This window comes from Agaribacterium haliotis (assembly GCF_002312815.1).
In the GTDB taxonomy this organism is placed as follows: Bacteria; Pseudomonadota; Gammaproteobacteria; order Pseudomonadales; family Cellvibrionaceae; genus Agaribacterium; species Agaribacterium haliotis.
The window spans coordinates 57,672-115,342 of record NZ_NKQJ01000011.1 but is presented as its reverse complement, the minus strand read 5'-3'; the positions used below and the strand labels follow the sequence as shown (position 1 = coordinate 115,342).

The following is a 57,671-nucleotide window of genomic DNA, read 5'->3' as shown; positions in this document are numbered from 1 at the left end:
GATGCTCGATAAAGCGTTCGGGGCTGATGCGCGTACTTGCCGGCCCGCTGTCACTGATGTGGTGATACTGCAGGATTACCAGCGCTTGAGCCTTTGCAGCCAAGCCTAAAAGCAGAGAAAAAATAAGTGCTGGCAAGCAATAAGCTAAGCCGTTGATAAAATCATTGAGTTTCATACATTCTCCATCTTTTGGCGCTAATCTAAGACGCAGGCCTTGTTTGACACACCAGTAAAACGGCACAAACTTAAACTTGCTTAATTTAAGCGCCCTAAATTTGTTCAAAAGTGCGTCAATGCCGTAATTTGCCTGCTAATACTGCTCATTATAAGAGCAGTGAGATTCCATAAAGCGGGCAATTCTGCTATGGTTGCGCCCCCTTCGAAGCTACCACGGAGTCGGGCACGGAGCCCCATTTCTTTAGTCTTGGTAGCAGCAACGCCGACGCCTTTCTAGGGTACTGAGCATCACGGGCGCGGCAAACAACACAGGACAGCACAGTTCTCGCTATGAAAGACAAGTCAGATATCGGCCTGATCGGCCTCGCCGTAATGGGCGAAAACCTCATCCTGAACATGGCCAGCAAAGGCTTCACCGTTACCGCTTTTAACCGTTCTACAGAGAAGGTTGAGAAGTTCATCAACGGTCGCGCCCAGGGCAAGAGCATCCGCGGTGCATACTCAGTAGAAGAGCTGGTTCAGTCTCTCGAGAAACCTCGCAAGATTATGATCATGGTTAAGGCCGGCGCTCCTGTCGACGCAACCATTGAAAGCCTGCTGCCTCACCTCGACGAAGGTGACATCATCATCGACGGCGGCAACACCCACTACCCTGACACCATCCGTCGCGAAGCTTACCTGCGCGAAAAAGGCATCCACTTTGTTGGTGCCGGTGTATCCGGTGGTGAAGAAGGCGCTCTGACCGGCCCAAGCATCATGCCTGGCGGTTCTACCGAAGCGTGGCAGTACGTTAAACCTATCTTCCAGGGCATTGCAGCCAAAGTTGAAGGCGACGAGCCTTGCTGTGACTACGTTGGTGAAAACGGCGCCGGTCATTTTGTGAAGATGGTTCACAACGGCATCGAATACGGCGACATGCAGCTGATCTGTGAAGCCTACCAGATCATGAAAGAAGTACTCGGCATGAACGCCGACGAAATCCACGAAGTATTTAAAGAGTGGAACACCACCGAGCTGGATTCTTACCTCGTTGAAATCAGCCGCGACATCATGGCGTATAAAGACGAAGACGGTGAGCCCCTGGTTGAGAAGATTCTCGATACTGCCGGCCAGAAAGGTACTGGCAAGTGGACGGGTGTTGTAGCCCTGGATCTGGGCATTCCTCTTACCCTGATCGCCGAGTCTGTATTTGCACGCTGTATTTCTGCACTGAAGGACGAGCGTGTTGAAGCGAGCAAAGTTATCTCCGGCCCTGAGAAGAGCTTCACTGGCGACAAGGCTGCCTTTATTGAAGATCTGCGTCAGGCGGTTCTGGCTTCCAAGATCGTATCTTACGCTCAGGGTTACACCTTGATGCGCGAAGCGGCCAAAGAGTTTAACTGGAACCTGAACTACGGCGGCATCGCTCTGATGTGGCGCGGTGGTTGTATCATCCGTTCAGCTTTCCTCGGCGACATCAAAAAAGCCTTCGACAAGAACCCAGGCCTGAACAACCTGCTGCTCGACGATTATTTCCGCGATACCGTTAGCAACGCTCAGCAAGGCTGGCGTAATGTTGCGGCGACTGCAATCGCCAATGGTGTGCCTGCTCCGTGTTTGACTGCAGCGCTGAACTACTTCGACGGCTACCGCACTGAGCGTCTGCCAGCTAACTTGCTGCAAGCCCAGCGCGACTACTTCGGTGCTCACACTTACGAGCGCACCGACAAACCACGCGGTGAGTTCTTCCACACCAACTGGACCGGCCGCGGTGGCGATACTGCTTCTACTACTTACGACGTTTAATTCGTAATTAGTTAGCACTTATAAAAAGCCCGCCCTCTGCAAAGAAGGCGGGCTTTTTTGTTTCTGTTAATCGTATTTTTACATGGTGCCAATCAGGCAAGGAAATAAGCCTCCCCAGACTCGCCGTAAACCCATCCATGGAGTGTGAACTCGAAGGCTTCCTGCCTTCGCCCCTTCGGGCGCGCAAGGCGGTTATAAACTTTCCAGAAGTTTAGTGACCGCCGCATCCGACTTTATGCTCCTGCAAAGTCTCATAAGCTACATCAATGTAGCGACCATGCGGCAGACGGTCTGGTGAGGCTTATTTCCTTACCTTGCCTGTAAATCTGCGAGCCCTCTAATAGGCCCACCTCAAGGTGAATAGCTGATCATGTACGCTTGGGTCAATACATCAGGCTTCAGTGATTTATTACTTTGAAGACTCAATCCTTTGAATCACTTTTGCGAAAAGTAGCCATCAAAAAATAACAACACTTCAAGGCTGGCACATTCTAGTGCTGTGAATTAGGAAATAACTTTTACAGACCGTCTGCCGCATGGTCGCTACATGGATGTAGCTTATTAGACTTTGCAGGAGCACAAAGTCGGATGCGGCGGCCGAGACTACATGGATGTATTCACGTCGTGTCTGGAAAAGTTATTTCCTGATTTGCAGCCCCTCGATTTTTGAACCCACAAACTCACTTAGTTCCTTAGCCAAGCTTTATCGTCGAGATAAAACAAAGCAAATATCTTTAGGGTTTGATGGGTCATAAACTGAAACTGCATTCAAAAAGCGTGGTCCAAATTATTACCAGGACCCAATAGGAGAATAGAGTTATGAGCACTATTAATATTGGTATCAACAGTGAAAAACGCATCGAAGTTGCCGACGAGTTGAAAAAACTGCTGGCAGACTCCTATACCCTGTACCTGCAAAGCCACAACTTCCACTGGAATGTCAGCGGCCCACGCTTTCGTGAGCTGCATTTAATGTTCGAAGAACATTACACCGAGCTTGCCACCGCCGTAGATGAAATTGCCGAGCGAATTCGCAGCCTGGGAGTAAAAGCACCTGGAACCTATAAACAATTTGCCGAGCTCAGTTCGATAGAAGAAGTCGAAGAGGTCCCAAGTGCAGAAACTATGGTACAAATACTCTGCGACAGCCACGAACGTGTAGTGCGCACCGCTCGCAACGCCCTGCATGTCGCCCAGGACGCCGACGATGAAAGCAGCGCGGCATTAATTGGTGACCGCATGCGTGTACACGAAAAAACAGCTTGGATGCTGCGCTCTAGCATTGCCTAACGCCGATACGAGCGCCGCAGTTAGTTTTTGCTTTTATGCCCAAGGCCCGGCAACAGGCTTTGGGCACTTGCATATATAACGGGGTATTTATGGATGAAAAACAGCGCATGCTCTGCGGGCAACTTTATCTGGCCAACGATGAACAACTGAGCGCTGAGCGGCTGAGGGCAAAAAAACTTTGCTGGCAATTCAACCGCAGCGAGCCGGGCTCTGATGAAGCTCAAGCAATACTCTCAAAGCTGCTTGAGCACAGCCCTAAGCCGCATATCGAAGCGCCTTTTTTCTGCGATTACGGTTACAACATCAAAACTGGCATTAACTTCTACGCCAATCACGGTTGCTGCATACTCGATTGCGCTGAAATATCTATTGGCGACGACGTATTGCTGGGGCCGGGCGTTGTTATTGCCAGCCCCAATCACCCACTCGATGAAAAACAGCGCCGCTTAGGTTACGAGCACGCCCAAAGCATCACGATAGAAAGTGGCGTATGGGTAGGCGCCCAGGCCTGTATATGCCCGGGTGTTCACATAGGCCGCGGTGCCGTTATTGCGGCAGGGGCCGTCGTCACTAAAAACATAAAAGCCCATACTTTAGTTGCAGGCTGCCCAGCCAAATTTATAAGAACCATTACTTAATTTTCGTCAAAATCCACAATAAGCTCATTGATGCCACAGCTGTCATAAACAATGTCGCTTAAAATCAGTACAATGTATACGCAGGCACTCGAACAACAGCGATGCAATTGTCGCTAATATGTGCACTGCAACTCTGTGCTGCAGAGTTTTTAAGAGTTATTTAGTTAAGAAAGATGTAAAACGGATGATGAGCGCTCAACAATCCCCGGCTGAGAGCAGTAATAACGCCCACCTATTTAATATACGCTCTGAAGCAAACATCATTGCTTATTTTGATCGAGGCACGGTCATGCGCGCAGTAGCCAGCTTGCTTAACATTGAGCAACAGCAGGCGCAAAGTTATCTGGATAAACGCCTCATTATTAAATCCAATGTCAACGCCAATACCGCACAACTATATAAAAACAAGCTCGAAGCTTGTGGCTTGCTGGTAAAAATAGAAAAACCGGTATTGAGCCTGGTAAAAAATAGCGCGCCCAAGGCCCAGGTAAACCATGAAGACGCGCTCAAGGCATTATTCAAGATAGACGGTAACTGCCGGCACTGTGGTCGCCTATTAAACAAGTTAGGCCAGTGCCGTCACTGCAACCAAAGCAAAATCAAAACCGGTGGCGAAATCGAGCTAGAAAGCAAAGTAAAACCGGCAACAAAAAAAACAAGCTCCGCGCCTAAAGCCAGGGCAGGCAAAGTACTGCCTGGCAACACACAAAACGCTCGCGCAAAGCTAAGTGCCAAAGAAATCAAACACAAACAGACCGGCCACTCGCGAGTAAGAAACCTTGCCCACGCGGCTTTGCTGCTCGGCATATTGTTCATCGGCGTCGGCTTGGGCCACATACTGACCAAAAACTGCAGTTACCAAGATGCCGAAATACGCTGTAAGCTGCAGCTCTAACTTCGGCCTACCATTTTGTAAGGGATACGCATGCAGCTTTTCTACAGTCAGACCTCGCCATTTGCCCGCAAAGTCACCATGTTCTTAAACTACACAGGGCTTGTTAACGACTGTGAGTTAGTACTGTGTAGCTTCAGCAGCGAAGAACTGCGCAAACACAACCCGCTCGGTAAAATTCCAGCGCTGCGCAACGGCGATTTAACTCTGTTTGACAGCGAGCTGATTCTCGAATACCTCGATGACCTGTGGACAGTTAACGGTAACTTGAGCCTGTTGCGGCGCGGCTCGCGCTTTTATTATGCCGAGCGCAAAGCGGCAATGACCGCCAATGGCATACTCGACGCGGCAGTTAGCTCTATGTTTGAAAAAAAGCGCGACACCCAGCCAAGCGACTACTGGCTAGAGCGCTGGCGCGAAGCGATTGAGCAGGGGCTAGACCAGTTGCAGCTCGAACACTGCGGCAGTGCAGAAAAACCCAGCATGAGCAGTTTTTGCTTAGCCTCAGCCCTCGGTTACCTCGATTTTCGCCACCCCGATTTAAACTGGCGCCAGTCGCGCCCAGAACTTGAACAGTGGTTTGAGGCCATTAGCGCAAGCTCATGGTTTATCGACACCGCCCCACCGGCCTCAGCCTAGGGCCTGTTAACACTAATTAAGCACAGCGATAAATCAAACAGCTGCCGGAGCTAAGCCGGCGGCTAACACAGCTACGGCCAAATGAGCAGGCCGATATTGGCTGCTGTGTCAGTACCGGCGAGGAAATAAAGCAAATAATAAGCAGCGGCTATACTGAGGAAGTTCCCAAGCAAGCTCTCTGGCAAGCCCATGCTTAAATCTTATAGGCTCCAACTACCTATAGTGAGTGCGCCGCAAATACCAACGGCGCCCGCGCAACAGCGACACGCTATCTGGCGCGCAAGATGACAACACAAGTAGCCTCAACACGAGCCCAGTCCATCCTGCGCACAGCCAACCGCCACTTTGCGCTGACGCTGATACTGGACCTTGCGATCGCAGGCCTGCTCTACAGTTTTATCTTAAGCCAAGCACAGCAGCGTCTTCAGCAAAAGGAGCAAGAGCTAAGCCTCAGCCTGAGCACCGACATCGAAGCGGCGCTTAAACTTCAGGGCATGCGAGTCGGTGTCATCGCAAGCTATTTTTCAAGCTCTGAATGGGTTAGCCATGAAGAGTTCGAACAGTTTGTCTCCTTGCTTTTTGACAAGAACGATCTCAATTGGCAACGGCTGACTTGGCTGATTCATGCACCGGCAATCAATGCAGAACAGGTTCAAAATAAACTGCGTCAGAACCGCGACAAAGTTTTTCGCGATCTAGAGATATTTGACTACGACCACCGAAGTCGTGAAGCAATCAAACTCGACCCGAGCCAGGGAAAAATAAACGTTATCGCCTACAGCTTGCCCACGAGTAACAAAGCATTTTTTTATGGCCGAAATATTGGTATCAAAAACCCCTTGCACAAGAATATACAGCGAGTACTTGACAAGCAGACCGCAATATCCAGCCCAATACTTTCGGCAAGCGATGACTTCAACCGGCCCCAGCTTCAATTTTTTGCCCCCATTTACCAAGCCGGCCAAATACAAAGCTCTAACTACGATGGTTTTATTTTTTCCAGTATTGCCATCGAGCATATATTTCAACAACAACTTGCCAATTACCCAGCGGATCGATTTTCATTTTGCCTAATCGATTTTGCCGGCAACCAGTACTGGTTTCCCGACAATCGCATTAACAACAACAGCTTGGATAAACAGGCAGCAAGCAGCGCCTACGACTTTGATCTCTATGGCCAGAACTGGCGCCTATACAGCTTTGACAATAAACCTGAATCAGCTTTCCAGGAACCGGCGCTACCGGTATTGGCCGTATTTATGTTTTTACTGCCTCTTTTTATTTCATGGCAGGTTAGAAATACCAAACTGCGAGAAAATCAGTTGCAAGTACTTGTTAAACAACAAACACTGAAACTCGAGCAGCAGAACCGAGAACTCGAACTTACCCTGCAACAAGCTCAGTCAGCTACAAAAATTAAATCTGAGTTTCTCGCCAATATGAGCCACGAAATACGCACGCCTATGAATGGTGTTATCGGTATGACCAGCTTGCTCAAACGCAGTGAGCTAAATCGCAAACAACAGGGTTTTGTTGAAAAAATATCCCTAAGTGCCAGCCATTTAATGGCCATCATCAATGACATCCTCGACTTTTCCAAACTCGAAGCCGGCAAAGTTGAACTTGAACACTGCGCCTTTTCTATTTACCAACTACTCAACCGCATTCACGCAAATGTACAAAGTAGTTGTGACAGCAAAGCCTTATACCTGCAACTAAAACCGCCAGAAAACCTAGTGCCCGATGTAAAGGGCGATTTTGTTCGCATCTGCCAGGTGGTACTGAATCTGTGCTCCAATGCCGTAAAGTTCACTAAGCACGGCGGTTTAGTAATCAGTATCGAACAAGACAACATCAAACAACACGATAACGGCAACACTTATTGCAGGCTGTCGGTGAAAATAAGTGATACCGGCATAGGCATTGCCGAAGAAAAGATTCCAGATTTATTTAATGAGTTTAGCCAAGTAGATAACTCAACTACACGCAAATACGGAGGCACAGGCCTGGGCCTGGCCATCAGCCGCAAACTCTGCCGAGCCATGCACGGCGATATCGCCGTACAGAGCAAACTCGGTCAAGGCAGCTGTTTTACCGCAAGTTTTGAAGTTGAGCTCGATACGCATATCGTTTACGACGACAACAACAGCTTGCAGCCCTTTGCTCAAAATAAAAAATTACTTGTTATCGACGACAACCAACAAGCCCGCGCACAACTTGCCGAACAACTTAAACACTGGGGCCTGGCTGTCACTCACTTCAGTGCAGAAGCCGTGCTCGCAGAACAGGGGCAAATCAAACTCAGCCAATATCACGCGCTTATTGCCAATGAACATCTCGGCCACGGGGGCCTGAAGCGCCTGATCTATCGCCTTGGTTTTGATGCCAGCCAAGCTCTGCTTGTCTATAGCAGAGATGCCGAGTCGGACTTTACAAGGCAAATGAAGGCTTACAAAAACATCCAGTTCTTACAGGTAGCAACAACCGCAGCCACCTTACATCACAGCTTAACAAAGCTATTTACTGAGCGCGCAACGGAAACATTGCCCGCCCAAACTGAAGTCGCTCAGCAGCGAGCACTGATCGTCGACGATAACAGCATCAATCAACAAACTCTGGCTTTTATGCTTGAGGATTTAGGTATTGAAAGTGATAGTGTTGATAACGGCGCCCTGGCGCTGGCCGCATTAAAACAGCAGGGGCGCTACGATCTAATTTTTATGGATTGCCAAATGCCAGTTATGGACGGCTACGAGACAAGCCGGCAAATCCGCAAAGGCCTGGCCGGCGCACACTGTCAAAATATTCCCATCATCGCCTGCACGGCTCACGCATTATCCGGGGACAAAGAACTCTGCGAGCAGGCGGGTATGGACCTCTACCTCAGTAAACCAGTTGAACTAAAGGAACTGCTTGAGCTGCTCAAGCAAGTTAATTCTTAACTGCAGCCCTAGTTTGGTTCAATATTTGCTGATAGCTATGCAAGCTCGGCGCGTTTTGGCTTAACGGAAAGAAAGTTCGCCAAGATGAGCACCAATAAAGAGCACAACCCTGTCAAACGGATGCGGTCTAAGGCCCCAAAATGATGCAAAGCCCGATCTCAGAACTGATAAAACAAGAGGGGCTACCCGACTCCTTTGCGCTTCAGGTAGACAAATTTTATCGCCCCTTAGCTTCGGCACTGGCCGAACACGCCAAAAGCGGCAATTATATACTCGGTGTGCAGGGCTCTCAGGGCTCCGGCAAAAGCACCCTGGCTCTTTTTCTAAAATTCCTGCTTGAACACGAGCACGGCCTGCGCTGCGCTGCGCTGTCTCTTGATGATGTCTACCTCAAAAAAGCTGAGCGCGAACAGCTCGCCCGGCAACTGCACCCGTTGTTTAAAACTCGAGGTGTACCGGGCACCCACGATGTTGAGCTCGCCTGTAACAGTCTCGACCAGCTAATAAACTTAAAAAGCGGGCAAACACTTGCACTGCCTCGCTTTGACAAAGCCAGCGACGATAGAAAAGCCGCCACCCAGTGGGACAGTGTCAGTGGCCCAATAGATATTGTCATTTTTGAAGGCTGGTGTGTTGGTGTCGAAGCCCAAACTGAACAACAACTGCAAACAGCACTCAACGAACTTGAAACACAGGAAGACACTGACGGCCGCTGGCGCCACGCGGTCAATCAGGCTCTGGCGGGCCCATATAAAAAGCTATTTAGCAAACTCGATAAACTAGTTGTATTGCAAGCGCCCTCATTTGAATGTGTCTATGAATGGCGCGCCCTGCAAGAAGAAAAGCTACGAAAAAAACTTTGTGACAGCGGCCAAAGTACCGAACAACTTTTAGACAAAAAAGCCCTGCGTCACTTTATTAACCACTACGAGCGCCTGACTCGTCATTGTCTTGTAAGCTTGCCGGGTAAAGCTGACTGGGTACTGCAACTCGACGCCAATCACCGCGTGCAAACGCTAAGCACAAATAACTATGAATAACAGCAACACCTTAATTGCCACAGATCTCGATGGCACTTTGCTAGATCACCATAGCTACAGCTGGCAAGCGGCCTTACCCAGCCTGAAACAAGCCAAGCAGCTCGGCATTGATGTTGTCATCAACACTAGTAAGACTTTTTCCGAAGTAATTGAGCTGCAACAAAGTCTACAACTCAACGCCCCATTTATTGTTGAAAACGGCTCTGCCGTGTTTATTCCTCAAACTGAACAAAACAATAAATTTGATAGTTTATTGCTCGGTGCCGAACGAAAACATATCGTCGAAAAACTTCAACAACTTAAAAAGCAACACGCATGGAAGTTTGAAGGCTACAGCGATTGGAGTATCGAGGACATCCAACAACATACCGGGCTCGACCTAAGCAGCGCCGAACGCTCAGCCAAACGCGACTACTCTGAACCACTACTGTGGTTAGACAGCGATAAAAACTTGGCCGAATTTAAGCTCGCCGTTGAAGATGCCGGCTTTCGTTTGCTAAAAGGTGGCCGCTTTTATCACGTGCTTGGCCAAAGTGACAAAGGCAAGGCTTTAGTCGAACTCAATAAACACTATTACAACAGCCAAATTTCACAACTAATCTGTCTCGGCGATAGTTTTAATGACCTGGATATGCTTCGGGTTGCCGATATCGCTGTACTTGTGCGCTCCCCGGCTCATAAATTCCCTGACTTTAAAACGGAAAAACAACTTATTCACACGGAAGCTGAAGGGCCGCAAGGCTGGCGCGAAGCAATAAATAAAATTTTAAACTGAGGATAAACCATGGGCGACTTTTATCAGAATGGCATTATTACAACACTGCATAATCTTAGCCAGCGGCCACTTGAAGACATGGAGGCTGAACTTAAACAGTTTTCCAAGTCGCGACCTATGGGGCTAATTTTGCCTTCTTTGTACAGTGAGCTTGAAGGTGATGCCTTGTTGAACATTGTGCAAGAACTAAGCAAGGTCGACTATCTAGAAGAAATCGTTATTGGCTTAGACAGAGCCTCTGAAGCTGAATACCGACATGCGCTCGAGTTTTTTAAGCCTCTTAATCAAAATTTTAAAGTTCTGTGGAACGACGGGCCGCGACTTCGCGAAATCGATGACACCTTGAAAAAAGAAGGCCTGTCGCCAATGGAGCCCGGTAAAGGGCGCAACGTCTGGTACTGCATGGGCTACACTCTCGCCTCGGGCAGAACGGAAAGCATCGCCTTACACGACTGCGACATCGTCACCTACGACAGATCGTTACTTGCGCGCTTACTCTACCCAGTAGCTAACCCCAATTTTAACTACGAGTTTTGCAAAGGTTATTACGCTCGAGTTGCCAACCAAAAAATTCACGGCCGCGTTAGCCGTTTGTTGGTGACACCACTGATCCGCGCATTAATGCGCACCATTGGCCACAGCCCCTACCTAGATTTTATCGACAGCTTCCGCTACCCGCTCGCCGGCGAGTTTAGTTTCCGCGCCGATGTCATGACAGATATACGCATTCCAAGTGACTGGGGGCTAGAAATAGGCGTGCTGTCTGAAATGAATCGCAACTATGCCAATAATCGTTTGTGTCAGGCTGATATTGCCGACGTTTACGATCACAAGCACCAGGAGCTCAGCGCCGACGATGCCGCCAAGGGCCTCAGCAAAATGAGCATCGATATTAGCAAGGCCCTGTTTAGAAAACTCGCAACTAACGGTGTTGTTTTTAACAGCGAAACTTTCCGCTCAATTAAAGCAACTTACTTTCGCATCGCCCTCGATTTTGTTGAAACCTATTACAACGATGCGCGCATGAATGGCTTGAACTTTGATATCCACAACGAGGAAAAGGCCGTCGAGCTTTTTGCCAGAAACATCCTGGAAGCAGGACAAAGCTTTTTGGACAACCCGATGGAAAAACCCTTTGTACCCAGCTGGAACCGCGTTAGCAGTGCCGTACCGGATGTACTGACCCGAATTTATCAGGCGGTAGATGCGGATATGAAGGAATTTTCATCCTAAACCAGGGCCGGTTGATAGCAATGAAACTCAATCAATAGGCCCGCCACCGGCGCCTATTGATTTACCCAATAAACTGCCAGATAGAATTAGCATGACAGTATCCCTGCAGAACGAACTAAAATTTATTGTCGAAAGCCACCTTAACTTTATTTATGAAGATAGGGACAACACGGCTTTAATGCGCGAACTTATCGATATTATGGGCCTGAGTGAAGATTGCCAAAAACCGGCATTCCACGAGAGCCACTGGGATGAAAAAGACTCGTATTTGATCACCTACGGTGACTCGATTAAAGAGCACGGTAAAAAACCTTTGCAGAGCTTGCTGGAATTTTATCGAGGTGAACTGTCGCCCTTTATTAAAGGTATACACATACTGCCTTTTTTCCCCTATAGCTCTGACGACGGTTTTTCCGTTATTGATTATGTGCAGGTCAACGATAGTTTAGGCGAATGGGAAGATATCGAAGCCATCGCCAAAGAGTGCACACTGATGGGCGACTTAGTTGTCAATCATTGTTCCAGCCGAAGCCGTTGGTTTGATAATTTTAAACAGCGTAAACACCCGGGTCTCGATTACTTTTTTGAAGCCGACCCCGAAGACGATTTAAGCATGGTGGTTCGTCCGAGAACATCACCACTGCTGCGAGAAGTTGAAACGCTGGACGGGAAAAAACATGTCTGGTGCACATTTAGTCACGACCAGGTAGATTTAAATTTCTCCAACCCAAAGGTCTTGGCAGAAATTACTCGCATTATTAAATTTTATCTCGACAAGGGTATTTTGACCTTCAGGCTCGATGCCGTGGCATTTGTTTGGAAAGAAGTTGGCAATAGCAGTATCAACCACCCCAAAACCCATGAAATCGTGCGCCTGCTCCGCAGTTTAATTGAGCACCACAGCCCCAACGCCATTATTATTACCGAAACAAATATTCCGAATCACGAAAACTTAAGCTATTTTGGCAACGCCAACGAAGCTCACGCAGTTTATAACTTCAGCCTACCGCCGCTGATATTACACGCGATGGTAACGGGCAATAGCCAGCACTTAAAATACTGGCAAATGAGCATGCCACCAGCCCAGCTAGGGACTTTTTATTTTAACTTCCTTTCATCTCACGATGGTATTGGTTTACGGCCAGCTGAAGGCTTGCTCAACGAGGAAGATATAGGCACCGTCGTCAATGCCATGCAACAGTTTGGTGCTCGTATTAACTGGCGCAGTGCCGCCAACGGAGTAAGTAAACCCTACGAAATTAATATCACCTACTTCGATGCAATGGCCGGCACCAGTAAAGGCCCCGATCAGTGGCAAGTGCAACGTTTTATCTGCGCTCACGCAATTATGATGAGCCTGGAGGGCGTACCTGCCATTTATATTCAGAGCTTAATCGGTGGGCAAAACTGGTACGAAGGCGTTGAGCTAAGCGGACAAAATCGCGCCATAAACCGCTACAAATGGGACAGGCAGTTGCTCGGTGAAAAACTTAACGATAACAACAGCCACCACAGTAAAGTCTTTAACCAAATGAAAACTTTGCTCGAGCTTCGCTCGCGACAGAGTGCCTTCCACCCGAATGCAACACAATTTACCCTGCACCTGGGTGATCAAGTATTTGGTTTTTGGCGGCAAAGTCTCAAGCGAGATCAAAGCATCTTTTGCATCCACAATATCAGCGATGAAAAAATCAGCATTCCGTTGTCGAGCATAAACCTAATCAGCCTCGACTCGTGGACGGATCTGGTTAGCGGCACACGATACGACGACCTACATCAAGACCTTGAACTGGCCCCCTACGCTTTTGTTTGGCTGAGTAATAAAGTGGCTTAAAACAGCAGAGCTGGTTGAACGGTGGTGCCGCAGTTATATTTAAAAACTGCCGCACCACATATCACCTAGTGAAAGCGAAACTGTTGATTATGCCCGTTGTAACAGGCCCAATGCACATAATCTGCGCCGTTTTTCGTTGATTTACCGGCAACATCTAAACACTTATTGGCCTTGCGGCTTCTCAATTCAAACCAGGCGTCGCCTTTATCGACAATTTTCCAATGTTGATTTTGGTTACTGCTATTGCAAGACCACTGCTGAACTTTTGCGCCGTTGGCACTGCTGCCTGCGCTTAAGTCCATACACAAATTACTCACCCGGCTTTTAATCGTGTAATAACCACCACCGACACTGGTGAATTTAAAGGCCTGGTTCACATTGTTTTGATTGCAGGCCCACTGATGGTAGGTTGAGCCGTTTGTTCTTGCGCCGTAGGCAACATCCATACATTTTGCACTGTGGCGCATTTTTAGGTTAGTCCAGTCATTCGGTGGCAGTGTTGTGCCGCCACTGGGGCCACCATCGCCGCTTGCAACAGGCTTATAAGTTCGCACCCAATCAACATACATGCGATTTTTACTATTGTCGGCCAGGTCCGCATCACTTGCGACATTGCCCGCCCTCGAGCGCCATTCGTGATCCTCCATGTCGAGAATCATAAACATGCTCTGATTCATGTTGTAACGGCTTTTGTCGAGATAAGTGCGAGTGTAGTCTTTATCAAACATCTCGGCTTGAGCCCATGAACCATCCGGTGTTTTTTTACCGTCGATATAAAATGTCACGTCACTTGGACTTTTCCAGTAAGCGCCAAAACGGTGGTAGCCATCGCGCCAATAACCATTGCTTTGGTTGTGTGTTTGATCGTTGTAATCACTTTTGATGCTGTTATCACTGTTGCGGAAAAATACGTGGAAGTTGGTCGACATATTTTTTGCAAACCAACTGTCTCTGGCTCCGCCATAGACTTCGAGTATATCTATCTCGCGCTGATCGTTGTCGCTTAACAGCCAAAAATTCGAGCTCAACTCTAAGTTGCTAACTTTAATGCGCGCCTCCATAAAAATGGGATACGTGACTTTTGTTTTTGAGGTAATTACACCTGTGCCAACCCTGTCACTACCGTGGCGACTTGCCCGCAGCACCAAGGCGCCACCGGCTACATTACTGTGGTCTTTTTTCCAATAGGTGAGCCCTGGGCCCGTCCAATTATTAAAATAGCCATCCTTCCATTTACTGTGGAACGTGGCGTTTTTTCCACTGTAGTTAAAATCATCACTGTACTGGGGCTGCAGTTGCCAACGTTTGCCGTCACCGGCGTAAGCTGGAATCGCTACATTGTCCCAGTCGTAGGCGTTGACTAAAGCCGTGGGGCTAAAAGACAAAACTGACAGTGCCGTCAGGCACGCGAGGGAGTGCTTGTTCATGAGCCTATCCTTAATTTGATTTTTATCTTTATTATTCCGCCAGCCGTAAACAGCAGTGGCGGCTCCGTATTTGCGATAACAGCTCAATATCGCCACAGCAATAATGCATGCATACAGAGTGCTCAGACTTTAATCAAAGTGAAAAAATAGGCAAGCATTTAATGCAACAAAACAAATATTTGATGTTTAAATCAAAGAAAAAACCGATAGATGGTCGTGCCAACGACCCAGAATGTAGGATATTGCGCCCGCTTTAGTTTGTGCGGGCGGCTTACAACAATTAAAAAGATGAGCCGCGCTGCTCTAGAAAACTCAGTTCATCCGGGCTCGATTCACGGCCAAGCACAGCGTTGCGGTGGGGGTAGCGGCCAAAACGGTCAATAATTTCTTTGTGGCGCAACTCAAACTCCAGGTTACTCTCCATGCCAACCTGAGAAAAAAGGTGCACGGCATCTTTGTGTACCTGCTGGCTTTCGCTGTGCATATACGGCATGTAAATAAACGCGCGCTTTGCTACATCAAGCTGCATATCCGCCCCGACGTGCACGGCTTCTTGAGCCAACACCAGGGCGAGGTTGTCGTAGGCAAACGCTTCGGCTTTACCGCGAAAAATATTGCGCGAAAACTGATCGAGCAAAATAATTTCCGCCAGTCGACCCTCTGCAGTTGCACGCCAGCCGCTTAGTTCACCGCGGGCAGCCTTTTTATGCAGCTCTCCAAAACTGATTTCTATATCTCTATCAAAACTTTCGTCAGTGGCGAACCAAAGCGACGGATCGCTATCTTCAAACCAAAATTTAATAATGTCCTGATACATAAGCCTTACTTTATTTTTATTCATAGTTAGACAAACCGCAGCAAATACAAAGCACTGCCATTTATCATCTGTTCAGAAGGGAAATAAAACCGACGGCTTGGAGCAACAGCTGAAGCGCAGCTACTTGTCCCCCATTCCCTGGAGCCGCAGTCAAAACTCAGGCGTAAAAAAAGGGGCCTAAGCCCCTCTTATGCTACAACGTTTATTTCGCCGCTGCATTCTTTGCGCGTTTGCGCTCATTTTCTAACAGTAGTTTTTTGCGCAGACGGATGGATTCTGGCGTCACTTCCACCAATTCGTCGTCTTCAATAAACTCAAGCGCCTGCTCAAGGGTATGGCGAACAGGTGGTGTCAGCGTTAACGCCTCATCGGTACCAGAAGCGCGAACATTGGTCAGCTGCTTGCCTTTAGTTGGGTTAACCACCAGATCATTGGCGCGGCTGTGCAGACCGACAATCTGGCCTTCATACACTTCAACAGCGTGACCAAGGAAAAGGCGGCCGCGATCCTGCAGCGTGTACAGGGCGTAAGACAGGGTTTTGCCTTTCACCATTGAAACCAATACACCGTTCTGGCGCTTAGCTACATCACCACCTTTAACCGGACCGTAGTGATCAAAGATAGAAGTCATAATGCCCGAGCCGGAAGTTAAGGTCAGGAACAGACCACGGAAACCAATCAGGCCGCGCGAAGGCACGATAAACTCGAGGCGCACACGACCTTTGCCGTCTGGCTCCATATTCTTAAGCTCACCTTTACGCAGGCCGATTTCTTCCATAATCGAGCCCTGGTGCTGGTCTTCAACGTCGATCACAACAGACTCAAATGGCTCTTGAATCTCGCCGTCGATTTCGCGCTGAACAACTTCCGGGCGGCTAACGCCCATTTCAAAACCTTCGCGACGCATGGTTTCGATCAGTACAGACAAGTGCAGTTCACCGCGGCCGCTGACAATAAATTTATCCGCCGTATCACCTTGCTCTACACGCAAAGCAACGTTGTGGATCAGCTCCTGATCAAGGCGCTCTTTAATATTGCGCGAGGTGACAAATTTACCTTCTTTACCAGCGAACGGAGAGTCGTTCACCATAAAGGTCATGCTTACGGTCGGCTCATCAACACTCAGCGCAGGCAAAGCTTCAATGTTTTCGGGATCACATAGGGTGTCAGAGATGCTGAGCTTGTCGATACCGTTGATACAAACGATGTCACCGGCGGTGGCCAGCTCGGTGTCGATACGCTCAAGGCCGAGATAACCTTTAACGTTTAAGACCTTACCTTTACGCTCGCTGCCATCTGCGCTCTTAACAACAACTTGCTGGTTTGGCTTGAGAGTACCGCGGGTGATGCGGCCAACACCGATAACACCAACGTAAGAGTCGTAATCGAGGGCACTTACCTGCATCTGGAACGGTGCTTCGGGGTCTACTTGTGGCGCTGGGCACTGGTCAACAATCATCTGGTACAGAGGCGTCATATCGTCAGCCATGGCTTCCGGATCATCGCCAGCGATGCCGTTTAAGGCTGAAGCGTAGATCACAGGGAAGTCGAGCTGCTCTTCGGTCGCACCGAGGCTGTCAAACAGATCAAACACCTGGTCCATCACCCAGTCAGGGCGCGCGCCGGGGCGGTCAATTTTGTTGATAACAACAATTGGCTTCAGACCTTGCTCAAACGCTTTGGAGGTTACAAAGCGGGTCTGGGGCATGGGGCCGTCTACCGCGTCTACGAGCAAACATACGGAATCGACCATCGACAATACACGCTCTACTTCACCGCCGAAGTCGGCGTGGCCCGGGGTGTCGACGATGTTGATGCGATAGTCGTTCCACTGGATCGCAGTATTCTTGGCGAGAATGGTAATGCCGCGCTCTTTTTCCTGATCGTTGCTGTCCATGATGCGCTCGGCGCCTTCATCTTTGCGATCGAGGGTACCGCTCTGGCTTAGGAGTTTGTCGACGAGGGTGGTTTTACCGTGGTCAACGTGGGCGATAATGGCAATATTGCGTAGATTTTCAATCACAGGATGGGCCTCAAGGTCCGGCAGATACGTCAAAGGGCGCGCATTATAGCCGAGCAGTGATTAAAAAGTACGCTTTTTTGAGAGTGTTCAATGAAAGTTATTAAACTTGTCGAGCACGTAGAAAAACTGGCGTGCCAACTGCGCGAAGACCGAGCGGCCCTAAGCCGTATCTGTCAGCATTCACTAGCGAATTTCAAAACCACCGGCGGGCTTTTCAAGCTCGTCGACATCGCGCGCCGACAGCTCATCGACCCGAGCGCTCTCTGGCCCTCTGCGCAGCCACGCCTCAAACGCTTCGAGCCGCGGCTCGGTGGCACTGGCCTCAACTTCGACATCGCCGGTACTGAGGTTGCGCACCCAGCCGCAGATACAGTATTCATTGGCCTTTTGTTGCGTGCTTGCGCGAAAAAATACACCCTGTACTTTCCCTTGAATCAAATAACGACGTGTTGGCATAGTGAGGTGCTCGCAGCTTTGGCTTTCAAGACAAAAGCCGACCGTGTGAATTTGTGGTAACAGACTTTAGTGTAGACAGGCCCTAACGCTTATGGACAGTTCAAACTACGGCAGTTATATGCTCGCCTGCCTCGCCATGGCCGCTCTGCTTTGGCTTTATATTCAGTACATGAAAAAACAGAGCAAAGCCAGAAAACACAAGCTCAAAAAGCTCCAGCAGCAACTAAAAAACAGGCAAAAACAACAGCGAGAATAAACAGACAAGGGCGTGCAGGAAAAGCAAAACTGCCCAAATGCTAATTTCAGTATAGAATCGAGCCCAACCCAAAGCGCTAAAGGTTGATGCATGCTGGAATTTCAACAACAAGATACAAGTGAAGCAAGGCTCTTTATTGAAGATACCGATGCCACCTTGCCCGAAACCCTCAACCCCAAAACGCGCTACGCCTTTTTCAGCACCATTGCGACGGGCGGTAAATCGCTAATTAAGAGCTGCAGGGATCTGCACCTGCGCCGAACCGTTTGCTACAAAACCCTGCGCCCCGAGCTCAAAGACAACCTTATTGAGAATAAACGCCTATTGCGCGAAGCTCGCATCAGCGCACTGCTGCAGCACCCGAACACGGTACCGACCTATGAGCTCGGCCGCGATGCGCGCGGCAATCTCTATTTCACGATGAAGCTTATCCACGGCTATACCCTGCGCGAAGTATTAAACTACCGCGAGCGCTACGACCTTAGCCAACTTATGGATGTCATCATGCAAGTCGCTCGCGCGCTAGCCTATGCGCACTCTCGCGGCGTTCTGCACCGAGATATCAAACCCGATAACATTTTGATAGGCCCCTACGGAGAGATTCTCTTGCTCGACTGGGGCCTGGCCAAGGTCTGGCACAAAGATGCCGCGCTCAGCGAAGATGAGCAAGCCATCGACGAAGCCGACGCCGAACAGGGCATGACCGGTCAGGGCAAACTGCAGGGCACAGTAATGTATATGTCTCCCGAGCAGATCGACCGCGACCCAGGCATCAGCTTTCAAAGTGATATCTACAGCCTCGGCGCCGTACTCTATGAAACTTTGACCGGAACCACCCCGTTTCAAGGTGAAATTGTGCAGACTCTACTGCAGCAAGTTCGCGACGAACTGCCGGCTGATCCGCGCACAGTGAGCAAGGCCCGCCTTCCCGACAACCTCGCCGAGCTGTGCATGCGCTGCCTGCAAAAAGACGCGCAAAACAGGCCCAGATCGGCCGATGAGCTGGTTCGCTCACTGCAAAGTGGCTGGTAATAACAAGCGCAAACTACGACATACATGGCTGATATAGACCTACAACAACTGCACAACTTAGAAAGCGACTCGCGCGCCGACGGCAAACACTGGCTCAGCGCCGGCCTGACTCATATCGGCCGGGTTCGCCCCGTCAATGAAGATGCATTTTTACAAGCCGACAGCTTGCGCCTTTGGGTTATTGCCGACGGTATGGGCGGCCACAGCCGCGGCGACTACGCCAGCAAAGCCGTTATCAAAACCTTTGAGCAGTTTTGCTGGCAGGACAGGCTCGCCGCGAGTGTTAAACAGCTCGAGCAACAACTTGCGGCCTGCAATGAACAGTGCCGCACCGCATTTCGCGGCAAACGCATAGGCAGCACCGTCGCTGCACTGTTTGTCTACGGTCACCACTGTTTTTTCCTGTGGGCAGGCGACAGTCGCATTTATCGCTTGAGGCAAGGTCAGCTGCAGCAGATGACAGAGGACCACAGCCTTGCCCAAGAAAAGTGCGCGCGCGGCGAATTGACGCCAGAACAGGCCGCAATTCACCCATCGGCGAATGTGCTGACACGCGCCGTCGGGGTGCACAGCACATTGCAGCTCGACCTGCGCCACGCAGCGTTTGAGCCCGGCGATCGCTATCTAATATGCAGCGACGGGCTCTACAATGGGGTATCCATTGCCGACATGCACACTCGCCTCGCACTGGGCAGTGTCGATGACGCCGCTGCCAGTTTATTAGACCGAGCACTCGACAACGGCGGCCGGGATAATATCAGCGTTATTGTGGTCGATACGGAGCAGGGTTAAGCCAGCCAACAAGCACACCAAAATGAAGCACAAAAACCCGATACGCACCAATATTGAGCACCACTTTCGCTTATTATTTCCTTGCTGCTCTGCAGACAGCGTCAGCAGCTTATATGTCGCTCGCCCGCAGAGCAGACTATGTGCGCCCTTTAAGGGCGCTGGCCAAAGTGTGAGCGCCACTTTAGAATAGTTGGAACAATAATTGCCATGAAGATCCCATTAACGACAAGGCACGACCTCGTCAATCAATAAAACCCATTGGAGTGAAACTCAAGATGAAATCTAAGTTGGAATACATCTGGCTTGACGGCTACCACCCAACTCAAAGCCTGCGCAGCAAAACTATGGTTCGTAACGACTTCGGCGGTACTCTCGAAGAGTGTCCTATGTGGTCTTTCGACGGCAGCTCTACCGAGCAAGCCGACGGCAGCGACTCTGACTGCCTGCTGAAGCCTGTTGCCATCATCCCTGATCCAGATCGCGCCAACGCTTACCTGGTAATGACCGAAGTACTGAACGCCGACGGTTCTGCTCACGCCTCTAACGGCCGTGCAACCATCGACGAGTCTGACGACGACGACGATTTCTGGTTCGGTTTTGAGCAAGAATACTTCCTGTGGGACACCACTACTAACCGTCCTCCCGGCTTCCCTGCTGGCGGTTTCCCTGACCCACAAGGTCCTTACTACTGTTCAGTAGGTGGCAAAAACGCTTTCGGTCGTGAAATCATCGAAGAGCACCTGGACCTGTGTCTGGAAGCTGGCCTGAACGTTGAAGGTATCAACGCTGAAGTTGCTGCCGGTCAGTGGGAATTCCAAATCTTCGCCAAAGGCGCCAAGCGCTCTGGTGACGAAATCTGGCTGGGCCGTTACCTGCTCGAGCGCACTGCAGAGAAATACGGTTACGCGATTGAGTGGCATCCTAAGCCTCTCGGCGACACTGACTGGAACGGTTCTGGTATGCACGCTAACTTCTCTAACGGCGCAATGCGTGACCTGGGCGACGAAGCTGTATTCACCAAGATCTGTGAAGAGTTCGGTAAAAACATCGAGCGTCACATCAGCGTTTACGGTGCAGACAACCACCAGCGTCTGACTGGTAAGCACGAAACTCAAGCCATCGACGAGTTCAGCTACGGTGTATCTGACCGCGGCGCATCTATCCGTATCCCTGTTGGCACTGTTGAAGATGGCTGGAAAGGCCGTCTGGAAGACCGTCGTCCTGCTTCTAACGCGGATCCCTACAAGGTTGCTGCTGCAATCGTTAAAACTACTAAAGAAGCTATGGCTAAATAAGCTAAGCGACTTAAGTTGTTTTATGAAAAGCCGGGCATTGCCCGGCTTTTTTATGAACTTAACAACAGAGCTAAGTGCACTTACAAATAACAATAAAAACTGCTGACATCGACAAATTTATGAAGCTCCGCCAGCTCTTTATCATTTTTCCCCTAACGCTCTTAACTCTTCCCGCAGCAGCCAGCCCGGCGTTTGATCGCTACTGGGTAGAAGCTGGGCTCTCCTACAACGGCGGTTCCGCCCACATTAAAATCGCTGACGGCACTCGAGGCTGGAGACTTGGATACAGCCATATTGAAGAACACACATGTTTTTTCTGCAACGAAACCTATATGGATAAAGTCACAGAAGAAATCCTGGATCCAAAGGTAGATATTATTAGCGTTAGCAGGCTGTGGAGCTATAGCAATCGCTGGATGAATACAGACGCCGGTATCGGCCTTGGCCTGATGCAAGGCGACTGGAGCCTTGACTGTCAAAAAACATCTAACGCAGATAGCGAGTTATTTGGCGATCACAGCAATTATTACTGCAATCATAACGAAGGCACGATGCTGGGCATTCCACTGAACGGCTCTATCAGTTTCGGAAAATACCTTGGTGCAGGAATAAACGCTGACTACTTCCTCGCCCAAGACGGCCAGTCGCGACTCTTAGTGACCTTTAGTCTAGCGCTGGGGAAATTTACCCGCTGATATCGCAGCGCGCTTACTGTGGCCACTCAATAAACTTATCGCCGCCTTTACGTATTGCCTGGCCTTTGGGCGCATCGCTTTTTTCAAGGTACTCAAGCTTGTCAATGTTGCCGTCACCGGCATCAACAAAACAGACAACGTAAACCTGGGCAACACGCCCGCCATCGGCGACAACATCGGCCTCAAGAAAAATCTTGTACAAAAAACTATTGTGATCGTAGCGCGAGCTGTGGCTGTCGACAAAATAGGTCTTTAAACGCCCGGAGAACTCATCTTCAACTGTTTGCTCACAGGCCATATTAGCGTCGGTAAAGGTAATATTTTTATGGCCGGTATCGCGCTCGGCGCCAAAATTTAATTTAAGCGCACCGGTAAATACCAGGGTCAATACGCTCGACGACACCATCAAAATAGCGGCGACAATAACAACGATGCTCTGCTGCTTGCGTGTTAAACCCATAGTTAATCCGTATTTTTTACTTATCGTGTTTATATACAGCAAGCTTCGCAAAACCCTGTTCTTGTAAATGAGCAGCGTGCAATTGGCTCATCACCCCCTTGTCACAGTAAAGCGCGTAAGCCTGGTTTTTATCGAGCTCGTGAATGCGGCTATTTAAACTGTAAAACGGCATTAGTTTTAGCTGTTTCACCGCCAGCGGTTTTTGCTCTACTTCATCGGGGTGGCGAATATCGAGCACAATATAGTCTTGCTCATCGCCCTCGCCGACCAACGGAAGTTCGCCTGACTCCGGGCTTATATCGTTCATCACCTCGTCAATACTCTGCGCGCGACTATTGGCAATAGCGCTTTCGAGTACGGAAAAATCAAGCTGGGCTTCTTCAGCCAGCAATTTGTGCATTTTTACACTCGACGAAGGTTTGACCGATATAACTCCGCAGTATTCCGGAATCGCCGCACTGAACTCTTCCGTGCCTATTTTTCGGCTGAGATCAATAATCTCGGGCTTATCCATGCAAATTAACGGCCGCAGAATTAACTTGTCGGTAACCTTTTCAATCGCCGCTAAGTTGTGCAGGGTTTGCGAGCTAACCTGAGAAATCGCCTCGCCAGTGACAATGGCATTCACTTTTGCCCGCTCGGCAACCTGGCTTGCGGCGCGGTACATCATGCGCTTTAAAACCACGCCCATATTCGCCGGGCCGACATGCTCTAAAATCTGCGCAACAACAGTTTCAAAAGGCACACTGATAAACTTCACCCGGTGCGAAGAGCCGAATTTGTTCCACAGGTAAAACGCAACTTCCTTAACTGCAAGCTCGTGTTCACGGCCGCCGAGATTAAAAAAACAAAAATGTGTTTTCATGCCCCGGCGCATCAACATATACGAAGCAACCGTCGAATCAAAACCACCACTTACCAAAGACAAAACATCTTCATCTTGAGTGCCCAGAGGAAAACCTCCAAGCCCCTCCGTGCGCTGCTCTACAATGTAGAGCTCGTCGTCTTTGATCTCCAGCGCCACGGTCACATCCGGGTCTTTTAAACGCACTCCGGCAGCAGTTGTATGCTGATTTAAACCGCCGCCGACATAGCGCTCGATATCGATGCTTTTCCAGTCGTGCTGACCGCTGCGTTTAACTCTGACGCAAAAGGTGCGGCCATCGAGTTTGTCTTGCCAGTAGTCGTAAGTCAGCTGATATATATCGTCGAGGCTTGCAAACTTGTGGGCACTGACCCGGGTGAAATGGGCAATGCCCGGCGTGCACGCCAACATCGCGCTGAGCTGCGCATCCAAGTGCTCACCCGCGCCTTTACTGCGCACGATGATGCGATCCCAATCGAGCACAACTGAAGCCTTTTCATCGATGCGCCGCGCAAGGATGCGCAGATTGTCGGTGAGCTTTTTACACCAGCGCTTGCGCACAGGCTTGCTCTTAATCATGATCTCGGGAAAAAGGCGAACGATATATTGCATAAAACTTACAGTGAAGATGGGGCTAGCTGGAGCCGGCTATAGTACCTAAGTTAAAAAGCCATGCGTAGTTTTAAACAAGCTTAAACAGCGCTCAATTCAGAAAGCAGCACCCACACTCGCCCGGCGCCGTTGCTAGCGGGCCCATCGCGGCAGACTATTAGGCTAAGAACCAAGCGCGCCAGCCCAAAGCCAATGCCCTACTGCAGACAGTTATTGAGCGTGATTTGATGCAGCATCAAAGCTGCGCCACTTGGCGCCTGAATGAGTTAACAGCATCCGGGCTTTGCTTTACCATTGCACGCAGCTAAAACGCTGCTAAAACAAAGCTATAAAACGCATAGCGCCACAACTTCACCAATCTTGGCTAGAACCTAGCTGGAGGAACTGCACCAATGTCTGAGAACACTCTCACCCTGATCAAAGAGAGCGAAGCCCGCTGGGTCGACCTGCGCTTCACCGACACCAAAGGTAAAGAACAACACGTCAGCATCCCCACTTCTGAAGTGGATGAGGACTTCTTTGAAGAAGGCAAAATGTTTGACGGCTCTTCAATTGCCGGCTGGAAAGGCATTAACGAATCCGACATGATTTTAATGCCGGACGACAGCGCCTCCGTGCTCGACCCGTTCACCGATGAACCGACAGTGATTGTGCGCTGCAACATTGTAGAGCCTTCGACCGGCCAGGGTTACGAACGCGACCCGCGCTCTATCGCTGCGCGCGCAGAGGAATACCTGAAATCAACCGGCCTCGGTGACGCTGCGTTTTTTGGCCCGGAGCCCGAGTTTTTTGTCTTTGACGATGTAAAGTGGGGCTCAGATATGGGCGGCGCTTTTTACAAGATTTCCTCTGAAGAAGCGGCTTGGTCTTCTGAGCACAGTTTTGACGACGGCAATATGGGCCACCGCCCGGGCGTCAAAGGCGGTTATTTCCCGGTACCACCGGTCGACAGCCTGCAAGATATTCGCGGCGCCATGTGTGCGGCAATGGAAGAAATGGGCCTTGAGATTGAGGTTCACCACCACGAAGTGGGCACTGCCGGCCAGTGTGAAATCGGCGTTGGTGCCAACACCCTGGTTAAAAAAGCCGACGAAGTGCAAATCCTTAAGTACTGCGTGCACAATGTCGCTCACGCCTACGGCAAAACCGCGACATTTATGCCCAAACCCATAGTCGGTGACAACGGTTCAGGCATGCACGTACACCAGAGTTTTGTAAAAGACGGTGTCAACCAATTTGCCGGCGACGCTTACGCGGGCCTCAGCGAAACCGCGCTGTTTTATATCGGCGGTATTATCAAACACGCCAAAGCGTTAAACGCGTTCTGCAACGCCTCGACAAACTCTTACAAGCGCCTGGTTCCGGGGTTTGAAGCGCCGGTTATTCTGGCCTATTCCGCTCGCAACCGCTCGGCCTCTATCCGCATCCCTTATGTAACGGCCCCCAAAGGCAAGCGCATTGAAACTCGCTTCCCAGACCCAACCGCCAACCCCTACCTGGCCTTTGCGGCACTGCTAATGGCCGGCCTCGACGGTGTTAAAAACAAAATACACCCCGGCGATTCCGCCGATAAAGATCTCTACGATCTGCCCGCAGAAGAGTTGGCTGAATACCCGACCGTTTGCGCCTCACTTGAAGAAGCTCTGGAAGCACTCGATGCTGATCGAGACTTCCTCACCGCCGGCGGTGTATTTACCGACGACGCCATCGACGCTTACATCGCACTTAAAGCCGAAGAAGTAGAACGCTTAAATATGACCACACACCCAATTGAACTGGATATGTATTACAGCGTTTAATTTTGTTCAAAACTAACTGAGCAAGGTGCGATAGTAACCGTGCAAGCTTGCTCAGTTGGTTTTGGCCCCCTGCAAAAAGGGCATAGCTAGACTTCTTCTTAGGGTGCCCGTCAATCCATGCCCTGGGGCTTATTTCTGAGGCTTAGCTGCCGGGGCTTAGTTCTGAGGCTTAGCTGCCTATATCTGCATTGGCAAAGCAATTCAGAGCCTGTTTTACCCTTTCACTTAAGGCTCAAAAACGGCAACTTAAGCTTTGTTGCTATCGACATGACCAAGCTCCCGCTCCGGCGCAATAACGTCGCGCACACAGCGCTTGAGCTGCTTCACATCGGGAAAACCACCGTCTCTTTTTCTGTCCCAAACCAGCTCGCCATTGGCGTATATCTGAAATATGCCGCCCGTACCCGGCCTCAAGCTGAGCTCTTCTATCTCTTCAGCAAAGGTCGTGAGCAGCTCCTGGGCCATCCATGAACTGCGCAATAACCACTGACACAAGCGGCAATAATGTATTTCAACTTTGTTGCTCATTGATTGTTCAACCCCGGTAACAGTTAAAAACGGCAATAGGATATTTTAATAGCTGCGCTCGACAAATGATTCTGCGGCATCGACAATAACTAAAACAGCCACTGCTAACCCACCACGTTTACGGATTAACGATGCTCAAGTTGCTTATGCCTTTCGCGTTTTTTTCTGCACTGACTGCCCAGGCTCAGATCTACGAAACCACCGATGCCGACGGTAAAAAGCGCTTCAGCGACACAGCAAGTGAAGACAGCCAGAGTATTAACTTACCGCAAACAAACACCGCAAAATCCATCGACGTTCCCTCGCCTCAGCCGAGCACTAGCGACCCGATTCAAGCCGAGCCGCTAACGGTAAAAATTACCTCGCCGAGCGATGGCCAGAGCATAGGCCCAAAGACCAACCACCTGGTATTTGAATGGACAAGCAACGTCGACGCAAAGTTAATCTCGCGCGTGCAACTGTGGATGGATCACGAGGTTGTCGGCGATTTTGCCTACGGCAGCCAGGTCGGCCTCGCGCTGCGCTTACCTCATCGCGGCGAGCACAGTTTCCATATTCACCTGCTCGATAAAGATCGACGCACCATCGCCCAAAGCCCCAATGTGCGCCTGCACATTATCCGGCCCAGCGGCAGCGGGCTCCGACCCGTTCAGTTACCGCAATAAATAGCACAATCTTGGTGCAGCCCGGCTATCAAGGCCCGAAAAATTGAACTATGATGGGGCTAGCCGTTAACGTCAGGGCTTAGCTGCTGCGCTTAAAACACTCTATAAGCGCTTTCTGAGTTTCGAAATTTTTAGATTAAGCTGCTGTTTTTTAAATACTTTATTGATAAGTATCGCTATTCGCACCGTTGCCGCGCGCGCACTCTGCTCAATTTAGATGCAGCGCCCAATATTGGTTTGGTTCTTGCAAAACCCGCTTCACACATTGGTGCACTTATATGCTGACAACACATTTCGACAAAGTTCTGGACAACCTACTGACCGCCATCGTTGTACTCGATGCCGATCTCGGTATTTTGTATATGAACGCTGCCGCAGAAAACATGCTGCGCATCAGTGGTCAGCACACTCAGGGCACCAATTTTGGCGACTATTTTGCCGAGGGCGACGACACGCCCTACAGCATCAAAGATGCGCTGTCGCGCGGGGTGAACTTTACCAAGCGCCGCGCGCGCTGGCAGCTGGCCAACGCCCGCGAGATGACGGTCGACTACAGCGTCACCCCCGATCAGGATGAAAATCACGTGGTACTTGAAGCCCAGGCTCTCGATCGCCTGTTGCGCATCAGCCGTGACGAAGCCTGGATAGCCTCACAGGAGACAACCAACAATATGGTTCGCTCCATGGCTCACGAAATCAAAAACCCGCTCGGCGGCATACGCGGCGCGGCGCAACTACTTTCGCGTGAACTCGAAGGCCACGAGCTCGACGAATTTACCAAAATTATCATCGACGAAACCGACAGGCTTCGGCGCCTGACCGACCGCATGCTCGGCCCCAACAAACCCGTGCACCACCGCCCGGTCAATATTCACGAAGTGCTTGAGCACGTATCTTCAGTCACCAATTTAAATCTGCCCGACAGCATTCGACTGAACAAAGATTACGACCCGAGCATACCCGACCTGCTCGGCGATAAAGAGCAGCTGATTCAAGCCACACTCAACATCGTTAACAACGCTGTTCAGGCCCTTGAAGAAAACAAAATTGATCACGCCAGTGTCACCCTAAAAACTCGCATACGCCGCCGCTTTACCATAGGCCGAAAAAATCACCGGCTGATTGCCGAAGTCAGCATTATCGACAACGGCCCGGGCATTCCACCCGAGCTGGTTGAAGATATTTTTTTCCCGATGATTACCGGCCGCGCGGAAGGTACGGGCTTGGGCCTGGCGATTTCACAAAATTTAATCACCCGCCACGAGGGTTTGATCGAAGTATCGAGCATACCCGGCAACACAGAATTTAAAATGTATTTACCTTTGGGAACTGCAAATGCGTAAGGCCAACAAAGTCTGGATCATAGATGACGACAGATCGATTCGCTGGGTACTGGAAAAAGCCCTACAACAAAGCAGCATAGATATCGAGAGTTTTGACTCCGGTGATGCCGCCTTGCGCCAACTCGGCAGCAGCCGCCCCGATGCCATTATCAGCGACGTGCGCATGCCCGGCACCGACGGTATGAGCATGCTCAGCAAAGTGCACGAAAATTACCCGGATATGCCGATCATTATTATGACGGCCCACAGCGACCTCGACAGCGCCGTCAATGCGTACCAGGGCGGCGCGTTTGAATACCTGCCCAAACCCTTTGATGTCGATGAAGCAGTAGCTGTAACCCAGCGTGCCCTCGCTCACGCCGACGAGCAAAGCAGCGAACTCAGCGAAGCGCCGGAGGCTGAGAATGCCGAAATTATCGGCGAGGCGCCGGCCATGCAGGAGGTGTTTCGCGCAATTGGCCGCTTGAGCCAGAGTAATATCACCGTATTAATCAACGGTGAAAGCGGCACCGGTAAAGAACTGGTTGCCCGCGCCCTGCACAATCACAGCCCGCGCAAAGACGGCCCATTTATCGCCCTGAATATGGCCGCCATTCCACAGGAGTTAATTGAAAGCGAACTCTTTGGCCACGAAAAAGGTGCCTTCACCGGAGCCGGAGGCCAGCGCATCGGCCGTTTCCAACAGAGTGATGGCGGTACACTATTTCTCGACGAGATCGGTGATATGCCCGCCGAGACTCAAACGCGCCTTTTGCGTGTTTTAGCCGATGGCGAGTTTTATCGTGTTGGCGGCCACACGCCAATTAAAGTAGATGTGCGTATTATTGCCGCCACCCACCAGGACCTCGAAGGCCTGGTCGAGAAAAACTTATTCCGCGAAGATTTATTTCACCGCCTAAATGTTATTCGCATTCATCTGCCCAAGCTCGCCGATAGACGCGAAGATATTCCGCGCCTGGCCCAACACTTTTTACACAAAGCAGCCTCTGAGCTCGGTGTTGAACCTAAAATCTTAACCCCGGAAAGCGAAGAATATTTGGCCGGCCTCGCATGGCCGGGCAATGTGCGCCAACTAGAAAATACCTGCCGTTGGATTACCGTTATGGCCTCTGGCCGCGAGGTACATATTCAGGATCTGCCACCGGAACTTAAAGTCAGCAAAAGTGTGGAAGCGCCCGCCGGCGACTGGGATAAAGCCCTGCGCCACTGGGCCGACCAAGCGCTCGGCCGTGGTGAGAGCGATATTTTAAGTGAAGCGGTGCCCACGTTTGAAAAAGCCTTAATTGAAACGGCTCTCAAGCACACTGCCGGGCGCAAACGCGATGCCGCCAATTTATTAGGCTGGGGCCGAAATACATTGACCAGGAAACTTAAAGAGCTCGGCATGAGCTCAGCGGATGAGGATTAAGCAAACTAATTTTAGCAACGCTTAACCGTACTTATTCAATAAAAACCCACAAAAAAGTCACAATAATATGCTTAGCGATCACTACAGGAGTGATCGCTAAGCTCTGTCTATTTAAAAATAGAAGCGCACCATAAACTTCGACTGCGTATCGGTCCGCTCTTCATATAAGCGACTGTCAAAATCAATTGAGTCATCTAAGCGCCTATAGCTCACACTCGCCTCACCGGCAAACGAAAGGCGCGGAATCAAATAATACTCAAGCGATACAGCCGGCGTAACTTCATAACCGTCACCGTCTTCTGATGTTTCAACATAACCGACACGAGCGCCGTAAACAAAATTAAAATTTTGTTCCAGTTCTTTTTTACCAAAAAGCCCAGCACCCACTGTTAAGTGCCTGTGGTCCGCGCTGCGGTAATCGTCTTCTTCATTGCCCACGGTATAACGCAGGTAGGGCTCAATGCGCAAAGACGGATTTACTTCAATCGGGATAAATATTTGGTTGGTGCGATCAACACTCACACCAATGCCAACTTCAGCGGCCATTGTGGAAGACAACATGCCTGGCGAAACAACAGCCAAAGCAACAACCATAAGTTTTTTCATACTACATCCTTTGTTGTCGAGATTAACGCCCATCGTCAACCTCACTATGGTTTAAAACAGCAGAACCTACGACTGCAAACCATTCAACTGGATGCTACTTACTTTATTTAGTTACAAATGTAATTATATCGTTTATTACGTTACATTTTTCCTGCTTAGAGGGTGCCGGCATATAACCTACCAGTTGCGGCCAAAAAAACCTGCCTTTAATAGTAGATAAAATACTCAATTCAAATTCTTCTGCACTTTTGCCAGCTAAAAACCCATCGGCAATTTGCTTTTCCAGCCAACGCCTAAGTGCAGCTTCAGGCTTATTTAACCTGGCTTGCACCTCGGTCATATCAACATCCTTATTTAAAGTTGCAGCTAATACTACACGACTTAAACGTATCATTTGTTCCGAGCACAAAATATCTATTTGTTGGCGTATTAATGCCGCCAATTGAGATTTTTCATCAAGATCTTCTAAATTCAGCTCGTTTTCATTTGCAAACAAGATCATCATTAAATCTACGATATGGAAAAAAAGGTGCTCTTTATTAGAGAAATGCTTATACACGGTACGCTTACTGGCACCTGCTCTATCGGCAATATCATCCATGCGAGTGCGGGCAAAACCCTGCTCCGAAAACAACTCAATTGCCGCCTCAACAATAGCCTGCTTTTTTTGTTCACTTAATTTCATGCGGCTTTACCTAAGGCAGGCTTTAAGATCACAATATCGCGTACTATCGACTCACTCATTCGGTGCGCTGCGCTAAAACTTAAAGCTTGCCAACCCGCAGCTTCAAATACATCAATCAAAGCTTTTCGTTTTGGATTAAGTTTATTAAAAGCTAAAACAAGAACACCATCGTTTTTTATGCAGTGCAACCAAGCACTGGCGCAAGTTTCAAGTACAGCGAGTGGATTGCGGCTGCTTTCAGCCGCCATATGCTGTACGCCATAGGGCAGATCACTGAGCAAAATATCGAACTTTTCGTTTTTTAATAATTCCGGCGCGTTGCGCGCATCGCCGATAAGCAATTGCATGCGTTGTTGTTCGGCAGAAAATTCCAAAAAACTACCTTCGCCACCGCGCTTGCGTTTGCCAATGCAGCCCTCGTTGAGCTGGTGTTTTTGCCGGTGTATTTTGCACCATTTTTTTATATTGCGGCGCACATCCTCAAGCGCCTTGTTGTCTTGCTCTATGCCCCGAGCTTGCAGGCCATAGCGCATAGCCCACAGCAAACTTGTAGCGCGGCCACACATCGGGTCGAGCAGCTTTATTTTGTCGCCCGGCGAGCGCTGTAGTTCAGCCAGAGCCAAATTAATTAACAGCTGGGTTAAGCGCTCATTGGTTTTACCTTTAAATTTGCTGCCAAAGACAAAGTCCTCGTGCAGCGCATAACTGTGCTCAAGAGCAAGTGGCCGAAACAGGTCGCCGTCTCTGTCGTAGAGCCCTTGGGCAAAACTCAAGCGCTGTAACAAGTTAAGAGGCAGTGACGCCGTCTTTGCTGTGCTAAAGAAATTCAGATCGCCGTAGCTAAGCAGTTCAAACTCTGCCTCCGGCACGATCTGTTCGATTTCGGCCCTCGCCACTTCGCGGTAGTCCGCAAAGTAGGCAGAGCGCGCTTCGGGTGAAATCTGTATCGCAATATCGGTCATGGAGCTCTTCCCCTATTCAATGACGGCAATAATACACTGGCGGGTTTACTTTTCCAAAAACACATGTAAACTTTCGAGTGTACTTTTTGGGGAAAGTCTATGAACAAGCTAATGCTGCGCGGCGCCCTCTGCCTGGGCCTCGCCATTGCAACAGTCGGTACAGGAGCCTATATGACTAGCGAAAAACTCGGCAGCCACAGCCACGACAGCGGCACAGCGCTCGAACGCATCCAGAACAGCCCCCAGTATCACAGCGGTCGCTTTCACAATAAAAAACAACCGGCCATGGCCGGCTTGTTCGAGGCAAGCTGGCAGTGGTTAAAACAAAGCCAGATAGATAAAAAACCCGCGGGCCAAGTGCCGCTAGAAACAATAAGCACAGAAGATCTCAGCGCACTTAACAAAAATGAAGATGTGCTCTATCGCCTCGGCCATTCAAGCATCCTGCTTCAGCTAGATGGCAAACTGTGGCTGACGGACCCGGTATTCTCAGAGCGCGCCTCGCCTTTTAGCTTTATGGGCCCCAAACGCTTTCACCCGAGCCCGCTGAGCATTGACAGCCTGCCCGCAATTGAAGGGGTTATCCTCTCTCACAACCACTACGATCATATGGATAAACACAGCATTAAAGCGCTGATTGGCAAAGTGAAGCACTTTTACGTTCCGCTGGGCCTCGGCGCCGACCTACAGGCTTGGGGTGTAGATAAACAGCGCATTAGCGAACTGGATTGGTGGCAGAGCGTCGAAGCTGGCAGCGTCAGGCTTACCGCCACACCGAGCCAGCACTTTAGCGGCCGCAGCTTAAGCGACAGAGACAAAAGCTTGTGGGCCAGCTGGGTGATACAAAGCCAACACAGCAAAATATTTTTCAGCGGTGACAGCGGCTACTTCGACGGCTTTAAAGAAATAGGCGAGCGCCTTGGGCCCTTTGATATCAGCTTAATGGAGAACGGCGCCTACAACGAGCTGTGGCAAGGCGTGCATATGATGCCCGAAGAGAGTGTGCAGGCTCATATTGATGTCCGCGCCCAGCGGCTGCTGCCAATACACAACGGCACCTTTGATTTAGCCATGCACGCCTGGTACGAGCCTTTTGAGCGCTTGTTGCAATCGGCAGCCCAACACGGGGTCGAAGTGCTGAGCCCAGCGATGGGCCAAAAAATCAGCATCAAAAACTCCGAAGCTAAAGACACAGCCCGCTGGTGGCGCGCGCTAATACAAGAGGGCCAGGGAAAACAAGCGAAAGCAGCCCCCGCCAGCACGCACACCGATACAAACCCAAGCGCGACAGCAGCCCGTGCCATTAGCGCCAAATAAGCGCCGCAACTCGTCCCAATTTAGTTTTATCCCGCTGCGGTAAAATATGGGTTTCGCTGCGGCCAGTTGATAACAATGCTGGCACTAACGAGCGCTGAAATTTACCGTGTACGAGCCTAAACCCTGGTAAGTAATTTGTGTATCGCAGTCAAAATCCAATTCGACAATGCCGCAAAAGGAGCCGGTGATAAACGCCTGCCCTTTGCTAAAGCTCTGACCGCGGGCGCTCATAAAATTAATCATCCACAGCAGCGGCGCAAAAGCATCAACATTTGGGTGCTTGCCATCGAAGTGTTGCTTTTTACCCGCTTGAGCAATCTCAATGTTTAGCGCAGAGCAGGATCTGGCCTTGTCCAAATCAACCTCAGGGCCGAGGTAAATACCCTGATTAAATAGGCCGTCGGCAAGCTTTTCGGGGAATGCGAGCTCAGCTGCATGCTGCCAGCGGTCCTGCATGAGCTCCAGCGCCATATGTGCACGGTCAAACGCTGCGCGAATTTCATCGTCGCTGCGCGCCTTGTTTTGTGCGGGCAGGTCGCGGCCCAAAACAAAGGCAATTTCAGGCTCTACCCGCGCCTTGCCACCATCTGGCATCAGTACACAGCCATCGCCCCGGCACATTGTCCCGGCAAAAATCGGCGCTACCACTACCGCATCGTCCGCCGGTGGCAAGAGGCACTTCCAGGCAGCAACACCATCTTGGCGCTGTTTTATCATCTGCGCTTGCACGGCCAGCGCATCGTCGAGGCTGACCGCTCTCAATTCAGGGGCAAGGCGCGCCTGTTTGTTTTCAGCTGTGCGGGCAGCGAGTGCGCTTTGTGCAATGCGGTGGTAATCAAGGCTCATTATTTCTCCATAATTTGGTGATGATTCGGCGTTAGTTCGATGATCGTTCGATGCTTGTGGCATCGACTTCAGCACTATAAAACATAAGCAGCGCCAAAAGCTTACAAGTAGATCAGAACAATTCAAAGCTTGCGGCCTTAACTGTATCTATATACAGTTTTAGCCATGCAACAAAAAATCATTCACATAGACGCCGACTGCTTTTACGCAGCTGTCGAAATGCGAGAGCAGCCGCAGCTGCGCGGCCGGCCCATGGCGGTGGGAGGCAGCTCCGAACGGCGCGGCGTGCTCACGACATGCAACTACGAAGCCCGGCGCTTTGGCCTTCGCTCGGCCATGAGCAGTGCCCAAGCACTCAAGCTTTGCCCGCAGCTATTGATCTTGCCGATACGCATGCCGCTTTACAAAGAGGTCTCGGCGCAGATGCGCAATATTTTTGCCGACTACACCGATTTAATCGAACCGCTATCGCTTGATGAAGCCTACCTCGATGTCAGCCAAAGCCCTGCCCAAGGTGGCAGCGCCACGAATATTGCCAAAGAAATACGCAAGCGTGTTGAGCGCAACTGCGGTATTACTGTCTCTGCCGGGGTTGCGCCAAATAAATTCCTCGCAAAAGTAGCCAGCGACTGGAACAAACCCAATGGCCTGACCGTTATTGCCCCCGAACAGGTTGAAGATTTTGTCCGCCAACTTGACGTCGACAAAATTCACGGTGTTGGCAAAGTCACCAGCCAGAAGCTACACAAGCTGGGCATTTACAATTGTGAGCAGCTCAGACAAGTGGGCAAACTTCAGCTAAGCAAACACTTTGGCAGTTTTGGTCAGCGCCTGTTTGAGCTCGCTCACGGGCGCGACGATAGAAAGGTCATTAATCAGCGCAAACGCAAAAGTTTGAGTGTGGAGCGTACCTTTGATCAAGATATTTGCGACAGACAGATGTGCCTGACAAAAATACCCGAGCTAATGCAAGAACTTGCTAAGCGCCTTCAGCACATCGACAAACAAAAAATAAAAAATGCGTTTGTTAAAGTAAAGTTCAACGATTTTAACAGCACCACGTTGGAGTTGGCGGGCACAACCGCGAAATCAGAAGACTATAAAAAGTTACTGCAACAGGCGCTGTTAAGAAGTGAGCGCCCGGTGCGCCTGCTCGGCTTAGGTGTTCGCTTTAAAGATGAAAGCCAGCAACAGCTTCGCCTCTTTGATTAGCGCCTGCTGCTACGAGCAGAATAAAGAGCTTAAGCCTCGTCTGAGCCCATCGCTACAAGCTCGCTCACCTCCAAACTTCCGCCAATATCCAAAAACGGACAAGCTTTCGCTATTTCTATCGCGGCTTCAATAGAGTCTGCTTTAATCACACTAAAACCGCTCATCTTAGTCACGCTACCCGTGCTAACTTCGGCTTTAGGGTTAACGACATGCGTGTGTTTAAACGGGTTAGCCGGGCTCAGCGCAGCATCACCTAAGTCGTTGAGCCATTTCATATATTTGGCAAAATGGGCTTTGCCCTCTGCTTCCGTTTTTGGTGCATCACCACCGATGTAGCTGATGACATAACTAGGCATTTTTTGCTCCGTTATTAACTAGGGCCTGTTGATATCCAGAAGTCAAAACTCCCGGCTGTCAAAGCATACCTGAAAGCTTACACATTTCATGCAAAGTTTTTGCACATTTGCCTCCTAAGCTACAGCCATCAACTGCTTAAGCTCTGAAATAAGCGCTGATCAAACGATAGAGATCGGCAGCTCAGAGCTGTGTTCACCTGCATTAACACGGCGTTGATATAAAACACACAGGAGAACTGGAATGAACATTTTCAATAAAAAACACCTAAAAAAACTTGGCCTGGTTTTAGGTCTTGCGGGCTTAATTAGTAGTGCTGCCTCTTCTCAAGATATCGACAAAGAACTTGAAGAACTAAGCATGGAGCCCAGAGAGCACAAACACAAACGTCACCGCGCCCACAAAGAAATGCGTGACTTAGTTGCCAACTACATGCTTGAAAATGGCGATATCACCCAGGCGGAACTCGACCAGCGCGCCGAGCAGAGAAAAGCCACGCGCGAAGAAATTCGCGCTCTAAAAGAGAGCGGTGATAAAGAGGCCTTACAAGCTCGCCTCGATGAGCTCAAAGCGCAGCGCCACGAGCGCCGCGAACAAATGAAAGACTACCTTGCGGAAAATGAAGAACTGGCTGCAGCCATAAAAGAGCAGCGCGAAACCATCAAAGAGCGCCGCAAAGAGCATCGCGAACGACGCCAGCCAGCGGCTGAATAGTTGAGCTGTTGCGCAACCTGAACCAGAGCATCACTACTGGCTTTGGCTGCGCCTTTTTACAGCAACCAGCTATAAACAAAATAAAAAAATAAAAAAATAAAAAAACAAACAGAGAACCATATGCGCTCCCAGCTCAGAACCCCCGGCGCGTTGTTACTGTTTCTAGCAATAAACACAACTGTTTTTGCCGAAACATATTTCGATATCAACGCCGTATACAAACAGGCACAACAAGCATTTAATGCCAAGCAGTATCAGCAAGCACTCGACCTGTATCAATCCATAGAAACTACCGAACTTAACAACAGCACGCTTTTTAATATTGCCATTTGTCACTACAAACTCGGCCAATGGCAAAAAGCTTATCGAGCTTTTAGTGAGCTTAACAAACAAGAGCAAAACGATGAACTTGTTCAGCTTAACCTCGCCCTGACTCAGTACAAGCTCGGTGAGCAGCAGCAAGCACTTGCCCAACTCGACTGGCTTTATCAAACAGCAGAAAGTGACAACATTTCCATGCTGGCGTATCAACATTTAAAAAAGCTAGACCAAGCAAAAAACAAACACTGGTTTGTCTCGGCAAGTGTCGGTACAGGCATCGATGACAATGTTATTTCTGTGGTTGATGCTGTGGCGTCATCCCAAAGCGATACGTTTACTGAACTGAGCCTTAACCCCAGCTGGTTTAGCTCTGAAGATTTTGACAATAACTGGGTACTCGACGCCAGTTATTACAATAATCGATACCGAGAAGTTAGCGATTATGATATCCGCATTGTCGCCGCCGGCATCAGGAAAAATTTCAGCTTAATTAAGGCCAACCGAAGTTTTGTTGCTGCTCGCTTAGATCAGAGTGAAGTCGGCGATGATGATTATATGCAAAGCACATTTTTTGATCTTGGCAATCGCTATAAAAACAGCTCCGGTTTGCGCCTGGACTACGGCTTGCGCTGGCAGAAAATGCAAGAGCTCAGCTCCTTATATAAACCCTTTGCAGGAAACAGCAATCGCTTTTATGGCAAGCTCACTCAAACACTCGGAGCTCACCACTTTGCACTACAGGCTCAGTTCGACAACGACAATCGCAACGACAGCGGAAACAAACAGCTAGGGCAAGATTTTATTAGTTACAGCGCCTTGCGCTGGGGCATTAAAGCCGATTGGCGTTACAAATATAAGCGCTGGAGCAGCAAGCTGTTTTATCAATGGCGGACAAGCGAATACAAAGATGCCAATGTGTACTGGCAGGAAAATAGGCGCCTACCTGAAAGAATAGTACGCGAAGATACACGCGCCGTATTTGGCCTGCAAATAAGCCTTGATTTACCCCACAACTATTACGCTGATCTCGAATGGCGCAATACAAATAACGACTCAAACATTGATGACTACAGCTACAAACAACAACTTATCAACGCATCGTTAGGATTTCAGTTTTAGCGAAGACAAAACTGTACAGTAGACAAAGTGGATACAGCACCATTGATGCCGTATCCACAGCCGCCTTACATGTTGTAGCCGCTCTCTTCATGCAGAACCACATCGAGCCCCTGCATTTCCTCTTCTTTAGATACACGAATACCGTTAGTTAAAATTCCGGTTAACTTCAATAAAAACCACGTAACAAATGCGGTATAAATAAACGTAGCGACAACACCGATAAGCTGGACACTAAACTGCGCCGCCATCGTCTCAATTCCTTCGGCAAAGCCGTGACCGGAAAACAGCCCCAAGCTTGTTGAAGAAAAAATGCCGGCCAATAAAGTGCCGAGTATGCCGCCGACCCCGTGCACAGGAAACACATCAAGGCTGTCGTCAATTTTAAATTTTCGTTTTATTAATTGTGTTGCCCAAAAACAGACAGTACCGGCTGTGCTACCGATAACCAAGGCCCCCATCGGCCCGACAAAACCCGAGGCCGGGGTAATGGTTCCAAGGCCTGCAACCATACCGGTGACGATACCAAGCACACTTGGTTTACCGAATTTTTTCCACTCGATAGCCATCCACGCCAATGAACCCGCTGCAGCGGAAATGTGTGTTACCAGCATGGCCATGGCTGCATCGCCATTGGCCGCCAGGGCCGAGCCGGCATTAAAACCAAACCACCCCACCCACAGCATACCGGCGCCTGTTACAGTCATTGTCATGTTGTGTGGCGGCATTGCTGTTGTAGGAAAACCTTCACGATTGCCAATCACCAGCGCCGCCACCAGTGCCGCCACCCCCGCGGTAATATGAACAACAGTGCCACCGGCAAAATCAAACAGCCCCATAGCACCGAGCCAACCGCCACCCCAGACCCAGTGACAAACTGGTACATACACCGCCATTAACCACAGACTTGAAAAAATTAAGACCGAGCTGAACTTCATACGCTCAGCAAACGCACCGACAATTAACGCCGGGGTAATAATGGCGAAGGTCATCTGAAAAATGGCGAACAGTGACTCGGGAATATCGCCTACTAACTCACCTTTAGTAATAACGGCAAACAAAGCCTTACTGAAATCACCGATAAATGCGTTGCCTTCGCCAAATGCAAGGCTGTAACCCAATAACAGCCAAAGCACACTCGCAACACAGGCAATGGCAAAACACTGCATAAGCACCGACAGAATATTTTTAGAGCGCACCAGGCCGCCGTAAAACAAACTTAGGCCGGGCAAGGTCATAAATAATACAAGCGCGGTCGCGGTTAAAATCCACGCGGTATTACCGCTATCTAAAACGTCGGCAAAAACTGCTGTCGGAAAAAAACAGCCAAGCAGCAACACACTGCGTTTAAGAGAAGTCATAAGCACCCCTGTCGCTATCGTTATTAGAGCTGAAAGAAAGATCCTGCTGGAACTGCATGTGACAGGGCCTGTTTCCAGCAACATTGTAAGTATTGTGGGCACAGACATCTGAGCTGGATCAAGCGCGGGCGGACTCGCTGCCAGCAACAATAAAGGCGCGCCATGACGGTGCAAAATTAACTAGAGAAAAAAGCCCAGGCACCACACAAGTGCAGAAATTCAGCCGCGACAATGGCTGTAAATAGTGCGCCATTAACACCACAAGTAGCTTTGGGCTACTCGAATGTTAAGATTTGCGCTCGGGCAGGGCCTTATAACAGGGCAGAGATGCCGGCTCTTCATACCAGCAGGCTTTGTCCGCCCAGAAGGTATTTTGTTTTGGCCGCAGGCCGGGGTCTTCATCAAAACTGCCGGCGGGTATCACAACCGAGCGGCCGCCTTTAGCCAACCAAGGCAACGATGAACCACAGTTTTTGCAAAAACCGGTAGCAAAATATTTTGCATCGGGAACTTCATAGCGCCCAACTAACTCTTCACCTTCAAGCCACTTAAAGCTGGCCGGATCGGCATAAAGGTTGGCAGCAAAGGCCGAGCCTGTAATTTTTTGACAGCGAGAACAGTGGCAGTACTGAAACAGTTTGGCTTTTTGATCTAAGCTAAAACGAACTTTGCCACATAGACAACTACCTTTCATTTAACTAAGCCTCCTCTCTATTTGGCCCGTGTAAGAGCCGTGTGATCAGACAATAACAGTGTTTTAGTAAGCCTGTGTTAGTTAGTTCATTCGGCTATGCGACATTTTGCGCGCTTGTTCAGCGTTTTATAACTTCCCTGATAATTTCTACCGTCGATATAGGTCTTGGACTCATGCCACTCAATGGTGTTGTTATCGACAAAGTCGTAAGCTTGCGGCGAGCATAGCTTTTTAGCCTTTTTTTCTATTTTTTTGAGCAGGCTATCGTTGGATGCAAAAACATTGCCCGCAGCACTGATTTCATATAAAGCCGTATCGAGTTGATGTGAGCGAGCCGGAAACATCTGCGCACAGCCATTTAGCAGCAAGGCAACGACAACAGCACAAATACATTTGAACATAAATACAGACGTTTAATCTTGGTTTAGATCAGCGTTAAAAACGCTTTTAAAACCGGGCAAAAGCGAGCAATAAAAAAGGGCCCGCAGGCCCTTTTTGACTCAAACAAAAGCGTATAGCGCTTACTCTGCAGCGCGCTCTTCTAGAATCGCAACGGCAGGCAGTTTTTTACCTTCAACAAACTCGAGGAACGCGCCGCCACCGGTTGAGATGTAGCTAATGCTGTCGGCCAGGCCAAACTTATCGATAGCTGCCAGCGTATCACCACCGCCTGCAACCGAAAAGCCATCACTCTCGGCAATAGCGCGAGCGATCACTTCAGTGCCTTTGGCAAAAGCGTCAAACTCAAATACGCCACAAGGGCCATTCCACAGGATGGTCTTGGCGCCTTTCAGAATCTCGGCAACTTTAGCAGCTGTTTCCGGGCCGTAGTCGATAATTTCTTCGTCGGACTCAACCTCACTCGCGGTTTTTATCTCAGTCGCAGAGCTGTCGGACCAGTCACTAAAACCTTCTTTGGTTGTAGTCACGTCTGTAGCAAAAACAACTTCCGTTTCTTTGCACAGGCGCTGGGCTTCTGGGATCAGCTCTTCTTCATACAGGCTATTGCCTACTTCATTGCCCGCAGCGGCAACAAAGGTGTTGGAGATGCCGCCGCCAACAACCAGGGTATCGGCAATCTTTGACAGTGCATCGAGTACGGTTAATTTACTACTGACTTTAGAGCCACCAACCATCGCCACCAGCGGGCGAGCAGGGTTGTCGAGGGCCTTGCCAAGGGCTTCCAGTTCGGCACTTAACAGTGGGCCGGCACAGGCAACGCTGGCAAACTTAGCAACGCCGTGAGTTGAAGCCTGCGCGCGGTGAGCCGTGCCAAAGGCGTCCATAACAAATACATCACACAGCGCGGCATAGGCTTTGGCCAGCTCATCGCTATTTTTCTTTTCACCTTCGTTAAAACGAACGTTCTCAAGCAAAACAACATCGCCGTCATTCAGTTCGACGCCGGCTTGCCAGTCTTTCACAAGCTTGACCTCTTTGCCCAGCAGTTCGCTCAGGCGAGCGGCAACAGGGGCCAAAGAGAATTGCTCTTCGTATTGGCCTTCGCTCGGGCGACCGAGGTGGCTCATCAACATCACTTTAGCGCCAGTTTCGCTAGCGGCTTTGATAGTAGCAAGGGAAGCTTGGATACGAACGTCGGAAGTAATCTCTCCGTCCTGAATGGGTACATTAAGGTCCTGACGAATCAGTACTTTTTTACCGCTTAGGTCGAGATCCTTCATTTGTTTTACTGCCATGGGTGACTCCATTTAGGAAGCAAAATAGTAGGGAGGGTTTAGATCGGCGGCCATTGTACAGATTTTGAAAGCGTTTGACCCGCATCAAGAATTTGAGCTTCGCGATGGTCTAAGCACACACGGCGCTAAGCGAGCACAAGGGTTAAAGCGAAAACGCAAAGGTAGACAGCAAACACATTGGGCCCAAGCAGAGCACCCGGGCCCGGAAAGGCTCAAAACGTATTAGCTTTTTTCAGCTGCACGCTCTTCTAAGATAGCAACTGCGGGCAATTTTTTACCTTCAACAAATTCGAGGAAGGCGCCACCACCGGTTGAGATATAACTGATATCGGCTTTTAGGCCGTATTTGTCGATGGCTGCCAGGGTATCTCCGCCACCTGCCACAGAAAACGCATCACTTTCGGCGATCGCACGCGCGACAACTTCCGAGCCTTTGGCAAAGGCGTCAAACTCAAATACGCCGCAGGGCCCATTCCACAAAATGGTTTTAGCGTCTTTTAAAATCGCCGCCACTTTTGCCGAGGATTCAGGGCCGTAGTCGATAATTTGCTCACCGGGCTTAACCTGATCCACGCCTTTGACCTCAACCGGAGAATCGTCGGCCCAGTCATCAAAGGCATCGGTTGTGGTGGTTACATCAACTGCGTAGACAACCTCTGTTTCTTTACACAGGCGCTGAGCCTCTGGGATTAAATCTGGCTCGTACAGGCTCGCGCCCACCTCGTTGCCATCGGCGGCAACAAAGGTGTTGGAGATACCGCCGCCGACAACCAGCACATCGGCAATTTTTGACAGTGAATCGAGCACGGTTAACTTGCTGCTGACTTTAGCACCGCCAACCATCGCCACCAGAGGCCGAGCCGGATTGTCGAGCGCCTTGCCTAGAGCTTCGAGCTCAGCGCTTAATAGTGGCCCGGCGCAGGCGACAGGGGCGTACTTTGCAACACCGTGGGTTGAAGCCTGCGCGCGGTGAGCTGTGCCAAAGGCGTCCATAACAAACACATCACACAGCTCGGCATAGGCCTTGCCAAGCTCGTCGCTATTTTTCTTTTCGCCTTCGTTAAAACGCACATTCTCCAGCAGTACAACATCGCCTTCGCTCAGTTCTACACCGGCTCGCCAGTCTTGCAACAGCTTGACGTCTTTGCCGAGCAGCTCCGTTAAACGGGCAGCAACGGGCGCCAGAGAAAACTTTTGTTCATATTGACCTTCGCTCGGGCGGCCGAGGTGAGACATCAACATGACTTTGGCGCCGGCTTCGCTCGCGGCCTTGATAGTAGGAAGAGAGGCTTGAATGCGAACGTCGGAAGTGATCTGACCGTCCTGGATGGGCACATTGAGGTCCTGACGAATCAGAACGTTCTTGCCTTTGAGGTCGAGATCCTTCATTTGTTGAACTGCCATAGAGAACTCCATTGGGAATCGAGAGAGTGCGATAAGTTAAAAATCGCAAGCAATTTTACAGAAAGGGTAAACGCTTTACTTGTCGCAGGACAAGTCGACGCCAGTCCGCCGCAGGCCATGCACCCAAGGCAAACATCATCAGCCAGCTTAAGCTGCGGTTCAGTTAAAACTAGCCACACTGAGCTCTCAGTTCAATTTCACAGCGGCCGGGCAACATGAAAAAGATCAAAAACAGCAACAGCCAAACTAATGCGGCGCTAGCGCTGACAGCACTGATACTGGGCGCAGCCCTGATCGGCAGCCAGCTGGCAACTCAGCCAAACAAAGAACAAGCAGCGCTCAGCGCTACCTGGCTTACGGTGCAAACTCAGCTTGTTCAGCTGCGAAGCTGACAAGCGCTCGAACCTGATATAAGAAAAGTAAAAAGGCCTAGACCCGAACCCTGACTTGCCGTTAAATGCTGTCGACACTTTTTAGGAGCAGCCCATGCATATAGTCTTAAGCGGTGCCTCTTCGGGCATCGGTCGCGAACTTGCGCTTCTACTCGATCAACCAGACAACAAACTCAGCCTCTGCGGGCGCAGCGAAGATAAGCTGCAGCAAACCACCGCAGCGCTTAAAAACGTTAACTGTTTTGCCCGAGCGTTTTGCGTTAGCCACTTTGATGACATCCGCAGCTTCTGTGTTGATGCCGAGCATCGCTTTGGCCCAGCCGACATACTGATTAATTGCGCCGGTCTCAACAATGGCCGCGCGGCCGGCCACGAACTGGAGCACCACTACCTCGACTGGATGATGCGCATTAACTGCTACGCTCCGATAGAGTTTATGCGCGCAGTGGTGCCGCAGATGCAAACGCGCCAGCGCGGCAGCATCGTCAATGTACTGTCTACCACGGCGCTTTACGCCAACCCGGGTATCGCCGGCTACAGCGCCTCCAAGGCCGCCCTGGACGCCTACAGCAAGGTCATGCGCAAAGAGCTTAGAAAAGACAATATCAAAATGCTCAGCCTGTACCCCGGCGGTGTCGATACTGACTTCCGCGACGCCGAGCGCCCTCAGTACCTGCAGGCCAAAGACGTCGCCGAAGCCGTATTAAGCATGCTAAAAAGCAGCGACAATGCCCACATTCACGAGCTGATTATCCGCCCCCAGTGTGAAGAAAACTTCAGTTAAGCGCGCTTACAACAGGCCTTGAAACACGGCCGCCACTTACAAAGATCGGTTCTAAAGAGGCCGGGTCTATAGTTGCGAAAGGCCCGGCGCTGAACTAGCTTTCATAGACAATAAACTCAGTTTTGACCATTCTATGAAAGCCTACATTTGCGCCCTGTTTTTAGCTTTTTTCAGCAGCCAAAGCCTGGCCCAACGCAGCATCGATATCAACATTCCGCAGACCAACAACGATAGAGACAGGCTTGTCGTCGAACTGCTCGGGCGCATCTTTGAAGCCCAGGATTACCGAGCCAACTTTATTGAAGCAACAGAATTCTTGAGCGACTCACGCCAAACGGAAGAGCTTCGCTCCGGCCGCCTCGATATCATCTGGGCCGGCATGAGTGAAGACCGGGAAGAAATTTTACTGCCCGTGCGTGTGCCCATCTTTAAGGGCATTCAAGGCCACCGCATTTTTAGCATACGCCCCGAATCCCAAAGTGCCTTTGCCATGGTCAAAAACCTCGACGACCTCAAGCGCTTCGAGGCCGGTTCGGGCATGGGCTGGGGCGATACAGTTATTATCGAAGCTGCGGGCCTGCCAACGGTAACGACATCAAAAGGTGTTAACCTGTGGCCCATGCTCGATGGTGCGCGCTTTGACTATTTTCCGCTCGCCATTCACGAGCCGTGGAGCGAGATTCGCTCGCGCACAGACCTCAACCTAACCGTCGAAAAACACCTGCTGTTGGTATACCCGTTTGCGATGTATTTTTATGTCAACGCTGAAGACCAAAAGCTGCGCAATATTCTGCACTCGGGCATGAACGCCATGTTAGATGACGGCAGTTACGACCGTTTCTTGTTTTCAGCACCGATGTTTAAAGATGCCCTTATCGATGCCGATGTCAGCCAGCGTACCGTCATCCGTATCCCCAACCCGTTTATGCACCCGGCGACCCCCGTTAACGAAACAAAATACTGGCTCGACCCTAAAAAGCTAACGATCGAAGACTTGCAAGCGCTCTAGTTTTTTGACTAGAGCATCGCAAAAATCTATCAAAAGAAAACCTTTAATAGCCTTAACCCTGAGACTCCCCTCAAGCTCTGTCAGCGGCCTTGTTGTTTAATTAGTATTAACAGGCCCTAGCCTAGCTGCTCATTTTTACCTAGCATGGAACGCAAGTGCCAGCCCAATAGGCGCTACAAGAATAGCCGGCGAGCTCACTAAATAGCGCTACTATCATCGCCCGGCCACCGATCACCGTCATAACTAAAGGGAAGTAATATGAAATACTCTATTTTAAAGCACACACTTTTTAAAAAGGGCCTGGCAGCTGCGTTGCTGTGTTTTGCCTCAAGCTTCAGCTACGCCGACTGGCAAATCAACAACAGCCTGTCAGCCTTAACATTTATCAGCATCAAAAAAGGCAGTGTCGCCGAGACTCATCACTTTAATGCCCTATCTGGCCAGCTAAAGAAAGACGGTAGCTTTAATCTTGTTATTGATTTGAACAGTGTTGACACAGGTATCGATATTCGCGATCAACGCATGCGCGAGAGCTTGTTTGAAGTTAAGCAGTACCAAACTGCCAAGGCGACGGGCAAGCTCAGTGATATCAACGTCGACAAACTTAAAGTTGGCGAACAGCTGGAGTTAGAGCTTCCGTTAACTCTACAGCTACATGGCAAAACCCAGTCTTTGTCTGCCAAGCTTGCCGTGCAAAAACAACAAGATGGCAAGCTGCGAGTGATCAGCCGCGAGTCACTGATTGTCAACGCAGCTGATTTTGATCTAAGTTCGGGTATCCAAAAGTTAACAGAGCTTGCAGGCTTGAGCTCTATCGCTCTGGCCGTGCCTGTCAACGTTGATTTAGTACTGCAGAAAAAATAAAAAGCAGAAGAGTTATTGATAATAGGCTCGCTTCGGCTCAGCTGTTATCAATAACTCACTGTTAACAAGCTCGAAATAACGCGCAATTTAGGCTTTTTTGACAACACTCGATTTCAGCATCATCGGCCCCGCTCCATCGACCTTACAGTCAATATCGTGATCGCCTTCGACGATGCGCTTAATCACGGCCTTGGTACCAACTTTTAATACCGTAGATGTACCTTTAACTTTTAAATCTTTGACCAGAGTTACTTTATCGCCCTCAACGATTTTATTACCAACCGAATCTTTCAGGCTCAATTGATCTTGTTCTTCGCCCTCATTCCATTCGTGAGCACATTCAGGGCAGACTAAACGTGTACCGTCGTGATAGGTGTATTCTGATTGGCATTCAGGGCACGGCGGCAAAGCAGAGCTCATAGAAGATAATTTGTTAGAAAATTTCACCAATTTTAACCGATTCGCTGCTTGCCCTGCACGAACAAAAACCGAATAAAACCATGCTCATCGCAACATAAAGCCGCTCTTTGTTCGCCTGCAATAAATGCAGAAACTTTATTAAACGATTGTATGTAATAAATGCCAGCACCATAGCGACTTAAGGTTCACAAGCAGGCTATACCACATGTTCAGTTCGGGGAGTTCACATGAGTCGCGAGGCCGTTTCATATCGCCTTAGAAGTATCGTCACCATTGTTTTTGTTTTGTTGTTTATTGTTGTTGCTGCTACCTTGCAATACCTTAACGCTATCGGCGAAAGCCAAGCCAAGCACTACACCATGCTCAGCGACCTTGGCCAGCTTGAAGATGCCAGCTTAAACCTCAAAGCGCGCGGCGAGTACTATATAGCCAATGCGCCGCGAGATTATGAAAGCTACTTTCGCGATGTTGCTGTCTTTAACCAACAAATGCAGAGTGATATCCACAGCTTCGATAACAAGCTCAAGCGGGTTGCAACCGACTACCAACAGCAACAGTTAACACACGGCTTACAGGGCAAACTCTTTAGAGAAAACTGGCAAGAGCTGGCCGCCGAAATCAAGCTGTCGGAAACTCATTGGGCAAAATTTCAACAAGGCCTGAACCAGGCTTTGGGGACTGACAAAAATGAACCGCGCCTTGAATGGGGCGCTCAGTATATTGTTGAAAACGCCGATAGCTTAACCTCCAAGCTGCAAAATATGATCGGCCTTTATCGCGAGCTGATTCATTTAACCGATCAAAACAGTCGCCAGCTCGCGTTTTGGGCCAGCCTGATCACGGCACTGGGCATGCTGTTAGCGCTGGTTCTGGTGCAGTGGCTTGTATGGCGAGTTGGGCGCACAGCTGCTGCCAGCCACCGCGTCGCCAATGGCGACTTTGGTTATCAACTAGCCGATAAACGCAAAGATGAAATTGGTTTGATGACCAGTGCTTTTAACTCTTTATCCGGGCGTATTGGCTTTATTTTAAACTTACTAACCAAGCTAAATAGTTCACGCCAACCCGGAGATGCACTCGCGGCATTTTGGAATGACTCCCAATCCTACCTTGACGCAGACTGGATGGGCCTGTTAATACAAGACAAGCAGGGCCAGAAGTTGGTACTGACCCATCAACAGAGCGATACCCAAGTCAGTACCTGGCGCCATCGTATTGTTAATCTAGACTCGGGATCTAAATTGGAACAAGACATTGCCGAGTGTATAAAACAAAAAAAATCCCTGTGGGTTGAAGATGTACGGGCCAAAAACACTGACATCAGTGGCGCACTATTTTTTAGAGAGCTTATTCAAAAAACCATGTTGCGATCATTTGTCGTTATGCCACTACTAAACGATGACCACAGCTGGAAAGCTGCGCTGGTTGTCGGCAAGGGTGTGCACAAGCAATTTAATGAAGAGCAGCTCGAATTATTGCAAAATCTGTCCCCAATTATCGGATCTATCTTCGCTAACGCGACCAGCAATAAGCGAGTAAACCTAGTAAGCCAAAAAGCATCTTAAAACTAAGTCTCAGAAAGTAATCCATAGCAACTACAGGAGCTTCGGTCGAAATTACCGCTCCTGTAGCACTGAATCCTGGGGGGAAATTTAACAAATTGTTAAACCACAACTAACCATTAAGCTATGTCTAAATAGGCTTCAGTGTTGTTTGCTTGAGCGCCTGCGACGACAACTCAGGCGAGTTGGCCAAATGATCTAGCTGCAAGGCCATTGAACTGACATAACCTCCACTATCCGGGAATACCAGATCAACCGTATATTTGTCAGCTCTCTGAAAAGAAGGAATAGGTACTTCCAACACACCAAAAAACGTCAAACGGCCTTTGCCGTTAAGATATTGATCATAGCCTTTTATTTCTTTCGGAATAGATATCTCTACTCCGTTGACAACCAGCTTAGGAAACAGCGTTAAACCATGATCTCGACCAACACCCACCCTTAGTACGGCTTGTTGGGGTTCAGCAGTGCCCTTAAGATCAAAAACAAAACTTGTCTTCTTATTCGCTTTAATTGCTTTTTTATACTCAAGTGCATAATGCTTTTCTCGCACCCGCTCTTGCTTCTGAATAGGCTGATTTAAAAACTTTATTTTAAGTAAAATTGTCGCCTGATCACCCATAGCTACGCTTTTCGGTAGTTCAGCTAATGAGAACTCATCGAGAACAGGCTCTTCATTTTTATTCAAATACAGGTGTCGTATATCTACGGAAGCTACTTTGCCCGTGAAAAGAGAATTAATATGAACCTCTCTTTGTTTAAAATCCGAACTATTCAGTATTAGATAAGCATACTCTCCATCACTGTAGGCTTTTACATTTACGTCCGGAGTATCACTAAAAGCATGAACTGAGCGGCCATTGACATCACGCCAAAATTGGTAAAACTTAACCAATTCTGAATACACCCAGGTTCGAGACTGTCCTGCTCCTCGCTCAAATTCTTGAATCAACAATCTATCTGTGTAGGGAATATCGTGTGCAACCCTACCCCATTCAGCTTTGACAGTGATAAATGGAATAGCCATTTCTATCTGGTTAGGTCTATCCAAAAAAGACATCAACAGCGAATTAATTGCCATTAACTTAAGACCGTCGCGTTTTTTACTCCAAGGCTGATGCCGATATTGATGCACCGCCGCACCGTATTCTGTAATAAGAAAAGGTTTTGTCGTGCCACTTGCTAAAGTTGTGTAGTGCTCAAGTAAATCCAGGCTCGCCTCAACGTTTGATCCGCGCCGATACTCTCCACGACCCTCGAAGTTAGGGAAGTCATATAGGTGCAGGGATATAAAATCCATGCTATCTGCCGCCATATCAATAAAGCGTTTGTCACGGCTTTCCCAGTTGGCAAAATTATTTTTATCAAAATCGGGAAACGCTGCCGTGTAGCCACCGACTAGAACATCGGGAACCTGAGACTTAACTTGTTTTGCAACCACATTGTGAAACTGAAAAATTGAATCGAGTGTTTGCTTTGCTTGCTCACCGCCATAAGGAAAATCGTGAAGGTGATAGAGTGGCTCGTTGATTACCTCGAGATATTTAGGCCTTGGCCGGCCCATATCCCCATCACCTTGAGAAAAGTACTTTTCAAGATAGTCTGCATAAAACGATGCTGACGCTAAACCGAATTTTTTATTGTCGACGGAAAACTCCGGGAAAGACCACTGTCTTGCAGAAAAATGACTAGAGGGCCAAAAGTCGACTGGCCGGCCGGCAACAACAAGCGACTTATCCCTATTTGCAACCGATCGCCCCTGCTGCCATTGTTTAGCTTCATGCTGGCTATATATCCATCTCGCAGCGCCGGCATTGTCATTCACTTCTTCTTCACTGACAAAGCCCGACCTAACCTTGCTTTCAGATAGACGATTTAGCTCCCAGGCAATCGTTCCTGTATCGCGGCCAAAATAGACATCGTACTTTTCAATAAAGTCTCGAAGCAAGTTATCAGAGAAGTTTTCTCCGTAGACATCAGACCAATCTTGCTCACCGCTCCACGAATGAATAGTAATAAATTTTTGACGGTCAAAATATCGCTCTCCGCCAATATTCAAAGCTGTAGCCCAGTCAACGGTAACGGTATCTTCAATATTGGCGCAAACAGCGCTGCTAGAGAAAAGCACGAAAGAAAGGCAACTACAGAAGAGTAATCTCGCACAAAACAACATATCTAACAGCGCTCGTGCGAATTACATTCTCACTGTTGCGATAACATTCGCTTGAGTACCCGATGTCCAGAAAGTGCTAGACAGGCACGAACGACCACGAAGATAGATTTTTTCGCCGCTTTCCGCCGCAGCAAATAACATGGTAAAGAACTTGTCTTCATTTTTAACCCCGGATTGTAAGATCCAAACGTTAGAAGAGCCACAAGTTCCAACAGAACCGCCACCATTTGAGGTGTTAATGATTACACCAACAGAACCGTCGTCATGGGCTTCGATAGAACTGATCGTTCCATAAGCATACATAGACGTATAGATGGTTGCTGACGCAATACCGGAAAGTAAAATTAGGCCCACAAAAACTAAACTACGCATAAATTTCTCCATTTATTTTGCGTAAAAATTTACCGAAATATTCGGCAGAGAGAAGCACTACAACCCAAAGTGCAAGTGGCTTTCTTAAAAACAGAAAACCAAGACATTCGATCAATGCATCCATTCGCATCAAAAGCAAATTATTGCGCCACCAAAGAACAACGTTAGATAGACATCAAAAAATTGAGCATGATCAAATTTATAGGTGACAACTGGCCACCTTAAATCACATAGCGCGAAAGCTCGATACGCGCCTCTGACTACTGAAACAATGAAGCTGTACCCGACAAATTATGATAGTTGTGAATCGAGCAAAACAAACAAGCCCAAAAATACTAATATCGAAAAGAAGAATTATCAATGAAATTTTTAAGCCCGCTATCTCAAACAATAGACATGTTGCATTTCGCGCCAAAGCAGTGGATAACTTGCGTAGACTTAGAAAAGGAATCTGAGTTCAGGCTAGAAGTAAAACCTAGATAGTCAACTGAACGTGTCAGTAACGTTGCCCGATTATACTTAGCTTAAAAATTCAAGCACGGGAAAAATATTAGCACCCTCATTTACACGATTTTTTATAATAATCGCTACGATTAATTCCACCTTAATTAATCGAATCGTTTAGTACCCGCCAATCACCTACGTTATTATTAAAAAACCCACTCTCACTAAAAGCCTGTTTAATAATATTTTGCTTTCGTAAATTATTTATACCTTGATTAATAACTTCAACTAACTCGCCGTCAGGGTCTGCCTTTCTAGATAAAACAAACCTTCGCTCGGAGTATAAAGCAATTTTTACCCCCTGAACCGGATACAGGAGTAACTCGCCATCACTGATAGCCATGCGGTTCTGACGAGTAAAATCACCTAACATATAATCGCCCCTGCCATTGTGAATCATTTTTATAATAGCCATCGGAACATGAACATCGAGCTTATTTGTTACGCCAATAGATCGTAAAGCTTTTAAATCAACATGCCAGTGTGTTGGTGTTAGCGCGGTATAACGACGTAAATCTTCAGCACTTTTGATTTTCATATGCATAAGCTTTTCTTCAGTACTGTAGATGCCTTTAAAGTATTCACCCTTCTGTATAATAGGCTCAGTAACATACAGTTCTTGCTTGTCGATATCATCATCCCAAGCGCTTTCAGCCATCATATGGGCGCTGCCAGACTTAACCAACTCCAATGAACGACTATAATTGGGCGCAATAACAAAACGAAGAGAAATATTATTACCTACCGACCTAAACGCCTGACAAATTAGTACCAACTCGATAACAGATCGGGAAAGAAGTTTCGGCGAATTATACTTTTTTATGTCTTCGCAGCGACGGCCTTTATTAACGGTTTCATGCCTGAATGCATTGGCAGCCAAATCCCCCACTGCAATAACAACCTCTCTATCTTTTTTAGATAGATTGGCGATTGAGCCGCCATCAGTCGCTAGCTTTTTTATAATCGTAACCGGAGCCACGCCGGGGATATCGTGAACACTACCATCTGATGCAGAAAATTGCGCATATAAGAAATAGTACTGATCATCGGGCAAATCTGACGAAGGAACTAAGTCATTTAGCGGAATTTGCGCACTGGAAACACCAGACTGCCTGCCAATTGCACTACGGTCATAAATAATAATATCGGAAAAAATATTCCAATTATTATCCACCCGGCGCAAATAATAACCTATACCACCTTTAGATTTATCAACCGTTTTCCCTTCCCCTGCGTTAAATACGGTAGAAACATACATTCTATCTGAATCAGCATAGATTTCGTTTATGTACCTAGCAGAATCATTTAAACGCAAAAAAGGAACAGATAAATCCATACCCTCATCCACGTTTTTCGCTTGAACCTGGACAACTTTTTCAATTTTATTGCTCACCGCTTTATCTTTTGAAACAATGAAAATTGGTGCAACACCAGGGGTATTTGTATTCACACCGCTGGAAGAGATAAAATGAACAAACAGCAAATAGAACTCCCCCGGTGGCAAATCAGGAGAGGGTAAAAGCGCCCCAAGCGGAATCGACACCGTTGAGAGACCTCGTCTTTTGCCAATTGCCCCTCTATCATTTACAGCGAGATCTGAAATCACTTCCCAATTAGCATTTACCCGACGAAGTAAAAACTCAATACCCTGCCCTTGATCGCTAACGACACTACCTTCGCCAGCATCAAAACGCGCTCGCACCGTCATCGACTCACCGATAACATAAGTAGAATTTAAATACTCGCCCTCAGGAACAAGGTATAACTTAGGGTCAATATCACTTGTTTTATCTTGAGCTAATACCCGAGCACATAAAATTGATAGGCCAACAATTAGAAACGGTACAAAGGCCACTAAGACTAAGCCGCGAAAAACCTTCATTTCAGCTCCTCAACACCCAAGCTATACCACGGCAATATGCACCTGAAATACTCAGTTAATACGGAGTAATTCGTGAAGAAGCTTATTCCGAACCATATAACAATTTGCTATTTCAGACAGACAAACTAACAGCAAAACGCACATCAAATAATCTTTGCTGAATACATTTTAGCCAATGGTTAGAATAATGAGGGTTGTCACTTGAAATGATGGAGTAATTGCCTCGCAAGTGAGGGCTTTTAGTCTTGCTTGTTCTCTGTCGATCTTTAGCCGTCCCCTTGCGGTCAGCAAGACAGCCAGTTACACAGTTTTATCTACAGTGCCTTTACTGGCAGTATATACATCGATTTATTTAATCTTTGGATACTAGATCCATTTAGCCTAGAAAAAGGGCAGTTCACTTATATCATCGCTGATCACAGCTAATACTTGAATAAGTAAACTACCCCCAAAATTCACTACTCAAACCGGCGACAGGCCTGAATCATCTGGAAACATCTACTACACCAGCTGTTTTAAAGTCGACATATTGAATAGCATCAAAGGCCAAAGTGAAGTAAGTATCATTGCCGTAAGCATAAATATCGCGACTACTTGTGAAGGTATAGAACGTGCATTGATTATCCTCTAAACCAATTGAGATACTGGAAAAGTTTCCAGAGACCATTAATTTATTATCAATTGCACTATGACGAAGGCCATTAAAGTAATGCCCTTCCAGATCGACACCCAAATTACCAACAGACCAGTGTGGGCAAGCAGATGGTGAAATCACTGTTCTATCACCAGTATTTTTATCTATTGAAACAACTAAATCGCTATCCGAAACTAGGGCATAAATATTATCTAGCGCAACAACGCCGTTGATGCTCAGCATATCTGGCCCATCTCCTACAGCACCATTTTGCGATATCAGAGCTCTTAATCCCGACTCAAGATCGATGGAAAAAACAGCTCCGAGCTCTGGATCACTGGCAAGCAACAGCGTTTCGTCTTCATTTAAATCCAATGATGATACTGCATTAAATTCAAAGCCAGTTCCGTAGGAAGAAGACGCTACTATAGCTAAGGCTTGCGTAGCAATATCGTAACTATAGACAGCCGACTCTATAGACAGATATAGAGTTTCATCGTCACCAGAGATTTCCAGAGCTAGATTTTCTACAGCTTCAACTGTGCCAATTTCCTCTAGCAGCTCTCGATCACCTGTGTTCAAATCCACTTGAACAAGCAGAATTTTCTGCCAAGCTACACGATCCAGCACATAAGCTTTTTGATAATCTTTATCAATCACCATCGACTGTCCAGCTACTAGTGCATCGCCTTGTCCAACTTGCGATGGCGCTAAATATAAGCTTCTATCTCCGGTAGCAGGATCCACTTCAAATAATGCGTCTTTACTAACATCTCTTACATAAAGCTGATCATCATCACCGATCACCATAGATGAGACCGAATGAAATGCGTTATCGTCATTTGCGTCGACAACAGACAAACTGGAGAACCCACCTGAGCCTACAAGCAGCTGATAGGTGCTAGAGTCCGTCACAAAAAACACTTTATTATCATTATCAAAAGCCAGATCGCGGACGGTTGAAAGGGTCAGGCTATAGCTGTTAGTCAGCTCCATCGTATTCAAATTAAATATCGATACCTCAGGGTCAATAACAGAACTAATAGTAACCAGGCTAGTGCCGGATATCGTAGCGTTTTCAAGTTCCCATTCAGCGAAACCCTCATCACTACTACTTAGAACCACTTCTGCAGAAGCTGATGAGCTCGTTCCAATTTTGCTAATTTGTGAATAATAGTTTTCATAACCTGACTTAATAAGACTAGTAAAGGCATACACTGCATCGAGCTCATCAGCACACTCTAACTCTATCACTTTATACGAAATCTGTTCCGGCCCGGGATAAGAAGATGCCATAAACTCTGAGTAGCTAGATATCAATCCTGTATCGAAATTATAGGCTTTAACAACTAAATCAATATGATCATCACCGGCCCAATCTGCGTCGGCAGCGACAGAATCATTAGTCTCAAGATAAAAATAGCTGTTATTTTTTTGTGAATAACAACCTTGGCCTATGCCATCTGTGCTCAATCGGAAGCTTTGCATTTGACCATTAATAATATCCGCACGCTCTGCGTCCCAAACGTGACGACCAAAGATAGCTACACCCCTCTCAACGTGAGAGAGATACCATGGCAATCTATAGTTTTTGTGAATTGTTACTGAATCAGCATCTAAGGCGGAGTTTCCTTTTGTATCTTCCACATCAATACTGATTAGACCATGTTCAGCGCTTGAACTGATATCCGCAACCCATTCAACAACAACACCAGTCTCATTAACACTTAAGGTCGTAAGTTCTGCCGTGACGCCATTTACGTTCACACTAGCGATGTCGGTATTATCAGTCGCAATACCACGCACCCTCAGCTCCTCAGCAGAGGTGCTTGTGCCAGAGATGGGGAAAATAATCTCCGCTTCAGGAGGGATATTTTCCACCATGGTTGTTAGTATCCAGCTTGTACTCGTTGTATTGCTAGTTAGCACAACCTCATGAATACCTTCCCAGTCGCTACTTGCGGATGCACGAAGTTTAATGGTCTGAGCTTCAGCAACATGCCCTGGCTCTTTTGTATATTCACCGCCATCAATGGAGTACTCACCACCAGCGATTGACACTGGTACAAGGCTATTCACACCGTTGATTGTGATTAGATTTGATTCAACAAGCTGGTCGCGAGCTAAATCAGTTAAAGAGATAAAGCTAGTTTCATCTGGTGTTATGTCTAGGTCTTCAGTAGTAACGACAAAATCAGCCGACGTTTCACCCACAGTAAGTTTTGCTACTGAGTTCGTTGAAAATTCGGAAGAAGCTATCAACCTAACAGATACATGCTGGCCATCATTGATGCTCCCCAAGTCCGCAGTAAAGTCACTACCATCGATAGAATATTCTCCTCCACTAATACTGATATCAGTAGCAGTATTAATGCCGGTAATCTGGAGAGGTTGCGTAACATGCTCACTTTCGCGCATGGCATCTGTCACTACATCAAAGCTAAAGACATTTGGAGTTTTGTCTTCAGCCTCAGTAACAATATTCCAGGTCATTATTACCGAACCAACAGTAAGCTCAGCAGTCACTTTTTCTTGAAACGAGTCACCAGACATCATTTTCATTAAAACTGCTTGCCCAGCGCTTATCATACTTGGCTCACCAGTAAATGGAGCTCCATCAATGGAATAGAGAGCCCCTGAAACAGTTATCGGAATAGAGTTATTAATTCCTGAAATGATGTGAGCCTCAGATTCAAACTCCTGACCAATAGACGCAGAGTTTATATCTTTAAAAACAACTTCGTCTGGAGTTAAATCCTCTTCCTCAGATACAACCTGGACGAGCACTTCGCTTCGGCCAACCGTAACTACCGCGGTAGCCTTTTCTCCATATGCATCAGGTGCAAACATTTTGACAGAGACACTTTGACCATTGCCAACCATTCCGGGTTCAGACGTAAAACCCCCTCCATCTATCGCATACTCCGCGCCATCGATGCTAATGGAAACTGGTGAATCAACCCCATTTACGATAAATGTCTGCGTTTGCTCGCCACCTGGAATTATCTCTTTTTCTGGGCTTAACAGAACTGGAATTTCGGGGGTTAAATCAAGGCTCTCATTATTCTGACTTGATGAACTCCCCCCTCCTCCGCAGGCATACAGAGCCAACAACAACGGCAAAACAAGAACTAAAGACATTCTCATAAAAACATTCCTAGCAAGTGTTATGTTCGACAAGATAAATAAAGCAAATGATCACTAGAGATAAAAACACATAACTCATCGGTAATCACGAATAACAACCAGAGCTAATGCTGTAGGTTATTTTATAAACCTGAGAGATAACTCTAATGCGCTGTAATCATAATCAGACGACTTTACATAAGACACATATTCAATATTGACAGTAAAAGAATCTCGATCACCGACCCAAGCGCCCACACCGTAGGAAAGACCTGAGGAACTATCCGAAAAATCATAGTTTTGATTGGGAAAGCTCGCGTTCAAACTTACATTTGAACAACCTGCCATACCGTAAAGAGAGGAATTTTTCCCTAAACCTAAGTCTCCCTTAAGCATTAATGAAGAAAGGTATTCAAGACCCAGCTCTACACGTTCATTATGTGTTCCAGTTCCAAATAAATTTGGAACTTTTAAATCGCCTTCATCAGTGCCCTTACCAACGATGAACCGCCCTTCTAATCCAATATTTTTATTGAAATTCTTACCCAATGAAAACATTAGGCCTGTGGTGTTCACATCGGATACCTGGTCTTCTTTATAACTTCCTTTGTGAAAGCCCAAACCAAGGTTTACGCCATCTGCCCATACCGACAGCGGTAGAAACAGTGCAACTGAAGAAGCAAATATTTTTATATTTTTCATTTCAAACTTATCACTAAATTATTTACCAACAAATCGGCCGGCACCATATACTAGCGAGGCGCAAATAAAAAGAACTAACTATAAACAAATAGATACACACAATGCTGCGCATACACCACTAACAAAATCGCTCATCATAGATAAATAATTTGTACGCACAAAAAAGCCGGGCACTAGGCCCGGCTTTTTTGTGTAACAACAAATAGCTTAAAAATTTAAGCTACAAATTAATTTATTAAA

Annotated in this window: 52 protein-coding genes (1 of these 52 only partly in view); 28 read left to right on the top strand and 24 right to left on the bottom strand. The window is 48.3% G+C overall.

From position 1 onward, the window contains the following. Positions 1-175, bottom strand: the start of a protein-coding gene (locus CFK45_RS13615; RefSeq protein WP_143247590.1) for a polysaccharide deacetylase family protein. Its footprint begins 917 nt before the window's first position; only the first 175 of its 1,092 coding nucleotides appear in the window; its start codon is at positions 173-175; its stop codon lies off the left edge, out of view. Positions 176-507: 332 nt separating this feature from the next. On the opposite strand from CFK45_RS13615, the gene gnd reads away from it, so the two are divergent. The 10 genes from gnd (at position 508) to CFK45_RS13565 (ending at position 13,245) form a co-directional block, all read left to right on the top strand. Continuing rightward, positions 508-1,962, top strand: coding sequence for a decarboxylating NADP(+)-dependent phosphogluconate dehydrogenase (gene gnd, locus CFK45_RS13610; protein ID WP_096086992.1), 1,455 nt, complete (start codon positions 508-510; stop codon positions 1,960-1,962). Between the two features lie 819 nt (positions 1,963-2,781). Beyond that, entirely contained in the window at positions 2,782-3,252 is a 471-nt protein-coding gene (locus tag CFK45_RS13605; RefSeq protein WP_096086991.1) for a Dps family protein, read from the top strand. An 89-nt stretch (positions 3,253-3,341) separates the two neighbouring features. Next, positions 3,342-3,890: a sugar O-acetyltransferase gene (locus tag CFK45_RS13600; protein WP_096086990.1), complete on the top strand. Its 549-nt coding sequence runs from the start codon at positions 3,342-3,344 to the stop codon at positions 3,888-3,890. 184 nt (positions 3,891-4,074) lie between these two features. Beyond that, positions 4,075-4,785, top strand: coding sequence for a hypothetical protein (locus tag CFK45_RS13595; protein WP_158224708.1), 711 nt, complete (start codon positions 4,075-4,077; stop codon positions 4,783-4,785). Positions 4,786-4,815: 30 nt separating this feature from the next. Then, the gene (locus CFK45_RS13590) at positions 4,816-5,421 is read left to right on the top strand and encodes a glutathione S-transferase family protein (RefSeq protein WP_096086988.1); all 606 of its coding nucleotides are present in this window, start codon (positions 4,816-4,818) and stop codon (positions 5,419-5,421) included. A gap of 284 nt (positions 5,422-5,705) precedes the next feature. Next, positions 5,706-8,363 carry a response regulator gene (locus CFK45_RS13585; RefSeq protein WP_096086987.1) on the top strand — a complete coding sequence of 886 codons (2,658 nt, stop codon included), beginning with the start codon at positions 5,706-5,708 and terminating at the stop codon, positions 8,361-8,363. A 140-nt stretch (positions 8,364-8,503) separates the two neighbouring features. Continuing rightward, entirely contained in the window at positions 8,504-9,403 is a 900-nt protein-coding gene (locus tag CFK45_RS13580) for a phosphoribulokinase (protein ID WP_096086986.1), read from the top strand. Next, positions 9,396-10,178 carry an HAD-IIB family hydrolase gene (locus CFK45_RS13575; RefSeq protein ID WP_096086985.1) on the top strand — a complete coding sequence of 261 codons (783 nt, stop codon included), beginning with the start codon at positions 9,396-9,398 and terminating at the stop codon, positions 10,176-10,178. Before CFK45_RS13580 ends, CFK45_RS13575 begins: the two co-directional genes overlap by 8 nt. A 9-nt stretch (positions 10,179-10,187) precedes the next feature. After that, entirely contained in the window at positions 10,188-11,411 is a 1,224-nt protein-coding gene (locus CFK45_RS13570; protein ID WP_096086984.1) for a glycosyltransferase family protein, read from the top strand. A 91-nt stretch (positions 11,412-11,502) separates the two neighbouring features. After that, positions 11,503-13,245 (top strand): alpha-amylase family glycosyl hydrolase, encoded by a 1,743-nt coding sequence (locus CFK45_RS13565; protein ID WP_096086983.1) that lies wholly within the window; start codon positions 11,503-11,505, stop codon positions 13,243-13,245. Positions 13,246-13,310: 65 nt separating this feature from the next. On the opposite strand, the gene CFK45_RS13560 is transcribed toward CFK45_RS13565, so the two are convergent. From CFK45_RS13560 to CFK45_RS13545, 4 genes are all read right to left on the bottom strand, one after another. Then, on the bottom strand, positions 13,311-14,672 hold the full coding sequence (locus CFK45_RS13560; RefSeq protein ID WP_096087084.1) for an RICIN domain-containing protein: 1,362 nt from the start codon (positions 14,670-14,672) through the stop codon (positions 13,311-13,313). Positions 14,673-14,952: 280 nt separating this feature from the next. Further along, the gene (locus tag CFK45_RS13555; RefSeq protein WP_239923687.1) at positions 14,953-15,513 is read right to left on the bottom strand and encodes a DUF924 family protein; all 561 of its coding nucleotides are present in this window, start codon (positions 15,511-15,513) and stop codon (positions 14,953-14,955) included. 178 nt (positions 15,514-15,691) lie between these two features. Continuing rightward, on the bottom strand, positions 15,692-17,512 hold the full coding sequence (gene typA / locus CFK45_RS13550; protein ID WP_096086982.1) for a translational GTPase TypA: 1,821 nt from the start codon (positions 17,510-17,512) through the stop codon (positions 15,692-15,694). Positions 17,513-17,695: 183 nt separating this feature from the next. After that, positions 17,696-17,968, bottom strand: coding sequence for an acylphosphatase (locus tag CFK45_RS13545; protein WP_096086981.1), 273 nt, complete (start codon positions 17,966-17,968; stop codon positions 17,696-17,698). A gap of 91 nt (positions 17,969-18,059) precedes the next feature. Here CFK45_RS13545 and CFK45_RS18500 point away from each other — a divergent pair, with 91 nt between their 5' ends. The 5 genes from CFK45_RS18500 (at position 18,060) to CFK45_RS13525 (ending at position 22,038) form a co-directional block, all read left to right on the top strand. Beyond that, entirely contained in the window at positions 18,060-18,224 is a 165-nt protein-coding gene (locus CFK45_RS18500; protein WP_158224707.1) for a hypothetical protein, read from the top strand. Between the two features lie 90 nt (positions 18,225-18,314). Beyond that, a complete protein-coding gene (locus CFK45_RS13540) occupies positions 18,315-19,256 on the top strand; it encodes a serine/threonine-protein kinase (protein ID WP_096086980.1) in 942 nt (313 codons plus the stop codon). Positions 19,257-19,280: 24 nt separating this feature from the next. Continuing rightward, on the top strand, positions 19,281-20,048 hold the full coding sequence (locus CFK45_RS13535) for a PP2C family protein-serine/threonine phosphatase (protein WP_096086979.1): 768 nt from the start codon (positions 19,281-19,283) through the stop codon (positions 20,046-20,048). Between the two features lie 275 nt (positions 20,049-20,323). Beyond that, positions 20,324-21,343, top strand: a complete 1,020-nt coding sequence (locus CFK45_RS13530; protein WP_096087082.1) for a glutamine synthetase beta-grasp domain-containing protein — start codon at positions 20,324-20,326, stop codon at positions 21,341-21,343. A 74-nt stretch (positions 21,344-21,417) separates the two neighbouring features. Continuing rightward, positions 21,418-22,038, top strand: coding sequence for a hypothetical protein (locus CFK45_RS13525; protein WP_096086978.1), 621 nt, complete (start codon positions 21,418-21,420; stop codon positions 22,036-22,038). A 13-nt stretch (positions 22,039-22,051) separates the two neighbouring features. On the opposite strand, the gene CFK45_RS13520 is transcribed toward CFK45_RS13525, so the two are convergent. Continuing rightward, entirely contained in the window at positions 22,052-22,498 is a 447-nt protein-coding gene (locus tag CFK45_RS13520) for a hypothetical protein (protein WP_096086977.1), read from the bottom strand. A 16-nt stretch (positions 22,499-22,514) separates the two neighbouring features. Continuing rightward, a complete protein-coding gene (thiI, locus tag CFK45_RS13515) occupies positions 22,515-23,975 on the bottom strand; it encodes a tRNA uracil 4-sulfurtransferase ThiI (protein ID WP_096086976.1) in 1,461 nt (486 codons plus the stop codon). A gap of 392 nt (positions 23,976-24,367) precedes the next feature. Between thiI and glnA the strand changes: the two genes are divergently transcribed. Continuing rightward, positions 24,368-25,774 (top strand): glutamate--ammonia ligase, encoded by a 1,407-nt coding sequence (gene glnA / locus CFK45_RS13510; RefSeq protein WP_096086975.1) that lies wholly within the window; start codon positions 24,368-24,370, stop codon positions 25,772-25,774. A gap of 246 nt (positions 25,775-26,020) precedes the next feature. On the opposite strand, the gene CFK45_RS13505 is transcribed toward glnA, so the two are convergent. After that, complete coding sequence (locus tag CFK45_RS13505; protein ID WP_096087081.1) at positions 26,021-26,302, bottom strand: Rdx family protein; 282 nt, start codon at positions 26,300-26,302, stop codon at positions 26,021-26,023. Between the two features lie 131 nt (positions 26,303-26,433). Here CFK45_RS13505 and CFK45_RS13500 point away from each other — a divergent pair, with 131 nt between their 5' ends. From CFK45_RS13500 to ntrC, 3 genes are all read left to right on the top strand, one after another. Continuing rightward, entirely contained in the window at positions 26,434-26,967 is a 534-nt protein-coding gene (locus CFK45_RS13500) for a DUF4124 domain-containing protein (protein WP_096086974.1), read from the top strand. A gap of 278 nt (positions 26,968-27,245) precedes the next feature. After that, on the top strand, positions 27,246-28,310 hold the full coding sequence (glnL, locus tag CFK45_RS13495; RefSeq protein ID WP_096086973.1) for a nitrogen regulation protein NR(II): 1,065 nt from the start codon (positions 27,246-27,248) through the stop codon (positions 28,308-28,310). Further along, positions 28,303-29,718 (top strand): nitrogen regulation protein NR(I), encoded by a 1,416-nt coding sequence (gene ntrC / locus CFK45_RS13490; protein WP_096086972.1) that lies wholly within the window; start codon positions 28,303-28,305, stop codon positions 29,716-29,718. The genes glnL and ntrC overlap by 8 nt, the downstream gene beginning before the upstream one ends. Positions 29,719-29,829: 111 nt before the next feature. On the opposite strand, the gene CFK45_RS13485 is transcribed toward ntrC, so the two are convergent. The 3 genes from CFK45_RS13485 to CFK45_RS13475 all read right to left on the bottom strand — a co-directional run bounded on the left by CFK45_RS13485 (position 29,830) and on the right by CFK45_RS13475 (position 31,971). Next, a complete protein-coding gene (locus CFK45_RS13485; protein WP_096086971.1) occupies positions 29,830-30,324 on the bottom strand; it encodes a hypothetical protein in 495 nt (164 codons plus the stop codon). Between the two features lie 103 nt (positions 30,325-30,427). Further along, positions 30,428-31,009: a TetR/AcrR family transcriptional regulator gene (locus tag CFK45_RS13480; RefSeq protein ID WP_096086970.1), complete on the bottom strand. Its 582-nt coding sequence runs from the start codon at positions 31,007-31,009 to the stop codon at positions 30,428-30,430. Beyond that, a complete protein-coding gene (locus CFK45_RS13475) occupies positions 31,006-31,971 on the bottom strand; it encodes a TRM11 family SAM-dependent methyltransferase (protein ID WP_096086969.1) in 966 nt (321 codons plus the stop codon). Before CFK45_RS13475 ends, CFK45_RS13480 begins: the two co-directional genes overlap by 4 nt. A 99-nt stretch (positions 31,972-32,070) precedes the next feature. Here CFK45_RS13475 and CFK45_RS13470 point away from each other — a divergent pair, with 99 nt between their 5' ends. Then, positions 32,071-33,288: an MBL fold metallo-hydrolase gene (locus CFK45_RS13470; RefSeq protein WP_239923685.1), complete on the top strand. Its 1,218-nt coding sequence runs from the start codon at positions 32,071-32,073 to the stop codon at positions 33,286-33,288. Positions 33,289-33,372: 84 nt separating this feature from the next. Here the strand turns inward: CFK45_RS13470 and CFK45_RS13465 are convergent, their stop codons facing one another. Next, positions 33,373-34,134: a hydratase gene (locus CFK45_RS13465; RefSeq protein ID WP_096086968.1), complete on the bottom strand. Its 762-nt coding sequence runs from the start codon at positions 34,132-34,134 to the stop codon at positions 33,373-33,375. A 165-nt stretch (positions 34,135-34,299) separates the two neighbouring features. Between CFK45_RS13465 and dinB the strand changes: the two genes are divergently transcribed. Continuing rightward, positions 34,300-35,346: a DNA polymerase IV gene (gene dinB / locus CFK45_RS13460; RefSeq protein ID WP_096086967.1), complete on the top strand. Its 1,047-nt coding sequence runs from the start codon at positions 34,300-34,302 to the stop codon at positions 35,344-35,346. A 29-nt stretch (positions 35,347-35,375) separates the two neighbouring features. Here the strand turns inward: dinB and CFK45_RS13455 are convergent, their stop codons facing one another. Next, on the bottom strand, positions 35,376-35,702 hold the full coding sequence (locus CFK45_RS13455) for a YciI family protein (protein ID WP_096086966.1): 327 nt from the start codon (positions 35,700-35,702) through the stop codon (positions 35,376-35,378). 241 nt (positions 35,703-35,943) lie between these two features. Between CFK45_RS13455 and CFK45_RS13450 the strand changes: the two genes are divergently transcribed. Then, on the top strand, positions 35,944-36,414 hold the full coding sequence (locus CFK45_RS13450; RefSeq protein WP_096086965.1) for a hypothetical protein: 471 nt from the start codon (positions 35,944-35,946) through the stop codon (positions 36,412-36,414). A gap of 120 nt (positions 36,415-36,534) precedes the next feature. After that, complete coding sequence (locus CFK45_RS13445) at positions 36,535-37,854, top strand: tetratricopeptide repeat protein (RefSeq protein ID WP_096086964.1); 1,320 nt, start codon at positions 36,535-36,537, stop codon at positions 37,852-37,854. Between the two features lie 65 nt (positions 37,855-37,919). Here CFK45_RS13445 and CFK45_RS13440 read toward each other — a convergent pair whose 3' ends face one another. From CFK45_RS13440 to CFK45_RS13420, 5 genes are all read right to left on the bottom strand, one after another. Next, the gene (locus CFK45_RS13440) at positions 37,920-39,212 is read right to left on the bottom strand and encodes an ammonium transporter (protein WP_096086963.1); all 1,293 of its coding nucleotides are present in this window, start codon (positions 39,210-39,212) and stop codon (positions 37,920-37,922) included. 286 nt (positions 39,213-39,498) lie between these two features. Continuing rightward, on the bottom strand, positions 39,499-39,906 hold the full coding sequence (locus tag CFK45_RS13435) for a GFA family protein (RefSeq protein WP_096086962.1): 408 nt from the start codon (positions 39,904-39,906) through the stop codon (positions 39,499-39,501). A gap of 86 nt (positions 39,907-39,992) precedes the next feature. Then, positions 39,993-40,307 (bottom strand): hypothetical protein, encoded by a 315-nt coding sequence (locus CFK45_RS13430; protein ID WP_096086961.1) that lies wholly within the window; start codon positions 40,305-40,307, stop codon positions 39,993-39,995. Between the two features lie 120 nt (positions 40,308-40,427). Beyond that, entirely contained in the window at positions 40,428-41,603 is a 1,176-nt protein-coding gene (locus tag CFK45_RS13425; RefSeq protein ID WP_096087079.1) for a phosphoglycerate kinase, read from the bottom strand. A gap of 222 nt (positions 41,604-41,825) precedes the next feature. Beyond that, positions 41,826-43,007: a phosphoglycerate kinase gene (locus CFK45_RS13420; protein WP_096086960.1), complete on the bottom strand. Its 1,182-nt coding sequence runs from the start codon at positions 43,005-43,007 to the stop codon at positions 41,826-41,828. 215 nt (positions 43,008-43,222) lie between these two features. Between CFK45_RS13420 and CFK45_RS18495 the strand changes: the two genes are divergently transcribed. The 4 genes from CFK45_RS18495 to CFK45_RS13405 all read left to right on the top strand — a co-directional run bounded on the left by CFK45_RS18495 (position 43,223) and on the right by CFK45_RS13405 (position 46,056). Further along, the gene (locus CFK45_RS18495; protein ID WP_158224706.1) at positions 43,223-43,399 is read left to right on the top strand and encodes a hypothetical protein; all 177 of its coding nucleotides are present in this window, start codon (positions 43,223-43,225) and stop codon (positions 43,397-43,399) included. Between the two features lie 94 nt (positions 43,400-43,493). Further along, entirely contained in the window at positions 43,494-44,183 is a 690-nt protein-coding gene (locus CFK45_RS13415) for an SDR family oxidoreductase (protein WP_096086959.1), read from the top strand. Between the two features lie 133 nt (positions 44,184-44,316). Further along, on the top strand, positions 44,317-45,192 hold the full coding sequence (locus CFK45_RS13410; RefSeq protein WP_096086958.1) for a diguanylate cyclase: 876 nt from the start codon (positions 44,317-44,319) through the stop codon (positions 45,190-45,192). Between the two features lie 258 nt (positions 45,193-45,450). Next, complete coding sequence (locus CFK45_RS13405; RefSeq protein WP_096086957.1) at positions 45,451-46,056, top strand: YceI family protein; 606 nt, start codon at positions 45,451-45,453, stop codon at positions 46,054-46,056. Between the two features lie 87 nt (positions 46,057-46,143). On the opposite strand, the gene CFK45_RS13400 is transcribed toward CFK45_RS13405, so the two are convergent. Beyond that, positions 46,144-46,476: a zinc ribbon domain-containing protein YjdM gene (locus tag CFK45_RS13400; protein WP_096087078.1), complete on the bottom strand. Its 333-nt coding sequence runs from the start codon at positions 46,474-46,476 to the stop codon at positions 46,144-46,146. 227 nt (positions 46,477-46,703) lie between these two features. Here CFK45_RS13400 and CFK45_RS13395 point away from each other — a divergent pair, with 227 nt between their 5' ends. Beyond that, complete coding sequence (locus CFK45_RS13395) at positions 46,704-48,041, top strand: HAMP domain-containing protein (protein WP_096086956.1); 1,338 nt, start codon at positions 46,704-46,706, stop codon at positions 48,039-48,041. A gap of 127 nt (positions 48,042-48,168) precedes the next feature. Here CFK45_RS13395 and CFK45_RS13390 read toward each other — a convergent pair whose 3' ends face one another. The 5 genes from CFK45_RS13390 to CFK45_RS13370 all read right to left on the bottom strand — a co-directional run bounded on the left by CFK45_RS13390 (position 48,169) and on the right by CFK45_RS13370 (position 57,431). Continuing rightward, complete coding sequence (locus CFK45_RS13390) at positions 48,169-50,166, bottom strand: agarase (protein ID WP_143247589.1); 1,998 nt, start codon at positions 50,164-50,166, stop codon at positions 48,169-48,171. Positions 50,167-50,232: 66 nt separating this feature from the next. After that, positions 50,233-50,583 carry a hypothetical protein gene (locus CFK45_RS13385; RefSeq protein ID WP_143247588.1) on the bottom strand — a complete coding sequence of 117 codons (351 nt, stop codon included), beginning with the start codon at positions 50,581-50,583 and terminating at the stop codon, positions 50,233-50,235. Between the two features lie 604 nt (positions 50,584-51,187). Beyond that, positions 51,188-52,969: a hypothetical protein gene (locus CFK45_RS13380; protein ID WP_096086953.1), complete on the bottom strand. Its 1,782-nt coding sequence runs from the start codon at positions 52,967-52,969 to the stop codon at positions 51,188-51,190. Positions 52,970-53,453: 484 nt separating this feature from the next. Further along, complete coding sequence (locus tag CFK45_RS13375; protein WP_143247587.1) at positions 53,454-56,750, bottom strand: hypothetical protein; 3,297 nt, start codon at positions 56,748-56,750, stop codon at positions 53,454-53,456. Positions 56,751-56,867: 117 nt separating this feature from the next. Then, positions 56,868-57,431, bottom strand: a complete 564-nt coding sequence (locus CFK45_RS13370) for an outer membrane beta-barrel protein (protein WP_096086951.1) — start codon at positions 57,429-57,431, stop codon at positions 56,868-56,870. Positions 57,432-57,671: the final 240 nt, after the last annotated feature.

Excerpts from the sequence above, each read along its gene's own strand:
- CFK45_RS13455 (WP_096086966.1), bottom strand. The coding sequence starts at position 35,702 with ATGCCTAGTTATGTCATCAGCTACATCGGTGGTGATGCACCAAAAACG.
- CFK45_RS13505 (WP_096087081.1), bottom strand. The coding sequence starts at position 26,302 with ATGAGCAACAAAGTTGAAATACATTATTGCCGCTTGTGTCAGTGGTTA.
- CFK45_RS13605 (WP_096086991.1), top strand. The coding sequence starts at position 2,782 with ATGAGCACTATTAATATTGGTATCAACAGTGAAAAACGCATCGAAGTT.
- CFK45_RS13465 (WP_096086968.1), bottom strand. The coding sequence starts at position 34,134 with ATGAGCCTTGATTACCACCGCATTGCACAAAGCGCACTCGCTGCCCGC.
- glnL (WP_096086973.1), top strand. The coding sequence starts at position 27,246 with ATGCTGACAACACATTTCGACAAAGTTCTGGACAACCTACTGACCGCC.
- thiI (WP_096086976.1), bottom strand. The coding sequence starts at position 23,975 with ATGCAATATATCGTTCGCCTTTTTCCCGAGATCATGATTAAGAGCAAG.
- CFK45_RS13595 (WP_158224708.1), top strand. The coding sequence starts at position 4,075 with ATGATGAGCGCTCAACAATCCCCGGCTGAGAGCAGTAATAACGCCCAC.
- CFK45_RS13580 (WP_096086986.1), top strand. The coding sequence starts at position 8,504 with ATGATGCAAAGCCCGATCTCAGAACTGATAAAACAAGAGGGGCTACCC.
- CFK45_RS13385 (WP_143247588.1), bottom strand. The coding sequence starts at position 50,583 with ATGCGTAGTTTAGTTTTTGTGGGCCTAATTTTACTTTCCGGTATTGCG.
- CFK45_RS13380 (WP_096086953.1), bottom strand. The coding sequence starts at position 52,969 with ATGAAGGTTTTTCGCGGCTTAGTCTTAGTGGCCTTTGTACCGTTTCTA.
- CFK45_RS13440 (WP_096086963.1), bottom strand. The coding sequence starts at position 39,212 with ATGACTTCTCTTAAACGCAGTGTGTTGCTGCTTGGCTGTTTTTTTCCG.
- CFK45_RS13405 (WP_096086957.1), top strand. The coding sequence starts at position 45,451 with ATGAAATACTCTATTTTAAAGCACACACTTTTTAAAAAGGGCCTGGCA.
- CFK45_RS13560 (WP_096087084.1), bottom strand. The coding sequence starts at position 14,672 with ATGAACAAGCACTCCCTCGCGTGCCTGACGGCACTGTCAGTTTTGTCT.
- CFK45_RS13575 (WP_096086985.1), top strand. The coding sequence starts at position 9,396 with ATGAATAACAGCAACACCTTAATTGCCACAGATCTCGATGGCACTTTG.
- CFK45_RS13590 (WP_096086988.1), top strand. The coding sequence starts at position 4,816 with ATGCAGCTTTTCTACAGTCAGACCTCGCCATTTGCCCGCAAAGTCACC.
- CFK45_RS13475 (WP_096086969.1), bottom strand. The coding sequence starts at position 31,971 with ATGACCGATATTGCGATACAGATTTCACCCGAAGCGCGCTCTGCCTAC.
- CFK45_RS13430 (WP_096086961.1), bottom strand. The coding sequence starts at position 40,307 with ATGTTCAAATGTATTTGTGCTGTTGTCGTTGCCTTGCTGCTAAATGGC.
- CFK45_RS13415 (WP_096086959.1), top strand. The coding sequence starts at position 43,494 with ATGCATATAGTCTTAAGCGGTGCCTCTTCGGGCATCGGTCGCGAACTT.
- CFK45_RS13530 (WP_096087082.1), top strand. The coding sequence starts at position 20,324 with ATGAAATCTAAGTTGGAATACATCTGGCTTGACGGCTACCACCCAACT.
- CFK45_RS13555 (WP_239923687.1), bottom strand. The coding sequence starts at position 15,513 with ATGAATAAAAATAAAGTAAGGCTTATGTATCAGGACATTATTAAATTT.
- CFK45_RS13420 (WP_096086960.1), bottom strand. The coding sequence starts at position 43,007 with ATGGCAGTTCAACAAATGAAGGATCTCGACCTCAAAGGCAAGAACGTT.
- dinB (WP_096086967.1), top strand. The coding sequence starts at position 34,300 with ATGCAACAAAAAATCATTCACATAGACGCCGACTGCTTTTACGCAGCT.
- CFK45_RS13565 (WP_096086983.1), top strand. The coding sequence starts at position 11,503 with ATGACAGTATCCCTGCAGAACGAACTAAAATTTATTGTCGAAAGCCAC.
- CFK45_RS13410 (WP_096086958.1), top strand. The coding sequence starts at position 44,317 with ATGAAAGCCTACATTTGCGCCCTGTTTTTAGCTTTTTTCAGCAGCCAA.
- CFK45_RS13600 (WP_096086990.1), top strand. The coding sequence starts at position 3,342 with ATGGATGAAAAACAGCGCATGCTCTGCGGGCAACTTTATCTGGCCAAC.
- CFK45_RS13500 (WP_096086974.1), top strand. The coding sequence starts at position 26,434 with ATGCTCAAGTTGCTTATGCCTTTCGCGTTTTTTTCTGCACTGACTGCC.
- CFK45_RS18500 (WP_158224707.1), top strand. The coding sequence starts at position 18,060 with ATGGACAGTTCAAACTACGGCAGTTATATGCTCGCCTGCCTCGCCATG.
- CFK45_RS13545 (WP_096086981.1), bottom strand. The coding sequence starts at position 17,968 with ATGCCAACACGTCGTTATTTGATTCAAGGGAAAGTACAGGGTGTATTT.
- gnd (WP_096086992.1), top strand. The coding sequence starts at position 508 with ATGAAAGACAAGTCAGATATCGGCCTGATCGGCCTCGCCGTAATGGGC.
- CFK45_RS18495 (WP_158224706.1), top strand. The coding sequence starts at position 43,223 with ATGAAAAAGATCAAAAACAGCAACAGCCAAACTAATGCGGCGCTAGCG.
- CFK45_RS13480 (WP_096086970.1), bottom strand. The coding sequence starts at position 31,009 with ATGAAATTAAGTGAACAAAAAAAGCAGGCTATTGTTGAGGCGGCAATT.
- CFK45_RS13470 (WP_239923685.1), top strand. The coding sequence starts at position 32,071 with ATGAACAAGCTAATGCTGCGCGGCGCCCTCTGCCTGGGCCTCGCCATT.
- CFK45_RS13485 (WP_096086971.1), bottom strand. The coding sequence starts at position 30,324 with ATGAAAAAACTTATGGTTGTTGCTTTGGCTGTTGTTTCGCCAGGCATG.
- CFK45_RS13570 (WP_096086984.1), top strand. The coding sequence starts at position 10,188 with ATGGGCGACTTTTATCAGAATGGCATTATTACAACACTGCATAATCTT.
- CFK45_RS13375 (WP_143247587.1), bottom strand. The coding sequence starts at position 56,750 with ATGAGAATGTCTTTAGTTCTTGTTTTGCCGTTGTTGTTGGCTCTGTAT.
- CFK45_RS13395 (WP_096086956.1), top strand. The coding sequence starts at position 46,704 with ATGAGTCGCGAGGCCGTTTCATATCGCCTTAGAAGTATCGTCACCATT.
- CFK45_RS13435 (WP_096086962.1), bottom strand. The coding sequence starts at position 39,906 with ATGAAAGGTAGTTGTCTATGTGGCAAAGTTCGTTTTAGCTTAGATCAA.
- CFK45_RS13370 (WP_096086951.1), bottom strand. The coding sequence starts at position 57,431 with ATGAAAAATATAAAAATATTTGCTTCTTCAGTTGCACTGTTTCTACCG.
- glnA (WP_096086975.1), top strand. The coding sequence starts at position 24,368 with ATGTCTGAGAACACTCTCACCCTGATCAAAGAGAGCGAAGCCCGCTGG.
- ntrC (WP_096086972.1), top strand. The coding sequence starts at position 28,303 with ATGCGTAAGGCCAACAAAGTCTGGATCATAGATGACGACAGATCGATT.
- CFK45_RS13520 (WP_096086977.1), bottom strand. The coding sequence starts at position 22,498 with ATGGGTTTAACACGCAAGCAGCAGAGCATCGTTGTTATTGTCGCCGCT.
- CFK45_RS13425 (WP_096087079.1), bottom strand. The coding sequence starts at position 41,603 with ATGGCAGTAAAACAAATGAAGGATCTCGACCTAAGCGGTAAAAAAGTA.
- CFK45_RS13445 (WP_096086964.1), top strand. The coding sequence starts at position 36,535 with ATGCGCTCCCAGCTCAGAACCCCCGGCGCGTTGTTACTGTTTCTAGCA.
- CFK45_RS13400 (WP_096087078.1), bottom strand. The coding sequence starts at position 46,476 with ATGAGCTCTGCTTTGCCGCCGTGCCCTGAATGCCAATCAGAATACACC.
- CFK45_RS13450 (WP_096086965.1), top strand. The coding sequence starts at position 35,944 with ATGAACATTTTCAATAAAAAACACCTAAAAAAACTTGGCCTGGTTTTA.
- CFK45_RS13585 (WP_096086987.1), top strand. The coding sequence starts at position 5,706 with ATGACAACACAAGTAGCCTCAACACGAGCCCAGTCCATCCTGCGCACA.
- CFK45_RS13540 (WP_096086980.1), top strand. The coding sequence starts at position 18,315 with ATGCTGGAATTTCAACAACAAGATACAAGTGAAGCAAGGCTCTTTATT.
- CFK45_RS13535 (WP_096086979.1), top strand. The coding sequence starts at position 19,281 with ATGGCTGATATAGACCTACAACAACTGCACAACTTAGAAAGCGACTCG.